The following is a 57,671-nucleotide window of genomic DNA, read 5'->3' on the forward strand; positions in this document are numbered from 1 at the left end:
GCGTTTTTTTATGAGAACTAATTACTGAACTTCGTTGATTAAATTTTCTAATGCATCACTTTCACGTTTTGGTGGTTTTTGATCCATTGCTGGTGGCGCAGTATTGCTTGGTTTAAGCGGTTGCTCTGTGTCATCAGGTAAGTCATCAAAATCACTCGATGGGTTACGAGTTGGTGCTACTGGTGTAGGTCTATACAGTGGACGTGCTAAAGGCGGGGAAGTGCGATACTCCTCAGTACTTTGCTCAGAGGCAGCTAATCCACGTTGCTCGCGAGAAATAGGGGCTTTGGCATTTTTATCAAAATGCACCCACGCTGATGGTGTACCATCTAAAGCTTTACCCATGAAGCTCGTCCAAACAGGTAGAGCTGCGATACCACCGTATTCTCGACGACCTAATGTCGTTGGTTGGTCAAAACCGACCCAAGCGATGGCAACTAACTTGCCGTTGAATCCTGCAAACCAAGCATCTTTTGCATCATTGGTGGTTCCTGTTTTACCACCAATATCATCACGACCGATTTTAAGAGCCGCACGACCAGTACCATGTACAATCACATCACGTAAAATATTTGCCATATCAAATGCAGATTGTGATTTGAGAATACGTTGAGCTTGACGATATTTACTTTGCTCTTCTTTGGTGAGTGTAGTATTTGGTTCGGGAACGTCTTGGGTTGCGCCTTCAATCACTTCATCATCTGGAGTAATAACTTCAGGATCGACATCAGTGTCTTTGGCATTAATACAAGGAATGCATGCATAATCTGGATTAGCTTCGTAAATCACTTTGCCATAGGCATCTTCAATACGACTGATAAAATGTGGTTGAACACGGTAACCACCATTTGCAATCGTTGCATAACCTGTAGCCATTTGCACAGGTAAGACTTGTGGTGTACCTAGGGCAATGGTGAAGTTACGAGGAATTTGATCTTCTTGCAGTCCAAAGTCCATCAATAATTGTCGAGCACGTTCAACACCTACGCTTTGCAATAATCGAACAGAAACGGTATTACGAGATAAATACAGGGCACGTCGTAAAGGAATCATCCCTAGATAACGCCCATCCGAGTTTTTAGGTGACCAACGACCAATCGTAATCGGACTATCATTCACCATCGAATACGGTGTCATGCCACGTTCAAGTGCCAAGGCATATATGAAAGGTTTAATGGTCGAACCTGGTTGACGCCAGCCTTGAATTGCACGGTTAAATTTAGATTGATAAAAATTATAACCACCAACAACAGCTTCAATTGAGCCATCATTTGGGTTGATTGCAATAAGCTGTCCTTGAACTCGAGGTGTTTGAACCAATGACCAAGCTGTTTTATTGTCATTCGGTCTTAGACGGATAATATCCTTTACTGTAACAATTTGAGATGCTCGACTAGGTGCTCCGCCTACAGCATTGGCATTGATATATTTTCTAGCCCATGACATGCCTGACCAAGGTACAGTGACTGTAGAGCCATCCTGTAACTTTGCGTCAAAGCTATTGTTGCCTACTTTTATAACTTCAGCAGGGTAAGTGTTTGCATAAGGGATGAAATCTTTTAAAGGTTTATCATGAGCTTCTGCACCACGCCAGCCGTGGCGTCGATCATAATCCTCTAAGCCTTTTTGGACAGCTTCCTCAGCATATTCCTGACGTTTACTGTCGATGGTTGTATAAACTTTATAACCTGAATCAATAGCAAGGTCGCCAAATTTATCGACAAGTTCAGAGCGAACCATTTCACCCACATAAGGGAATCTGTTGCTTAAACCTCGATCAGGCATACTGAGATTCACAGGTTCAGCAACGGCTTTTTCATATTCAGCTTGGTTGAGATAACCCAGTTGCAACATTCGCCCTAAAATCCAATTACGACGCTCTAAAGCACGTTCAGGATTCACTACAGGATTATATTTTGATGGCGCTTTTGGTAAACCTGCAATCATTGCCATTTGAGCAACACTGAGCTGGTCTAAATTCTTGTTATAGTAAATTTTTGCTGCCGCAGCGATACCATAAGCATTTTTACCTAGAAAGATTTTATTCACATACAAAGATAAAATTTCTTCTTTAGATAAATTTTGTTCTATTTTACGTGCCAAGAAGACTTCAGTAAGTTTGCGCTTTAGGGTTCGTTCAGGTGATAAGTAATAGTTTTTAGCGACCTGCATGGTGATGGTCGAACCACCAGTTTGGACATTTGATCCTGTAATGCTTTCACTCACAGCTCGTCCCAGGCCTTTAAAGCTAATGCCGCTATGTTCAAAAAAGGACGAATCTTCTGCTGCTAAAAATGCATGAATGAAATGCGGAGGGATCTGATTATATTCAACAGGAACAGAAAGTTTGCCTCCATATTCCGCAATCAGCTGATTATCAGCTGAATAAACTTGCATAGGTTTAAGCAATGGCGCCTTTTTTAAAGAGCTCATTTCTGGCAGTGACGGGGCAATATATAGATACATACCATAAAAGCCCATCGGAATTGCGACTAAAATAATAATAATCAGCAAAAAAAAGGGATGAATATGACCTGAACAAGATAGCTTTTTCATAACAAGTAAGTTTTAATAATAGCTAATGGCAAACTAATTGCTGGTCAGTATAGCTTTTCATTTGATAGATTGTTAGATGGGATATTGTATCTGTAAAAAATTAAGACCAATTGCAGTCGGTTTGTGTTATGTATTGGGGATAAAAAAATAATAGGAAATGTATCGTGCTTAGACTATATCGTAAGCCAAATAAGGGGTTAATAGGAGTAGATATTAGTTCTACTTCTGTAAAAATATTAGAACTCTCTGTTAAGAACGGTCGTTACTGGGTTGAAAGCTATGGATTAAGCCCCTTGCTTGATGGGAGTGTTGTTGAAAAAAACATTCTTAATCCAGAAGCAGTTGCTGATGCGTTGGAAAGAGCGGTGAACCTTGCCAATCCTCAATCGCAAAATGTAGCTGTTGCAGTTCCAACATCTATGGTGATTCATAAAGTCATAGAAATGGATGCTGATATGTCTGATGAAGAACGGGAAGTTCAGATTCGAATGGATGCAGAGCAATACATTCCATTTCCGTTGGATGAAGTGAGTCTAGATTTTGAGGTTCTGCAAGATAAATTAGCTGTTTCAAACCGTGTTAATGTTTTATTGGTTGCAACACGTACAGAAAATATCGATTCTCGTATTGAAGTCTTAGAAATTGCAGGTCTATCACCTAAAATTGCTGATGTAGAAAGTTATGCAATTGAGCGGGCTTTTGATGTGTTCTCAGATACATTGCCGATCGGTGCAAATATGGTGGGCGTTTTAGATATCGGTCACACCATGACGACACTTTCTGTTATGCAAAATGGCAAGATTATTTATACACGTGAACAAGTCTTTGGCGGAAAGCAGCTAACTCAAGATGTGCAAAATCGTTATGGCTTGTCTTATGAAGAAGCAGGTCGTGCAAAGAAAGATCGAACTTTACCTGATGATTTTGAAACAGAAGTGTTAATGCCATTTCTTGATGCCGTTGTTCAACAGGCTGCACGTTCATTGCAATTCTTCTTTTCATCATCTCAGTTTAATGAAATCGATCATATTTTGTTGGCTGGAGGAAATGCCAACATCCCTGGATTGGCAAAATTATTACAACAAAAACTAGGCTACCGCGTCACTATTGCAAATCCATTTTTGCAAATGGGGTTCTCTCCACAAATTGATTTAAACAAAATAGAGAATGATGCACCATCATTGATGGTTGCGTGTGGTTTGGCTTTGAGGAGTTTTGATTAATGGCAAAGATTAACCTACTCCCTTGGCGTGATGAGCTAAGAGAACAGCGAAAGAAACAATTTATTGCAATTTGTATCGGGGTCGCAATCATCGGGTTATTGAGTGTATTGCTGACGTGGTTCTATTTTGATCATCAACTCGAAGATCAAGAACAAGCCAATCAATTGATTACCAGTACCAATCAAAACCTAGATGCGCAATTAAAAACTTTAGATGGTTTGCAAGAACGTCGTAATGCAATTATTGAACGCATGAAATTGATTCAAGGCTTGCAAGGCCAACGTCCTGTAACAGTACGTTTAGTGGATGAATTGGTACGCGTGACACCTGCGCAAATGTATCTAACCAAATTCAGCCGAGTAGGAGATAAGTTTACCATTGAAGGTAAAGCAGAAAGCCCAAATACGGTTGCTGAGCTTCTTCGTGGATTAGAAGCTTCTGAATGGTATCGCAATGCATTTATGAACTCTTTCTTGGCTGCTGAAGAAAACAAAAATAAAACACCAACATCTGTCATTCCACGCGTTGAAGAGTCGTATGGAAGCTTTGTGGTTACGGTAGATTTAGGTGAAATTGCAGTATCTACTACACCAGATGAAAATACTGCGAATAAAACTGGGCAAGTTCCAGCTGCTGGGGGTGCGAAATGAATCGTGAAGACTTAGATAAAATAGATTCATCCGTAAAAGATGCGCCAAAGAAAAATAACATGACCGTTGAGAAGTTTTTTCAACAGTTTAATACCTTAGATATGAATAACTATGGGAGTTGGCCTTTATCCGTCAAGATCACTTGTTGGTTATTTTTATTCTTTGTTGTTTGTGCAATCGGCTATTTCTTGGCGATCAAGCCTAAATTAGATGCGATCGATCAAGCCCGCGCAGTTGAACAAAACTTGTTGAATGAATTTAAAGAGAAGGATTCTAAGCTTAGAAATTTGCAGCAATATCAAGCGCAATTACAGCAAATGGAAATGAACTTTACTCAACAGTTAGAGCAACTTCCGAAAGAAACTGAAATTCCAAGTTTAGTTGAAGATATCAACGTGACTGGGGTAAGTTCTGGTTTGAAATTTAAAAACATCAAATTAGAACCAGAAGTGAAGCAAGAGTTCTTTATTGAACAGCCAATTTCGATTGATGCAACAGGGGATTATCATTCATTTGGTAGTTTTGTGAGCAGTATTGCTGTGTTGCCACGTATTGTGACACTCCATGATTTTACTGTCACTGGCACGCCAAGCAGTGATAAAAAGTCTGATGTACCTGTAATTGATTATACGATTAAAGCAAAAACTTATCGTTATATAGGTACCGATGCGAATCAAACAGGCGCTCAAACAAATCAAGCTGCTGCTACAACGACGACACCACCGCAAGGAGGGAAGCCGCAATGAAAAAAACCTATAAAATAATTTGTGGAATCTCATTGGTAACTCTACTGGTCGGTTGTGATTCGCGAATCGATGCGGTCAATCAGCAAATGGCAAATATTAGAAATGAACAGCCATTACCAATTGAGCCTGCACCTGTGTTTACGCCTGTTCCGAGTTTTAACTATTCAGCGCAGCAGTTACGCAGCCCTTTTTTACCAAGTTCATTGGCAAATGAATTGAAAATTATGTCAGGTAAGCGTGTTTATCCTAACTTTTCTCGACAAGCCCAACCGCTTGAAAGCTATCCTTTAGAGTCTTTGACACTGAAAGGGAGTATGAAAGGGAATACGGGGCAGATTGTTGGGTTAATCCAAACACCTGATGGTGAAATCGAACGCGTACAACGTGGTAATTACATGGGGATGAATCAGGGACGAATCATCGAGATTACACCTACTCGTATTGATTTATTAGAAATAATACCCGATGGTCGGGACGGTTATATTGAGCGACCACGTAGTTTGGTTCTAATAGGTCCAGTGGATTAAAACTGAATTAAGGAATAAAAATGAAAAATAGTTTGAAAAGTATGTTTAGTGGGGATGGTCAGTTCATGAATAGTCACCTTCGTCAATTCACAATGGCGGCTGTATCGATCGCTGTAATGCAAGTTGCAACAGCACAAACAACGATGACCAATATCGTGCCAATGAAAATACCCGGGCAGGGGACCGAGATACGTGTCATGTTTAATGGTTTGCCTCCACAACCACAAGCATATCAATTGGATAATCCATCACGATTAATTTTGGATTTTGATAATGCAAAACAAAGTTTATCTCAGTCAACCATTCCAGTGGCAAGCGAAGAAGCTTCGTCTGTTGAAGTAAGTGCAGATGATCAGCGTTCCCGTTTAACTGTAAATTTAAAAAACAGTGGTCCTTTTACTACACGTGTTGAAGGCAATACATTCATTCTAAAAATGAATAATGTAACCCAAGCAGCGACTTTACCTACTTATTCAACACCTGTTAGCGCAAAACAAGCTCAACAGGGAATTGCTGATATTGGTTTCCAACGTGGTAATGTTGGTGAAGGCCAAGTTGTTGTAAATTTATCGGGAGCAAATACGCCTATTGATGTGCAACAACAAGGCAGTAAAGTTGTTATTCGTACATTGGGGAATAAAATTCCTGCGCATTTAATTCGACGTTTAAATGTCAATGATTTTGCAACGCCAGTTTCATCAGTTGATGTCTATAATGATGGCTCAAATGGTGTGATTACGATTCAGTCTTCGGGTAGCTATGAATATATGGCTTATCAGGCTGAAAATAAACTGACGGTAAGCTTAAAACGACCTGCTGAAAATAAGTTAGCTAGACCGAGTGCGGCCCAATCATATACCGGTAAAAAGATATCTTTAGATTTCCAAGATATTGAAGTGCGCCGTGTATTGCAATTGCTTGCAGATTTCACTGGGATCAATATGGTGGCTTCTGACAGTGTTCAAGGTAATATTACTTTGCGCTTAAAAGATGTACCGTGGGATCAGGCGCTAGATATAGTTTTAAAAACTAAAAACCTTGATAAACGTCGTAATGGTAATGTGATTTGGATTGCGCCAGTAACGGAATTGATCAAAGCTGAGGAAGATGAGGCAAAAGCCTTAGCGCAAAGTGTAAAATTAGCCCCTATTCAAACAGAGTATATCCAACTGAATTACGCTAAAGCGACAGATATTGAGAAATTGATTACTGAAGGGAAAAACTCTAAAAACAGTAACAACAATGGATCAAGTAATACAGGCTCAAATAATCAAGATTTAAGTAGTTTAGATCCTTATGGAAATAATGTTGGTAGTTTACTTAGCCCTCGAGGCACAGTAACAGTTGATGCTAGAACTAATACTTTAATTGTTACAGATACTGCGCAAAAAATTGATCAAATTCGGAAAATGGTTGATTTATTAGATGTTTCTGTGAAACAAGTGATGGTTGAAGCGCGTATAGTTCGTGCAAGTACTGATTTTACCAAAGAAATGGGGGTAAAATGGGGGATCTTATCTAAAGGTATTAATCAAAATAATGATCTATTGGTTGGTGGGAGTGATCGAACACTATGGGATTTAAAAACACCAGATACTAATGGTAAATATACGATTACACGACCTGATAACTTAAATGTAGATTTAGGTGTAGAAAATGCGGCCGGTAAAATCGCATTTGGTTTGATTAGTATGTCAGATTTTATGTTGGACTTAGAATTATCTGCGTTACAGGCGGATGGTTATGGTGAAGTGATTTCGACACCAAAAGTCATGACTGCTGATAAACAAAAGGCTAAAGTCGCTTCAGGTCAACAAATTCCATATCGATCAACGGATAATGATGGTAGAGCAACTACAGAGTTTAAAGATGCTTTATTGAGTTTGGATGTAACCCCAAGTATTACACCTGATGGAAAGGTGCAAATGCAACTTCTTATTACAAGTGATTCTCCTGGTCAAATCACTCCTGATGGAAACATTGCGATTAATAAGAATGAAATTACAACTAATGTTTTAGTTGATAATGGAGAAACAGTTGTTCTTGGTGGAATATTTGAACAAGAAACTAAGAATGATCAAACAAAAGTACCATTTTTGGGGGATATTCCATACCTAGGGCGGTTATTTAGAAAAGATATTAAATCTGATAATAAAAAAGAATTGCTAATCTTTGTGACACCTAGAATTGTTAATGACAGTCGCACTAGAAATCATTAATATACTTTCAATGAAAGCAATTCGATAGGTGACTCCTTGCCAAGCAAAGAGTTTGAAACCCTACCAAATATTTATTTGGTAGGGCCCATGGGAGCAGGAAAAACAACAGTCGGTCGGCATTTGGCAGAACTGTTAGGTCGTGAATTTTTAGACAGTGATCATGAAATAGAACGAAAAACAGGGGCATCAATCCCTTGGATTTTTGAAAAAGAAGGCGAACAAGGTTTCCGTACAAGAGAAACGATCGTTATTGATGATTTAACCTCTAAGAAAAATTTAGTTGTTGCTACTGGTGGTGGCGCTGTTACGCAAGTGATGAATCGTGAATATCTCAAGCATCGAGGGATAGTGATTTATTTATACACACCTGTAGAAATTCAATTGTTACGCACACATCGAGATAAAAATCGCCCTTTATTGCAAGTTGAGCATCCTGAGCAAAAGTTAAAAGATTTGCTGAAAATTCGTGATCCGCTTTACCGAGATGTAGCGCATTATATTATTGAAACCAATCAAGGTGCTGCACGAGATTTAGCATTAAAAATATTGCAGCTCATTGTTTCAAAAGAGATCGTTTAATTCATAAATTATCGTTAATCACTATTTGGCAGAACCATGCAAACTTTACATGTAGAACTGGGTGATCGTCGCTATCCAATTTTTATTGGTAGTCATTTGAATCCACAGCAATTACTTGAGCCTTATATTCATGGACGCCAAGTGATGATTGTCACTAATACGACAGTACAGCCTTTATATTTGTCGCATTATGTGGGCACTATTGAAAAACTCGGTAAACAAGTTGCAGTGTGTGTGTTGCCAGACGGTGAAAAGTATAAAAATATTGAACATTTAAACCTTATCTTTGATGCTTTGCTTGAAGCGGGTTTTAATCGTGATTGTACGGTATTGGCTTTAGGTGGTGGTGTGATTGGTGATATGGCAGGTTTTGCATCTGCATGTTTCCAACGTGGTGTATATTTTATACAAGTGCCAACAACTTTGCTGTCCCAAGTCGATTCAAGTGTGGGGGGGAAAACGGGGATTAATCATCCGTTGGGTAAAAACATGATTGGGGCTTTTCAGCAACCGCAAGTTGTTTTAGCTGATATGGCGCAATTGAACACTTTACCTGAGCGTGAATTATCCGCTGGTTTGGCTGAAGTGATTAAATATGCATTGCTCGGTGATGAAGCATTTCTAGTTTGGTTGGAAGCCAATATGGAAGGATTGGTTGCTCGAAATCCAGATTTGCTTGCTGAGGCAGTCTATCGCTCTTGTGCACATAAGGCACGTATTGTTGCGAATGATGAAAAAGAGCAAGGCGAACGTGCTTTACTTAACCTAGGTCATACCTTTGGTCATGCAATCGAATCATATTTAGGGTACGGGGTTTGGTTACATGGTGAGGCTGTGGCAACAGGTATGGTCATGGCTGCGGATTTATCTTGTCGAATGGGCTGGATTTCGCAAAGTGATGTAGAGCGTACAAAAAAAATCATACAACGTGCCCAATTGCCTGTAGCATGTCCTAAAATTCCACTCGATGAATTTTTAGCTTATATGTCGCATGATAAAAAGGTATTAAACGGACAACTTCGTTTGGTATTGATCAAGCAACTTGGTCAAGCAATCATCACAAAAGATTTTGACGTTGAGTTGATGAAACAAGCGATTTTAGCGAATCAAATATAGTAAAGGTGAGTTTTAAATGGTAGCAGTTCGTACAAATTGGCAAAATATTCGACAATATATTTGGTTAATTGGCGGACTGCTGTGCCTGCTTGCAGCATTAATTTTTTGGGCAATTACAGATACCAAAGAATTGGTTACAGTGGCGAATCCAATTGGAGAAACTCAAGTCCAGATTCAGCCAGAAAAAGTAGCAGCTTCTGCACATTTGGGTAGTTTGATGGACGAAGTACGTCCTTTGGAAATGACCACTCGAGTTGTTACTGCTGGGAACCATGCAACTGAATTTCGTGGAACTAAATTTCTTCAAGAAAATAAAAAGGCTTGGACTGTTGAGCTGTTTAAATCCACTGATGAAGATATTATTCGTAGTTTTTTAGAAAAACAGGCGGATCGTAAAAACTTTATCTATTTCCGTTTAAGTGGTGAAAATCAAACTGAGCAATATGTTCTCGTTTATGGTGTATTTAACAATGATAATCAAGCAAAAGCACAGTTAGACCAATTGAATTTTAAACTGCCGAACACAATACACCCACAAGCGATTCAATTTGAAAAATATGCAGCATTGGTGAATGATCTAGGTTCAGATGAAATGGTGGGAACCAATAAGCTGTATGAAGTAAAATTAAAATCTGCACCACTTCCAGTGATTGATGAATCTTTATTGGCACAGGCAAAGTCGGCACTTGCTGCAATTACAGGTTCAAATGCTGTGAACACAACACAAACGACAATTACTCGTCGTGATGAGTCTGGCAATGTAATCGATGTACAGAAATCACAATCGACGACTGCACAGCCTCAGAACAAGCCTAAAGAGCCAGTAGCAAATTTACCTGAGAAAAAGCCAACAGAGCATGAAATCAGTGATCCATTTAATTGATTTTAGCACCAATATGGAGCTAAATTGATTATTGAGTCTATTTTTGCACAATACTGGTGCTTAAAAAATAACTCATTATCTTTGTAATTTTTTAGCAAGGCTTTTATTTTAATATATTTGAGTAGTTTGGTGACCAAGAATAGTAATTGGCATATTTTTTGCTTTATTGTTGCGCTAATTGAGTTAATTGTCCCTATTTTGGCGCGAAATGATTCAATTGGTGTGCGATATTCGTCTATTTAAGTGCTTTAATTCAGTGCGAAAGTTGTAAAACAATTTTTCAATTAAAGTGAAAAGAGACTGGCGTTTGATCGCAACTCAGTGTTTTACTGAGCCTACGTGAATGCCTGAAAAGTTGTAATTTAAGGTTTGAATGTTTTTCGCCCTGATGGGCCTATGTAGAAAGAAGGGTACGCTATGCACATGCCATCGCCTAACACTGTAGCTCCCGCTCAAGGTTTATACCAACCGGATGAGTTTAAAGATAACTGTGGTTTCGGCTTAATCGCCCATATGCAAGGTGATGCAAGTCACGACTTGGTCAAGACCGCAATTCATAGCCTAAGTTGTATGACGCACCGTGGTGGTATTGCTGCAGATGGTAAGACCGGTGATGGTTGCGGATTGTTATTGGCTATGCCGAAAGCATTCTTCCGTGAAGAAGCAAAAAAAATTAGTGATATTACACTGAGTGAAATATTCGCTGTCGGTACTGTATTCTTAAATTTAGATCCAGCATTAGCCGTACATGCAAAACAGATTTTAACCAAAGAAATAGAAGAAGAAGGTTGTCGTGTTATTGGTTGGCGTGTTGTTCCAACCAATAATGATGCATTGGGTTCGATTGCAATGCAGTCTTTACCTGCATTTGAGCAAATTTTTGTCAATTGCCCAATGGGTGTGACAGAAGCAGAATTTAACCGTAAATTGTTTTTGGCACGTCGTCGTGCAGAACAGCAAATCACCAATGATCCATATTTCTACGTAACTACACTGTGTTCTACCGTGATTAGTTATAAAGGTTTGATGATGCCTGCATATATTGCAGAATTCTACACAGACCTTGCAGATGAGCGTTTGGATTCACATATTGTTGTGTTCCATCAACGTTTCTCAACCAATACATTGCCTCGTTGGCCATTGGCGCAACCATTCCGTTATTTAGCGCACAATGGTGAAATCAACACGATTACAGCAAACCGTAATTGGGCTGCTGCGCGTACACCTAAATTCGAAAACCCACTATTACCAGGTTTAACTGAGCTTAACCCGATCGTAAATCGTACAGGCTCAGATTCATCAAGTATGGATAATATGCTTGAAATCCTTGTGGGTGGTGGCATGGACTTGTTCCGTGCATTACGTATGCTCGTTCCACCAGCTTGGCAGAACGTAGAAACTTTAGATGCAGATTTACGTGCATTCTATGAGTTTAACTCTAAGCATATGGAAGCTTGGGATGGTCCTGCGGGCCTAGTAATCCAAGATGGTCGTCATGCGATTTGTATGTTGGATCGTAATGGTTTACGTCCAGCACGTTGGGTTATTACTAAAAATGGTTATATCACGCTTGCATCAGAAATTGGTGTATGGGGTTATGAGCCTGAAGATGTTGTGTCTAAAGGTCGCGTAGGTCCTGGTCAAATCCTTGTGGTTGATACATTCACTGGTAAAATGCTTGATACTAAAGATGTCAGCAACCATTTGAAAAAAATGCGTCCTTATCGTGAATGGTTACGTGAGCATTCAGTTCATTTGCAAGGTAGTCCTGAGCTTGAAGAATATTTGTGCGATCAAGGCTTAAAAGGTGATGACCTAAAAGCTGCTCAAAAAATGTTTATGGTGACATTTGAAGAGCGCGATCAATTATTGCGTCCTATCGCTGAAAGTGGTCAAGAAGCTGTAGGTTCAATGGGTGATGATACGCCAATGGCAGTATTGTCACGTCAAGTACGTCATTTGACGGATTACTTCCGCCAACAGTTTGCTCAGGTGACCAACCCACCTATCGATCCATTACGTGAATCAATTGTGATGTCATTGGAAACGTGTTTAGGTCGTGAGCAGAATGTATTTGAGCAAAGCCCAGAACACGCTGACCGCTTGATTATTTCAAGTCCTGTGCTTTCAAATTCGAAAATGCACCAAATTCGTACCATCGGTCGCAAAGGTTACGAAATTGCTGATATCGATGTGAACTATGCTGAAACTGAAGGTTTAGAAGCTGCGATTACACGTATTTGCGAAGAAGCTGCGCAAGCAATCCGTGATGGCAAAACTTTGTTGGTTCTTTCTGATAGAAAAATCCGTGAGGGTTATTTACCAGCGAACACTGCGATGGTGACTGGTGCAATTCACCATTACTTGATCAGCGTTGGTTTGCGTACCGATGCAAATATTATTGTAGAAACTGCGATTGCACGTGATCCGCATCAATTTGCTGTGATCTTGGGCTTTGGTGCAACTGCAATTTACCCATATTTAGCTTATGACGTGATTAATGATTTGATTGCTAAAGGTGAGTTATTGGGTGACCCAATTCATGCACAAGCAAACTTCCGTAAAGGGATTGAAAAAGGCTTATTAAAAGTACTTTCGAAAATGGGTATTTCTACCGTTGCTTCTTATCGTGGTGGTCAGTTGTTTGAAGCGGTGGGTCTGTCTGAAGAAGTGGTTAATAAATGCTTTACAGGGGTACCAAGCCGTATTAAAGGTGCAACTTTTGTTGACCTTGAAAATGATCAGAAAAAATTAGCAGAACTTGCTTGGAAAGCACGTAAGCCTATCGAGCAAGGCGGATTATTAAAATTCGTTTTCGATAAGGAATATCATGCATTCAATCCTGATGTAATCAATGCATTACATAAATCAGTACGTTCAGGTAACTATGCTGACTTTAAAGAATATGCTGAATTGGTGAATAATCGTCCGATTGCAACCATTCGTGATTTATTCAAGTTAAAAACAGACAATTCGATTCCATTAGAAGCGGTTGAATCTGTAGAACAAATTCTGCCTCGTTTTGACTCTGCGGGTATGTCTTTGGGTGCATTGTCACCAGAAGCGCACGAAGCAATTGCGATTGCAATGAACACCATTGGTGGTCGTTCAAACTCAGGTGAGGGCGGTGAAGATCCTGCACGTTACGGTACGATTCGTAACTCGAAAATCAAACAGATTGCTTCGGGTCGTTTCGGCGTGACACCTGCATATTTAACATCTGCGGAAGTGCTTCAGATTAAAGTTGCGCAAGGTGCAAAACCGGGTGAAGGTGGTCAGTTACCAGGTGGTAAAGTGAATGGCTTAATTGCACGTTTACGTTATTCAGTACCAGGTGTGACGCTGATTTCTCCGCCACCGCACCATGATATTTATTCAATTGAAGATTTATCACAATTGATCTTTGACTTGAAGCAAGTCAATCCTCAAGCCATGGTTTCAGTGAAGTTAGTATCTGAGCCGGGTGTGGGAACGATTGCAGCAGGTGTTGCAAAAGCATACGCTGATTTCATTACCATTTCAGGTTATGACGGTGGTACAGCGGCTTCTCCATTATCTTCAATTCATCATGCGGGTTCACCGTGGGAATTGGGTCTTTCAGAAGCGCATCAAGCACTTCGTGTGAATGATCTTCGTGGTAAAGTTCGTGTGCAAACGGATGGCGGTTTAAAAACGGGTCTTGATGTTGTTAAGGCAGCGATTTTGGGTGCAGAAAGCTTCGGTTTTGGTTCAACACCAATGATTGCTTTAGGTTGTAAATATCTGCGTATTTGCCACTTAAATAACTGTGCGACAGGTGTTGCAACGCAGCAAGATCATTTACGTCAAGAGCATTATATTGGCGAGCCAGAAATGCTCATCAACTTCTTCCACTTTATTGCGGAAGAAACACGTGAATGGTTAGCAGCTTTAGGTGTTGCATCACTCAAAGACTTGATTGGTCGTACAGATTTGCTAGAAGTGCTTCCGGGTGAAACTGAGAAACATGCTCACCTTGATTTAAGTGCATTGCTTGAATCGCATCCATCTGCTGAAGGTAAGGCACAATATTGTCAAGTTCAGGGCAATGCTCCATTTGATAAAGGTGTACTTGCAGAGAAAATGATTGGCGAAATGTTGCCTGCAATTGAAGCAGGGACAGGTGGCGAATATCATTTCACCGTTGGTAACTGTGACCGTTCAATCGGTGCGCGTATTTCAGGTGAGATTGCGAAGCGCTATGGTAACTTGAGTATGGAAGCGCATCCTGTGAAAGTGAATTTGACAGGTACTGCGGGTCAATCACTGGGTGTTTGGAATGCAGGTGGTCTACATATCAAACTTGAAGGTGATGCGAACGATTACGTAGGTAAAGGTATGGCAGGTGGTCGAGTATCGATCTTCCCACCAAAAGGTTCGCCATTCCAAACGCAAGAAACAGCAATCATTGGTAATACATGTTTATACGGTGCAACAGGTGGTAAACTGTTTGCTGCGGGTACTGCGGGTGAGCGTTTTGCTGTTCGTAACTCTGGCGCATTTGCCGTGATTGAAGGCGCTGGCGATCACTGTTGTGAATACATGACTGGTGGTATTGTGACTGTACTGGGTAAAGTAGGTCATAACTTCGGTGCAGGTATGACAGGTGGTTTTGCCTATGTGCTTGATTTGGATAATGACTTTGTAGATCATTATAACCATGAGCTGATTGAGTTAAACCGTATTTCTACAGAATCGATGGAAGAGCACAAAGCGTTCTTAGGTCGTATCTTAGATGAACATATTCAAGAAACAGGTAGTGCTTGGGCGTATAAGATCCGCAATGAGTTTGATTTCTACGGTCGTAAATTCTGGCTAGTAAAACCAAAAGCTGCCAATTTACAGACTTTGTTGAAAACAACTCAAGCTGATCCACAATAATTCCACTACTGTAGATATATAGGCAGGTGCAACTGATAAATAAACAGTTTGCACCTACCCACGGAGAGAGACATGGCAGAGCGCCTAAACAATGACTTTCAATTTCTGGATGTAGCACGCCAAGATCCAGAGAAAAAAGATCTAACTGTCCGCAAAGCTGAGTTTGTGGAAATTTATAAGCCTTTTACGGCTGAAGTGGCAGCAAACCAAACACATCGTTGTTTGGGTTGTGGTAATCCGTATTGTGAATGGAAATGTCCAGTACATAACTACATTCCAAACTGGTTAAAGTTGATTGCAGAAGGTCGTATTTTCCAAGCTGCAGAGCTTTGTCATCAGACCAATACATTGCCAGAAGTCTGTGGCCGTGTTTGTCCACAAGACCGTTTATGTGAAGGTGCTTGTACCTTAAATGATGGTTTTGGTGCAGTGACCATTGGTAATGCAGAGAAATATATTAACGATACAGCTTTTGCTTTAGGCTGGCGTCCAGATATGTCTTCTGTAAAGTGGACAAATAAGAAAGTTGCTATTATTGGTGCAGGCCCTGCGGGCTTAGGTTGTGCTGATATTTTAGTACGTAATGGGGTAAAACCTGTTGTATTTGATAAACGTCCTGAAATTGGTGGTTTATTAACATTCGGTATTCCAGAATTTAAAATGGAAAAAGACGTGATGAAGCGTCGCCGTGAAATTTTCACTGGCATGGGCGTGGAATTCCGCTTAAATACTGAAATTGGTACAGATATCACGATTGATCAATTACTTGCAGATTATGATGCTGTGTTCATGGGTATGGGTACTTATACTTACATGAAAGGTGGCTTTGCAGGTGAAGATTTTGAGGGTGTTTATGATGCACTTGATTTCTTGATTGCCAATGTCAATCGTACGCAAGGTTGGGAAAAAGACCCATCAGAATACATTAGTGTTGAAGGTAAAAAGGTGATTGTACTAGGTGGTGGTGACACTGCTATGGACTGTAACCGTACTTCAATCCGTCAAGGTGCTGAATCAGTCGTTTGTGCGTATCGTCGTGATGAAGAAAATATGCCAGGTTCACGTCGTGAAGTGAAAAATGCACGTGAAGAAGGTGTAGATTTTCAGTTTAATCGTCAACCAATTGAAATTATTGGCGAAAATGGCAAAGTAACTGGTGTTAAAGTTGTGACTACACAGCTTGGCGATCCAGATAGCCGTGGTCGTCGTAGCCCTGAGCCAATTCCAGGTTCTGAAGAAGTATTACCTGCAGATGCAGTATTACTTGCCTTCGGTTTCCGTACAAGCCCAGCAGATTGGTTTGCAGGTGCAAATATTGGTTTAGATGGTTCTGGTCGAGTGATTGCTGCTGAACAGCAAGAATTTAAATTCCAAACTTCTAATCCGAAAATCTTTGCAGGCGGTGACATGGTTCGTGGTTCTGACCTTGTTGTGACTGCAATTTGGGAAGGCCGTGAAGCGGCTGAAGGTATTTTAGATTACCTTGGTGTTTAATTCTAAAACCTAAATCTTCCAAACTTATTTTCAAAGCCTGCATATTTGCAGGCTTTGTTTTTCATCGGATATAAGAGGTTTTAGTGACAAAATGTGAATGATGTTAGGATTTTAAATACTGCTTTAACTCTATAATAATCATAAATTTTTAATTTAAAAATACTTGTAATTTTGCTTATACAAAATTGCTTTATAGACAATCTGAGCATTCTTGCCATTCTGAGATCTATTCTGCAATATACAAATGTATAGTTTCTGCCAATATAGATTTATATTCAGACAAATGTAGGATTAAACCTATGACAGTAGCTCAAGTGACGGCACAAAAATCATATTTAAATCGTCCAAAAGCCATTGGTATTAAAGTCCGTAAACCCAGCTTTAATCCTAAAGCGATCCGAAGGCATTTCTTTGCGAACTCGCCTGTAATGTCGCATTTATTAACCGCATTATCATCTACATTTCCAGTCGGTGAGCAATTTTTTGTACATAGTGTGCGCAATGTACGTGACAAAATCACCGATGAAAAGTTACAGGCGCAGATTGCTGCTTTTATTGGTCAAGAAGCCATGCATTCCAAAGCACATGCTGAGTTCAATGATGCATGGCGCCGTGATGATTATAACTTGGATAGCTTTCAAGCGTGGTTGGCTCGCCGTGATGCTTTCATTAAAAGTGTACATCCGAAATTGCAGTTAGCTGTGACTTGCGCCTTTGAACATTTCACTGCGTTATTAGGTGGTTATATCTTGCGTAACCCACAAGTGTTAAGCACTTTAGATGACGATGCAATCAAGCTTTGGGTGTGGCATGCAATTGAAGAAATTGAGCATCGTGCAGTGGCATTTGATGTGTATCAGGCGATTTATAAGGATGACCGAACTCGTCGTGCTGTGATGCGAAATGTCACGACTGGTTTTGCAAGCTTAACCTTCTATTCTGCAACACGTTTGTTTATGCAGGATTGGCGTAAGAGTGTGCCGAAAGTGATACAAAATGTGCATGGTATCTATATGATTTCAAAAATGTTGATTTCATTGGTTCCTGAATATTTGTCTTATTACAAAGCAGATTTTCATCCTGATGAAATTGATTACAGTAAAATCGTGGCGTATTGGAAAGAAAAGTTAGCAGATGAGTATGGTATGGAAAGTTTTCAAGAGGAAACACATCCAATACTTTATAGCTAAATAATCAGATAACGAAATGTTTGCATGATTGATAATATAAATAAATTGACGAAGTAAATAAAAAGCCAATGATATGCATTGGCTTTTTATTGCAGTGATTTTTATAAGGACTCAGTATGGTTATAATTTGTCATCTTTAAACTGTTTGATGACTTTTTGACGTTGCCATGGTAGTGGTCTGTCTAAGGCTTCAGGCACATCGCCAGAAGTAGAACGTAAACGTAAATGTATTGCCGCTTGTGCAATTAAATTTGCTGACACAGGTGCAGTAATGAAGGCCAGTAGAGTAATTAATAATTCAGCGAAGCCAAAACGATGATTAAATGCTGCATAGATCATTGCTGCGATTAAAAAGCTACCTAAACCCAAAGTGCTTGCTTTGGTTGGCGCATGCAAACGCATAAATAAGTCAGGAAGTTTCACGATGCCAATTCCGCCTACAAGGGTAAAGAAAGCACCAATGATTAAAAAGAAAGAAACAATCACTTCCATAATAAGTTGCATATTATTTTCCATTGACCTCTCCTTTTAATCGACGACATGACCAGTCGTGAAATAACGTGCTAAAGCAGCGGTTGATACGAAACCGAGCATAGCGACCAATAAAGCACCTTCAAACATAGATGTGCTCGCCCAGTAAATCCCGAGGATAACGATTAAACAGGTCGCATTTAAAAACAATGTATCTAAAGCCAATAATCGGTCAACCACAGATGGTCCTACAACTAAACGAATAAGGCATAGCAACATAGATATCGTTACGGCGATTAAGCAAATCCCCAAAGCATAAGGCAATATCATCATCATGACTCTCCTTGCTGAACTCGAAAAATAGCCATTAAACGATATTCATAACGTGCTTTAATTTCTTGGATTTCAGCTTCTGGATCTTCAGAACTTAGAGCATGGACTAGAATATCACCTCGTTCTTGATCGATTCCCGCACTTACAGTACCCGGTGTGGTGGTAATAATCATCGCAAGTAATGAATTCACATGCTCATGGTCGGTATCTAAAGGAACACGAAACCATTTAGGATGCAAATTTTTGGTTGGTCCAAGCACTTGTTTTGCAACACGGACGTTCGAAACACAAATGTCCCAAAGCACAATAAAAAATAATTGGACTGCTGAACGCCAGTGGATATTCGGTGTATTGACAATAAAAGGTTGAATCAATTTAGGAATGATCAGACCAAGAATAACTGCCACCACAATATCAAATAATTCGGCACTGTGGTTCAACATTAGCCAGCACACAGCCACGATCACTGAAACAAATGGATGCGGTAAGCAGCGATCAAGTAAAGACATATTTTGCTTCATTTATTGCTCCATTGGTTTGAGTTTCGGGTTATCAGGCATATAGCTTTGTTTTACCTGTTGCTGAATTTGCTGTTGTTTATATTGTGAAATATGTTCACCGTCTAAGGTATCTTGATCAATCACATACGGAATATATTGCGCATTTTTATCTACAACTTCTCCGCCATATTTTGTTTCAGGGACATAGTTTGCATCATAAGGTTGTACGCTAATGATATTACCTTCTGAATCAGGCTTCAAAATCGCTTGTTCGTATGCTGAAGTATCGGCTACTTGTAATGCAGTTTGGTCAATATATTTTAATATTGGCGCTGCGCAGATTACGTACAGCATTAAGCCTGAAAGTAAGAGATAAATCGTCCTATCATTACGCGGTGGTGCTTTTTCAGGTAAGACTTGGTAAGCGGTAAATGCAGGTTTTCGAGCATCTGTTTCAGGTGTGGTCGCACGCCAAAACAGAATAAAACCCACTCGTGTAAACGCAATAATACTCAGTAAACTCACAATCAATACAATCGCAATCACCCAAGCTTGGTAAGGGAAATTTGCTGTCGATTGAAGCAAGAGCACTTTGCCCAAGAAGCCACTAAAAGGAGGTAAGCCAGCCATCATCAAAGCAATGATAAAGAATGTTGCTGCGACCAGTTTATCCTGTTTCATTCTTGGTGAAACTTTTAAATGATCTTTAAACTCACCACGTTGTGAAGTGATCCATCCACAAAGTAAATAAAATGCTGCGGCAATCAGCGTACTATGAACTAGATAATACAGTCCTGCTGCCCAAGCAGAGGTATTCATAATCGAAATTGCAATTAAGATCGTTCCAACAGATGACAACACCATGAAGCCAGCAAAACGTCTTAAACGATCTGCGCCCATAGCTGCAATCACACCGTATAAAGAAGTGATTAAGCCGATTGGCAATAACCAATAATTTAAATAGGTTTGGGCTAAATCATCATGAAACACAGTGCCATTGACACGTAAAATCGCATAAATACCCACTTTGGTCATGATGGTAAAAATCGCAGCAACAGGAGTCGCAGCAACAGCATAAGTTTTAGGTAACCAAAAGCCGACAGGAAGCATAGCTGCTTTAATGCCAAATACAGCAAATAAAAGCAATCCACCTGCAATGGCAAGTTTATGTTGATCATTTTCAAGTGTTGGCAATAAACGTGCAACATCCGCCATGTTCAAGCTACCGACTGAACCATAAATCATACCCAAGCCAATCAGGAAGAGAGCAGATGCAAGCAGATTGATGGTGACGTAATGAATACCGAGCTGAAAGCGGGCTTTGCCTTGTCCATGCAGAAGCAGTACATAGGACGCCATTAACAATATTTCAAAAAATACAAATAAGTTAAATAAGTCACCTGTTAAAAATGCACCACAAATTCCCATTAAAAGGAAATGGAACATGGTATGAAAATAACGACCACGTTCATCCCATTGCTTACTTGCAAACCATAATACAGGCACGGCAAGTACGTAGGTGAGGGCAACCATTAATGCAGATAAACGATCTAATACGAGGACGATACCAAAAGGTGCAGACCATTCACTGAGCTGATAAACAAAAATTTTCCCTGAACTGGCTTGAATTAAATAAGCAATCGCTGTTGCTAAGCCAAGCAGGACAGAGATTAAACTTAAACTACGACGCCATGGTTGACGCCAATCTCGTGCTAAAGAACCAGAACCAGGATTACCCAATAACACCAATAAAAATGCAGTAAAAGCAGGAATTAAAATACTTAAAATAGGCGTGTGAGCATGCCAAAAATCGAGGAAATTTATCATTAAGGCTCATCCTCACGCGAGTCAAAAGTATTTAATTCATCTTTAGAATCGACATGGTCTGTTCCAGATTCAAAACGACTGCGTAACGCCAATTGGACAATAAAAGCAGTTGTGGCAAAGCCAATCACGATGGCAGTTAAAACCAAAGCTTGTGGTAATGGGTCGGTGACTTTGGCTGCATCGGTTAAAATAGCAGGGGAACTGACTTGTAGGCGTCCCATGGCAAAGAGAAAAATATTCACCGCATAACCAATCATGGCCAAACCCAAAACAACAGGAAAAGTACGTGCACGGAGAATGAGATAAATCCCTGTCGAAACGAGTAATCCAATCGCAGATGCGACTAAAAATTCTAAACTGATCATGAGTTACTCCTTAGGTACAGGACCAGACATACTCGAATGTCGAGAATCGCCCAGTACAGAAATTAACAACATGGTTGCACCAACCACTGTGCCATACACACCTAGGTCAAACGCTGCCGCAGAAGCAAAGTGGAATTTCCCAAAAATTCCTGATTCAACATAAACATGCGCACTGGTGAGGAATGGTCGACCCCAAAGCCATGCTGCAATGCCCGTCAATCCTGCGATTATTAAACCAATCCCGATCCAAATTTCGTATAAACGACCTGATTTGGCTTTGAGCATGTTTTCTGCTTGGTCTTGTCCAAGCGCAATATATTGAATGACCAATGCTAGTGAGGTGATTAAACCTGCGATAAAGCCACCGCCTGGATAATTATGACCACGGAGGAAAATATAAAGGCTAACTACCAAGGCGATTGGTAATACCCATGAAGCCGTCATACGGAACATGAGTGGAGAAGGATTAAAGCGATAGCTCAAACCTTGGGTAATGGTTGTACCATGTGTACGCATGCCATCCATTAAACACAGTGCGCCAATTGCTGCGATACCCAATACGGTGATTTCACCGAAGGTATCAAATCCACGGAAGTCCACAAGGATAACATTCACAATATTCGAACCACCACCCAGCGGTAAAGCCTGCTGTACAAAGAACCATGAAATCGAATTGTGATCTCGGGTCATAATTAACCAAGCAATCCAACCAATACCTAGACCACCAACAATGGCGATGATGGCATCTCGCCAACGACGTGTTTGGCTTGATTCATACGGTGTGAGTTGCGGTAATAACGATAAACTCATCAATAACAGAACTGTAGTCACCACATCTACTGTGATTTGGGTCAATGCCAAATCAGGTGCAGACAAGGTAACAAAAATCATGGTAACCACTAAACCAACTGCGCCACTGATCAGCACGGCTTTAATGCGTTCATGGTGAAACCAAAGCATCATCCAGCAAGCTGAGAAGAGCAATAGCCAAAGTACGATTGCAACCAACGGAGCATGGGTTAATTCACGTGTGCCCGTGGTTAAGTTTTGATTGAGTAACGGTGTTGCAACCAAAGCAATACTGAATACGACGATCCACAATAAGTAGTTTTGTAATGAACCCGTTTCAGTTTTTAATTTAATTTTTCGTGAGAATAACAACAAATCTTTGAGGAAATTTTCAAAGATTAGTTTGCCCTGGAATCTGCCAATCATCGGATCAAGATCAATTTGTCGAATGCGATTGTCTTTGGCTAAGGCAAAATAGAAAGTAATACCACCAATCAGTGCAATCGCACTCATCAATAAAGGAAGGTTGAATCCATGCCAAAGTGCTAAATGGACACCTTCAAAGTTTGCAAGTTGTGTGCTGGCACGTGTACCTGCATTGATAATATTTTGAACCAATAACGCAGGTAGAATCCCAACCAAAATGCACAATGTCGCCAATAAAATGGCAGGTGCGCGCATACCTAAAGGTGGTTCATGTGCATCTTTGTTTGGAACACCTTTACCAACAGGGCCATCAAAGAACACGCCATGGACAAGCCGTACTGAATAAGCGACAGCAAATAAACCTGCCAGCGTTGCAATAATCGCGGCAACGACCACATAAGCACCAGATAAATTCGCCACTAACTCAGTAAAGAACATTTCTTTAGACAAGAAACCATTGGTGAGTGGTACACCAGCCATACTCGCAGCGGTAATCATAGTGAGTGTTGCGGTAAAAGGAAGGAGTTGCCACAACCCACTCAATTTTCTTAAATCACGTGTGCCAGACTCATGGTCGATGATGCCCGCAATCATGAATAATGCAGCTTTAAAGGTCGCATGGTTAATGATGTGGAAAATAGCTGCGGCTACAGCAAGCGGTGAACCAATGCCCAATAAGCACATGATTAAGCCTAAATGGCTAATCGTTGAATAGGCCAATAGGCCTTTTAGATCTTCTTTGAATATGGCAAAAAATGCAGCCATACAGAGGGTCAATAAACCAATGGTTGTAACGATATTATGATATAGCGCTGAGCCGACAAAAATTGGTAATAAGCGAGCCAATAGGAAAATACCTGCTTTGACCATCGTTGCCGAGTGCAAATATGCAGATACTGGCGTCGGTGCTGCCATGGCATTGGGTAGCCAAAAGTGGAACGGGAATTGCGCACTTTTAGTGAATGCACCCAATAGAATCAGCAATAAAGCAGGAATAAATAGCGGGCTACTTTGAATGGTTGTAGCCATCGTGGTGAGTTGGTCAATCTGGTATGTTCCTGTGATTTGTCCTAATAAGACGAAACCACCAAGCATAGCCAAACCACCCATTCCTGTGATGGTGAGCGCCATACGAGAGCCACGTTGTGCAGCATCATAATTGCTCCAATACCCCACCAATAAGAATGATGAAATACTGGTCAGCTCCCAAAATACCAACAGAATAATTAAATTATTAGACAGCGAAATTCCTAACATTGCTGTCATAAACATCATGAGCAATGCATAGAGTTTACTGAGAGAGTTTTTTGGATTTAAATAATAATAGGCATAAATATAGATCAGCGTGCCAATTCCACTGATTAATAAGGCAAAAATAAGGCTGAGCGCATCGAGGCGAAAGCTGAAATCGATACCAATTTGAGGTAACCATTGCCAATGTTCTAAAACAGCCTGACCATTGAATACTGATTTAGCTTGAGTCAGTAACAGAATAAAACTGCTTAGACTAACCCCTATTGCTCCTAAAGCTGTTAACCCGCGAGAGAATTGCTTCAGCCACAGGACAAGGGTTGTGCCAAGTATTAATGGTAACAATACAATAATCGGAAGCACACGCGTATCCATTGTCATGAATAGGTCGTAAAACCTATGTAAATCTTATCTTTCAAGGACTTGAGGAGCGCAAAGAGCAATCCAAGAACTTAAATCTTGAAAGCCGAATTAAATTAATAAGCAAAAACAAGTTGTGTTGCGCAACTTGATAAAACGATTAGAAGATCAATTTAGATTGATAAAATCGAATTTAAATCAATTTTTTCATCTTATTACATGATCGGAATAACATCAAATTATTTTGTCAGTTTTTGCGCAAACAATCGTAATTATACGCTTCATCTCACTTTGATAGTGTTTGAAAAGTATTCATCAACGTTATTCAGCCTTATTCAGTGATTTTGAGCATTTAAAATTTAAATCAAAAATAAAATGAACATCCAAAACAGATATTCATCTTATGAGAATGTAACGATTTCTCTATATATCTATATAAAAGCGCTATAGAGCGAAATTGATGATTCTCGCGATTTAAACTTGGTAAATTCAAAGCAGTGATGCATTCAAAGCAATGATGTATGTGGTGATAAGTCATCGCCTGCTTGAATTAATCGTTTTAACTCAATTTGTTGTTCTTCCGTTAAAGACTGAAACTGTTCATAGAGTTGCTGTGCATCGGGTGAATCGTTATTCGGTTCTAATAATTCATGTTCTGAATGTTCAGTTGTTTCTTTGAGTAAATTTTCATAAATATGTTGATATTCTTGCCATGCAGAATTGGGCTGTATCTCATGTAATTGTTTATTTTTTAGATGAAAACATTGGTATTCATCTGCTTGTTCAAGTAATTCTTCATGGCTACCTGTAACAATGATTTGTAGTAATGGAAAGGCTTGATGTAATCGATCTAAAATCACTTGAATGGAATATTGGTCTAAATCTACATCAATTTGATCAATGAGCAGAACACCATCACCCTCTAAACATGGATATAAACTTAAAGGATTAAGTAAGCACATACGGCGTACTAAATCACCGACTAAACCAATCCAGTTTTTGACTGTATTCGACAGTTGTTGATAGGACATGGTTTGGTTTTTATAGGTGACCATCAATTGTAATTTCGGTTGATATTCTAAAAAGATATCTGTGACCTCAGGAAGCACCGTTTTAAGTGTGCTTTTTAATGCTTGCAGGCTTGGTGCATGTAACTGCGAATGTGCTTGAAATAAGGTATTTTGAAAATCTTGAGTCGATTTATTTGATGTATCTTTATGTCTAAGAATATTTTGAAAAAGCTGCGCCGTTTGTGCATTTTCAATATCACTAATTTCTCTAAACCATTCAAAAAAACGTGCAAAAGTGGTGTAGGGAATAGCAACCAATTCATAAGCATTATATTGCTGTAAAACCAGTGGGTTGTTTTTACTGAGAATATTGACTTCATTGACAAAACGTTCAGCAGGATAATAAGCCAGTAATGGAAGCCCTTGAACGGGGCCTTTTTTTATGACTTGATTATACAAAGTGACGGCTTGTTCTAATTGCTCCAATTCAACTTTACTGATACCGACACCATTGGCATTCAATGTTTTGAATAACTGCCAACGACAACTTTGTGTATCTGTTTCAGTCGCACCGTCACTTTCTGGTAATGCTCCAAATTCAGTAGGGAAGTGTATTTCGACATCAATTTTTGCTTGAACTCGATCCATCATAATATCTTGATCAAGCATGACCACGCCTGGTGTACGTAGGTCTTTATAACGTGCAGGAAACCATGTTAAAGCTTGATAAATATTTTTAATAATCGCTGTTTTACCTGAAGCTTGATCGCCAACAATCACAGTGATTGGCTTGTTTGAATGGTTAAAATTTATTTTTAAATCGGCAAAATGATAAATATGTCGAAAATGAATGCTTTGTAGTTTCATGGGACACCTGTAAAGAAAAAACTACAGTGTTATGCAGTCGCTTTATTTTTGAATGGCACTTTTTGTTTAAGTTGTTGTACTAAATCATATATATGATGAATATTTAAACTGACTTTCGCTCGCGTACAAGCAACATATAAAAGTCTTAATTCTTCATCACTGATTTTATGCTCAAGACCATTGATCTTAAATTGGTAGTCATCTTCAATATGAACACGATTCCATTCTAAACCTTTGGCTTTATGTGCAGTGGATATCACATAATCAGCTTGCTCTATTGGTGTAATTTTAGCAAGTGCTTTTTTGAGCGGTTCAGTCCCGTGATCATCGACTAATTTGACTAAGGGTTTGATATCACTGCCATCGTTGGTTTCACAATACTCATGCACATCATGCCAAGAATTAAACCACGCCAACTCAGGTACATCTGTGACACGTTTACCTTGTTTAAGCAAACTGGCTGCATCGACAAAACGATTTAATTTGACGTGATCGGCTTGCAAGCTAACTTTATCGCCTTGTACTAAACCTGAAAGCAGTAATTCCATGGCACGTGCATTGGTACGACATAAAATTGCATCACGCATTTTGGTATGTGGTTTATTCACTACACTGGATTTCATATCGGGATTGCCTAACAACGGCACAGTTTCATCTAAAGCGCCAAGTAAGTGATTGGCAACATCTGCAATCGCATCACCAAAACGGAAAGACGTGGTTAAACGTGATTCAGGTAAAGGCATTTTTTGCATGGCATTGACCGCACCACGCCATGCGTAAATCTGTTGATGTGCATCACCGACATAAATCACTTGAGTGCTACGTTGGCGCAGTAAAATGCCGAGCATCAAAGGATCTGCATCCTGTGCTTCATCAAATAAAACATAATCCGCAGGAATATAAGGGTCTGATAATGCCCATAATTTTAAATAAATATCGTGACCTATGCCTGCTTGATGATTTGGGTCAATGGATTCCAACCAACGCTTTTCTACCGCAGGATAAAGATGTTTTTGTAAGGATTCCACATCGTCAGGATGTAGCCAACTCGGTGCTTGTATATGACGTGGTGCAGGGTATTGTGAACTGGTTGAACAATAATAACTCACTGCATTGGCCACCAAACTGGCTAGGCGACTTGGCATCAAGATATATTTTTCATAACGTCCACCCATCAATCGTCGCAAGGTAATCGGCTCAAGACGATATTCTTTGGCAATAAAACTTGGACTTAAACGGGGTAAGCGTAATTTATCAGTTACACCACGTGGCACACTTCTAAATGCTAATGAATGGAAGGTTCGACAATCGACATTATTATGAAATTTATTCTGTGCTTCAGTGGCAATGGCCTTATTAAAAGCCAAATACATGCCACGTCGATTCGGCATTGCATCGCTAATCAACTGTAAAGTCGTGGTTTTACCTGTGCCAGCATAGGCAATCACTTTAAAGGATTGTCCCTTTTTTGCTTCTGCAATTGCAAAACTTTGTTCTGTAGTTGGTGTAAAAGAATAAGGCACAGGGTTATGGAGTCTTATAAGTTGAGAATTTAATACAGCGCTGAGTATAGCAAAATTTGCTCAATACAAGGGGTAATTCTGCGGGATATTGCTCGGAGTATCTGTATGAGAAGTCACTAAGCGCTATCCCTATAATTTTTATCATAATATGAGTTTTTAAGTTTTTGTCTTTAAATTGACTTAAAAGTGAAATCGAACTGTCATGCTGTATTTCTAAAATCAAGCGAGGAAAAATTCTAAAATTAAATTGGAAATACTAGATGACAAACTCAGCCAACCAACACACACGTCGTGAAATTCTAAAATGGTTAGCCAGCGTACCTTTTCTTCCACTTGGGGCAATGGCGACTTCCGCAACACTTGCAGGATGTAACGATGACAACAATAATGATACAGTCGTTACGCCACCTGTAAATCCAGCTAAATTAAAATCAGCGACATTTACACCAATGGATGCACCAACATTGGCAAATGCAGCCGCGATGGCAACCACCACTGTGGCATCAGGTTTAGCTGTGACTTGGGATGATAATACCAAGACAGAATATAAACTTGCGTATAAAACCTTTTTCCAAACAGGCGATTTGGTAAGTGATGGAAAGGGCGGTAAGATTTTAGCGGGTGGTTATTATGATATTCATAATAAAGCCATTATGGATAAATCTGTCGCAGGCAAAGAACGTCAATTCTTTTCAGACTGTCCAGATGGTACGTCATTATTGACCGTGAAAGATGCCAAAGTTGAAGGTGTTAAAGGTAATCCTGTCTTTGCAGTTGTGCAATTTGAATATACCAGCCGTGATTTAGCAGGCAATGATATGTACGGTAAATTGCCATCTCCAATTGCAGTGATTTCGCTAGATCAAGATCCTAAAACGGGACATTTAACTTTAGTGAAATATCACAATGTTGATATGTCTAAGGCACATGGCTTATGGATTACCTGTGGTGCGAGTTTATCGCCGTGGGGAACACATCTTTCAAGCGAAGAATATGAGCCAGATGCATTTGGTCAAGGCTTAGGTACAGATATGGCAACCATGAAAGCCTACAGTAAAAATGTCTACGGTGATGAAACCTCTGCAAAACCATATAATTATGGACATTTACCTGAAATCACAGTGAATAAAGACGGCACAGGTTCTGCGAAAAAGCATTATTGCTTAGGTCGTATTTCACATGAATTGATTCAAGTCATGCCTGATAACCGTACAGCGTTAATGGGTGATGACTATACCAATGGTGGATTGTTCATGTTTGTTGCAGATAAAGAAAAAAATTTATCTGCAGGAACACTGTATGTGGCCAAGTATTTAAATGAATTGAATGAGACCTCAACGGCACAAATTCAATGGATTAAGTTAGGTCATGCGACCAGTCAAGAAATTGAAGATTTGGTGAATGTTAAAAATATTCAACCAACCGATATCATGGAAAGCTTGGATAAAGATCCACAAGATGCAAGTTTCACCAAGATCATTCTGCAAAAGAAAAGCATTTGGGTCAAAGTCAAACCGGGTATGGAAAAAGCAGCAGCATTCTTGGAAACACATCGCTATGCAGCTTTGATGGGCGCGAGTATGGCATTTACCAAGATGGAAGGTACAACGGTCAATGCTAAAGACAAAGTTGCCTATTCTGCTTTAGCCAATATTCAAGATTCGATGATTAAAGGCAATGCAGCTTGGACAGAAAGCAACAATGTTACATTTGCCAAGAAAATTTCAGCAGGTGGTATCGTCGCGCACGATCTTGCAGGTTCTAAAAATGATAAATCGGGTAGCCCAATTATCAGCGACTGGGTGCCTTATCAATCCCATATGCTTTTGATTGGTAAAGATATCGATGCTGCAACAGATCCACTCGGTATCGGTAATACAGCTGATCCAAACACGATGGCCAGTGCGGATAACCTAAAATTCTCTGAAACTTTCCGTACCTTATTCATTGGTGAAGACAGTGGTAACCATGTGAATAACTATTTATGGGCTTATAACGTTGATACTAAAAAGTTAGATCGCATTCTTTCTTGCCCAGCAGGCGCAGAATCTACAGGTCTACATGCGGTCGATTCAATCAATGGTTGGACATATATTATGAGTAATTTCCAGCATCCGGGGGATTGGGGTTCTTTGCACAGTAAAGTTCAAGCAACTTTAGATCCATTGATCCGTGCCAATTATAAAGATCGTTATGCAGCGGCTGTAGGTTATTTAACTGCTGATCCGATTGCGCCTTCTGTAGAGAAGAAGCCTGTTTAATTTGTTTTAAGAGATATATAAATTTTTGTTCTAATTTTTAAGAATCTCCCCCTCTTTTGCGAAAGGGGGGAGTTTAAGCCTTTAAACGATTTAGTGACTACGTTTAGCTTTCTCAACGAGACCTGAAAGCCCTTGGCGACGTGCCAATTCATTCAAAACCAACTGAATGTCTAAGTCGAAATAACCAAGCATGACAATCGTGTGGAACCACAAATCAGCGACTTCATAAATTAAATCATTCTTGTTGTCTGCATTGGCTTCTATATTGAAATCTTTAGCCGCGATGATGGTTTCAACACTTTCTTCACCAATTTTTTCTAAGATTTTATTCAAACCCTTTTGGTAAAGCGTTGCCACATAAGAAGAATCGGCATCTGCTGACTTACGTTGCGCCATCATTTTGCCTAAATAATCGAGCACTTCAACCTGTTCAGCTTGAGTATTTGAAGCATTCATTGCAATGGTATGTGGGTTTACAGATGCTTTTTCAGCATAAATAGAAGCAGGGTCTTTGAGTTGTGCATCGACAATTTCCCAACCGTTTGGTGTCAGTTTACGATAAAAGCAAGATTCACGTCCTGTATGGCACGCAATTCCGCCCTGTTGTTCAATTTGTAATACGATAACGTCTGCATCGCAGTCCAAACGAATTTCATAAACAGTTTGAAAATGACCTGATTCTTCGCCTTTAAACCAAAGTTTATTGCGTGAACGAGAGAAGTAGACTCCGCGGTTCTTTTCAGCGGTGAGTTGTAGTGCTTCACGGTTCATCCATGCCACCATCAAAATACGTCCTGTTTGATGATGCTGTGCAATAGCAGGAATAAGTCCTTGTTCGTTAAATTTTACTTCATCGAGCCATTGCAGATTGTTCATAGGATTTCACCAAGTTAATAAATTTTGAGAGCGCTACGCTGTCAACGTAGAGGTCTATAGTTTACGTGATTTAAACAAGATTGAGGAGAAACTTTCTACAGTTATCTAACCGAGTTTAAACAGAGGCATCTCGAAAATATAATTTAAAATACCAAATTCGAAAATGATGGTACTTATTTTATTGTGAATGATCCAATAAACGATATTGGTATGACTTCCGATTGGTTTGGTTTGAATAGATATTCAATACGCTTTTCAATATTGCTACGGTATTGTTTAAGCGTTATTTATCGCCATTTTGAGCAATATCCTCATATTTCATCTGACTCAACATACCTGATTTTAAACCTGAAACCGTGATTGCCATTTCTTTACGAAAATAGGGGATTCGATACATCCAAGCAAAGCTTAAATCTCGTAAACCACCTGCCCACCACAGATCAGATTGATAAAGTGGTGTGAGTAAACGACTTAAAAATTGATAGAATGCCGTCGAACTTTTACGGTGTTGATGATACGTGTGCCAGAGTTGAACATAATGAATGCTCTCATTTTTTCTTGTATTTTGAACAGCTTGCCCCAAAGCCCATGCATCTAAAAGCGCCATATTTGCACCTTGTCCAAGTTGCGGGCTCATCGCATGAGCAGCATCACCAATGACACCTATTCGTCCTTCTCCAAATTTAGACATGACGACATCACGATAATTTGCCGATAGCCATTGTTGTTTTTGTTCAGGCTGGGCAATGACTTGTTCTAACCAATCGGCAGCAGGTTTCCAGCGTTTAGACACTTCATTTAACCAGTCGGAACGGGCTTGTGAGTTGTGTAGAAAATGATTCAGTTGATGACTTGGAAGACTCCAAAATACACTCGTTAGTCTTTGGTTGGGTTCATGTGGAACTGTACCTGTCGGTAAGATTCCCATCATAATTTTAGATCGATCATGGAACTGATGTAAAATTTCTGTATCTAATTCAAGGCATTCAGGAACAATCGTCCATTTGGCTCCCCAAGGATAAGCTTGATCAACCTTTACCCATTCTTTAGGTCTTAAAAGGCTACGTGCGCCATTGGCAATGATCACAGCATCAAAAGCTTGATCAAATGATTCACCATCTTTACTACCCAAAACCCGAACTTGGTTTGATGTTTCTTCTAATTTTTGAATATCAACATTCATTTGCCATGTAATCAGTTCGGAATATTTACGGCATTTATTTTCTAAAACATGACATAACGTTGCTCGATGGATACCTACACCATAAAAATCAGGATGCGCTTGTTGATAATGGCTATTGACCAGTAAATTACCACTTGGCAACTGACCTTTGAGTCCAGTGACTTTTGCACCAAGTCTTAAAACTTCATCTAAAAGACCTAAATGTTCAAAAACAGCTAAGCCAGAAGGCTGTAGCAAAAGTCCTGCTCCGACAGGTTCAAGTGTTGCAACCTTTTCTAAAATGGTAACTTGAATATTTTGACGTGCCAGTAAAATCGCAGTGGCTAATCCTGCTGTTCCTGTACCGATGATGGCGAAGTGGGGTGGGCTTTTAGAATTCATAGATTGAATGATTTAACCATTTTCTAAAATAAATTCATAACGAATGTCATTCGGGCTCTTTAGCTGCTCGATGTTGATTTGAATGAAATCTTCTAAAGTGCTGGCTATCACATTTCTTTCCCAAGATTCATTTTGTAATTCAATAATTTGACCATATTGTCCTTGCTCGCTAGGATCAAGATCAATCATTAGATAATCACCATTTCTACCTTCCGCAAATGGTATCCAATTTAAATTGGTATAGTCATTTATTTTTATTCGAGCATCATAGTTTGGATAATTCGAATGATCGAGATTCTCTCCAGTATTGAGTGCGACATTATTTTGCCAATGTTCATAAATGTCTTCAAAAGGCAATAAATCATAATTCCAACTATTCACAAAAAAAGTAAATACTGCTGTAACAGCATTCCAATGAATGTTATGAACTTTATAAAAATTAATTAGAATTTCAGGCATATGCATTTCATTTTGCATTTGGATATCCTGAAGGTCTTTGTTTTGTATACCATGTTTTAAATTATAATATTCATTGTATTGAGGAACGATACAATGAATTGCATTGAGCCAATTTGACCATAGAATTTGAAAATGGGCATATTCTGGAGCTAATGGTAACGATTCAGGAATCTCAGGTTCAACATAAGCAGAGAAACTAATCCCATCGATTTGTTTTTTCTTTAGATCGCCGTGAAAGAATGCACAAATATGATGTGATACTAATGCGCTGTGTGAATCACCTTCAAAAGCAGGTTTTCTCAGTTCAGGATGCTCAAAAAATAAAGAAATAGCATCGTGTTGATGATAAATAATTTGCCCAGAAAATGGCTGTTTAGGTGAAGCATTAAAATCTTTATGTAGAAAAGATATTTCAATGCTTTGTATTAGATCATTTTGTTGCGCATATGCAGAGATGCCTAATTCATCCCAAACATAGATTGTATTTACTTCGTAGTTTAAAACGCGATGTTTAGAACCTAATATAGAAACTAATTTTTGTGTAGGAACAGGAAATTGAAGCACTTCTTGATTTAATAAAAATGCATTTTCACTTAAATTTATTGTTAGCATAGAAAATCATGTAATCTCGATTTTTATTGATTTTCAGATTAATCAAGATTACATCAATAAGCAAATTTTGTTTATAAATCATGCATGATTTCAGCAAAACCCTGCTTTTCAACCAATTCTAAAAACTCATCGCCCATACGCTGACTTTCTGCAACAGATTGCTTCCACAACTGAATTCGTTGCTTTTCATCTAAGCCTTTTAATACAAAATCTTTACGGTCAGGTAAACGTCCTAAAGGTAATGATTTTAAATAATCTTGAGATGGAGAGATTAACACAGTCCGAGCTTGATTTTCGGGATTAGCTTTGCGTGATTTAAACATTTTATCAAACCAGCCTGGGGTAATGCTGTCGGTAAAATGTGGATATAAAACAACACCTTTACTTTGAAATGGTAAATCAATATGGTAATCAATCAAACCACCATCTCGGTACGCACCTTGAGGTGCATCGGCAATATTTTTTACAGCAGGTGTAACCCCAGGAATTGAGCCAGAAGCCATGAGCCAATCAGTCACATTGTTCTGATTAAAATTGACGTAATGGGTTTTAAATGCATCTTCTTGAATTTTAAATTGTGGAAAATCAGCAGGCTGACAAATAATACGTTGCATAAATTTATTTAAATGATTACGTGAAATTGCATTACTACCGATAATGCCAAGTAGTGATCCATACAACGCAAGTTTTTGGTCGCTTTGAAATAAATGCTGAGCTTTAGCTGCAATGATCGTCAAATGATAATCAGGATGATCAATCAGCTTATGGGTTTGAGTGGTAAGGATTCCTGTGAGCATTTCTCTAGAAATTTTTTCAATTTCAGCAATTTTCATTCCTTTACGAAAAGGAAGATTGATATACAGTTCAGCCAGTTTTTCAGGTCCAATTTTTTCACCTTGTGTCACAATCCCCGCAAAGCGCCATGCACCAACAGATGAGCCAATTAAGAAACGGCGTTGTTTAGCTTGAGGGAGAAATTCACCAAAAATGGCTTGATCTAATCCTGTCAGCCCGATGCCTTTTGGACCACCTGCCGCACCTGGAATAGTATCGACTTGATGTGCATATAGACCTTCATTTTCAATGAGTTGTTTGGCGAGTGAGCCTACACGTAGGGTGATTGACGAAGGACGTTTTTGTAGAATTTGGGTCATGATTGTACTCACTCAAACTGATGTTTTATTTTAGATTGAGTGAATGACAGCGCAATGGCGAGAGGTTTCAGTGGGTGACTTTGGAGTCATTGTTATACAAAAAATAGCGACCTTTCAGCCGCTATTGTGCTTATTTATTTGATCTTACTTTGAATTATAGTTTCAACTGTTTTATTACTTTGCAATCCGCCAAAGCGCTAAAATACCAGCGAATACAATCAGAACAATGGAAACATACCATGGCGCAATAATCGCAATCGATAAGAAAATTGCCATGATGCTGCCAAAAATCCAACTCCGTTTTTGTTGATGTTCAACTTCTAAACGCATCATTTGTAATTCATGGAGCTGTTTGGCATGCCAAGCAGATTGGTTTTTTAAACCATTTAAACTGTCTACAATCAGCGTTGGGAAATCCTGCGCACCTAAAAGTAAATCAGGAATTTTTTGTCCCAATTCTTTTAAGTTTTTCTGCGGATTCATTTGTGCTTTAACCCATTCGGTCAGGATTGGCTTTGCCAGACTCCAAATGTCCAGTTCAGGATATAAATCTGTTCCTAAGCCTTCCACATGTACCAATGTTTTAAGTAATAGCATTAACTGTGGTGGAATTTCTAAATGGAAGCGACGGGCAATATCCATGACTTGCAGCAAAATCCCTGCAAAGTCTAATTCATGCATCGGTTTAGACACCATAGGCCCAACAGTACGACGCATTTCACGGGCTAGAGCATCTTGATCGGTTCCCGGTGGAATCCAACCAGCTTGATGCACAATCTGAATCAATTGCATAAAATCACTGTTCATCACTGCAAGCAGCATGCGAGCAACAGTCATCTGATCTTGCTTAGACAATTCCCCCATAATTGCACAATCCAATGCAATATAACGAGGGTGAGTCGGATTCAGCGTTTCAACAAAGACATTTCCAGGGTGCATATCTGCATGGAAAAAGTTGTCACGGAATACTTGGGTAAAGAAGATGGTTAAACCTTTTTCAGCAAGATCTTTACGATCCATGCCAAGTCTTTCAAAAGTTTCAATATCTGAAATTGGAACGCCAGTAATTCGTTCAGCCACCATGACATCTTTACTGTCCATATACACTTCAGGCACATACATCATGCTTGAACCTGTAAAGTAATGACGCATACGGCGAGTATTGTCTGCCTCTAAAGTCAAATCCAATTCATTTAAAATGACCTGACGATAGTTCTGGATAATTTCAGATAAATGTACAGCACGGGCAGCTTCTAAACGTTTTTCAAGATTCGCACCGAGCCATGTCAAAATTTCAAAATCTTCTAAGATTTGACTACGAATGTCGGGACGGGTGACTTTTACAACCACTTCTCGACCATCATGTAAGGCTGCTGTATGAACCTGTGCAATCGATGCCGCTGCTAGAGGTTGATCATCAAAACGAGCAAATAAAGTGCTGACATTGGCTTTTAATGACTCTTCAATTCGAGCTTTAGCGACCTTTGAATCAAAGGGTTTAACACGATCTTGTAATAACACCAATTGTTGTAAAATGTCAGGTGAAATCAAATCACGGCGAGTTGAAAGTAACTGCCCAAGTTTAATCGCCAAAGGCCCCATTTCTTCTAAAGCCAGTTTCAGCTTCAATGGATTTTTACGTTCTCTGCTCGACCAAGCAGCAGGGTGTAGACGAATCAAAGCCAAAGCATGTTTTGCTTTTTCTGGGAGTTCATCCGCAGGAACCAGTGTGTCGAGTCTATAGTGCGCGGCGATGCGCCAAAGTTCGAATAAACGGGTAATGTGCGGAATCATAAAATCAATCACCAAATTGTGTAGGAGTGAAAGCCATTTGAAGCTGTTTAATTTTTGCTTCTAGACGGTCAATATTTTGGTTAAGCTGGCGAGTATCTTGTTGTAGATCATCCATTTGCCAACGAGGTGCGAACAAGCCGCTATCTTCTTTTAGAAAATCTTCAGCAAAAAATAAATGGCTTTGTAATGAACGTTTTAAATGTTTGGGTGCCAATTGAATTTTTGCAATTTCATGAGCAAGTGCAGGGCCAATCCAAGGACTTAAGTGAGATGCTAAATCTGGCTCAGCCTGTTGGATGATCCGTTGAATATCCTGTAAAAGATGATAATCGCCTTGCAAAGGAATATTGCCAACATCATCAGACAATAACAGCTTTAATAATTCAACGATGTTCTTTACATGAAGTGTTGCGGTTGCTTCTGATATGGCAACTTTTTGATCAAATGGGCGTTGTTCAAAGATTGAGGAAACATCACTATGACCCGTCACTGTTGGTTCTAAGCGAACTTTATTTTCATCAAAATAAACATCAACCGAAAGCTGTGGCGTATCTATCACCACACGCAACATTTGAGATTGCAATGTATTTAACTGGATGCGAGTAATCGCATCCAAGTTTATGAATTGATTGATTAATCGTTCAACTGCACCGAGTGCCAGAATCGACCACATAGTTTACCTGATCCGTTGACTGTGAATGATTACAGTTTAAAACCACGATGAACTGCGACAATACCACCTGTAAGGTTGTGGTAATCACAATTCTGGAAGCCTGCATTTTCCATCATACTTTTCAGCGTACGTTGGTCAGGATGCATACGGATCGATTCTGCTAAATATTTATAACTTTCAGAATCATTGGCAATGATTTTGCCCATGATCGGAAGTGCTGTAAATGAATATAAATCATAGAGTTTTGAGAATGGCTCAAATACAGGTTTAGAGAATTCTAATACCAATAAACGACCACCTGGCTTAAGGACACGGTACATTGCAGCAAGTGCCGCATCTTTATCGGTCACGTTACGTAAACCAAAACTGATGGTCAAAAGATCAAAGCTATTGTCTTCAAAAGGTTCTAATGTTTCAGCATTTGCCAAAACAAAATCAACATTGGTACAGCCTGCATCGATTAAACGATCACGACCGACATTCAACATCGATTCATTAATATCAGACAATACAACATGACCTGTTGGGCCAACTTCACGGCTGAAAACTTTAGCTAAGTCGCCTGTTCCGCCTGCGATATCAAGTACACGCTGACCACGACGCACGCCAGACATATTGATCGCAAAGCGTTTCCATAGACGGTGAATACCAAATGACATCAAGTCATTCATAATGTCGTATTTACTTGCAACAGAATGGAAAACTTCGGCAACTTTTTGCGCTTTATCTTCGCTACTGACAGTTTTGTAGCCGAAATGCGTGGTTGCGCCCACGTTTCCAGTGTTTGCACCACGTGGCAAATTGTATTTAGGCACAGTGCCAGAAACTGGAGTATCTACCGACTGTTGTTGTAATGATTGTTGCTGACCTTGTGGTGTGCCTTGCGGTAATGGTTCACTTAGGAAAGGACTGACTTTGTCTGTATTTGTTGCCGACTCTGCTTGTGGGGTTGGCTTTTGGTTTTCATTCGACATTTAAGTCACTCCTGAACACAAAAATTAGAAATTTCGTCTTGCGATGCATAATGACAGATTCTGTAAAATTTTGCAGTGTTCATCATGCAATTGTTATGAATAATATACAGAAAAAGATTGTGAATAGCGTTAGAAATAAATGAAAAAGAGAGGCTAATGAATTGAAATCATTTAAAAACTATAACATTGCTCAATTTATTAATCAGCCTATACGAAGTGAACACCTTTTATCAGTTATTTAAGTGAAAATATCAAATAGTTGAATGAAAGCAATAGCTTAATTCTGTGTAAATATGCTATTGCTGAGCAAATATACTATTTATTGAGTGCACTAAAAGATTAAGCAAATGGATTTGCTTGCCCTGAATGCACTTTTTCAACGATTTCACGTTCTTTCACTGTAAATTCGTGAATGAACTTTGCCGCAGATTTCATTGGCTTCATCGCAACAAAACCCTCACCAATAAAGTCATACATCAATTCAAAGTGATACTTATTTGCTGTGCCCTTACACATTTTAAAAGCAGTATGCATGATGAATGAACGCATATATTTATCTAATGCTGTGCCTAAATCATCTAATAACAGTAATTGTTGATCACGGGCTTGCTGTTGATCGAGTTTAATCAGGGTTAAACGCATCATTTCATCATCAATGGCTTGATTCACTGGATAATCTTTGAGAAGTTGTGCTGCAACATCTTCATCTAATTGCATAGCCAAAACAGCTAAGCCAACCGATTTAAGTCCTGTTTTGATGGCATTTTCAGGAATGATTTTTTCAGCTTTATGGGCATATTTTAATAGGCGCTCAATTTGAACCGCCAAATCATCAAATTCTGGCCCACCATATAAACGATTAATAAAATATTTTGCCATCAACTGATTTTCAGGTTGATTAAACAATTCATGATGGGTGCGTTGAATGCGCATTTTTAACCAATCTTGTGCTTCATGTAAGCGTTTTTCTAAAACTGGGTCAGTATGGTAGCTAAATTGTTGGTATTGTTCTAAAAGCTGGTCTAGTTCTGCAAGTTTAGACATGTAAAAACTCTAAATATCATTTTTTAAAAGCATAAAGACAGTTTAACGCTATCTCTATGACAATTAAATCAAAAGAATGCATAAATAATGCCAGTCTATATGTTTAAGAGCATCAATTTTTTTATTTTCTATACATAAAATATATAAATTTCAATAAGTGAAGTGGTTATACTCAAATGAAATGACTCATTAAAATGTGAAGCTTATGTTAGAACAACAATTACAAATTTCTGTACGCAATGAAGAAGAATTATCGGTGGATTTGATTGAAGCACAATATGCTTTGAAAAATTCGCGAGATCAAAATAATGCAAAAAGCTTAGTGATTCTTGTCAGTGGTATTGAAATGGCAGGGAAAGGTGAGGCAGTAAAACAATTACGTGAATGGGTTGATCCTCGTTATCTGCGTGTGAAAGCTGATCCAGCACATTTATTTGAAAGTAAACAAACATTTTGGCAACCGTATGCACGTTTTATTCCTGCCGAAGGTCAAATTCAGGTGTTTTTTGGCAATTGGTACAGTGATTTATTGGCCACTGCTTTGCATGTATCGACGCCTTTGGATGACACACTATTTGACGCCTATGTCGAAAATATGCGTTCTTATGAACAAGATTTAAAAAATAATAATGTCGATGTTATTAAGGTTTGGTTTGATTTACCTTGGAAAAACTTACAAAAACGTATGGATGATATGGATGCTTCGCAACAGCGATGGCATAAATTATTCGGTTTGGATTGGCGTAATAAAAAGCAATATGACAATGTGCAAAAACTACGTCAGCGATTTACCGATGATTGGTATGTGATTGATTGTGAGGATGAAACAGTCCGTGATCAACAATTTGCACAATATATTTTGCATGCCTTAAAACAATTACCGAAACATAAAACCACAGTGCGTACTAAATGGCGTCAAGCGCCTATTCCAGAGGAGTTACTGAACCCTTCTACAGAGCAAATGAGTAAAGAAGATTACCAAGCGGAATTAAAAAAACTGACGAAGAAGGTCTCCGATGCCCTGCGCAATGATTCACGCAATATCATCATTACTTTTGAAGGGATGGATGCGGCAGGTAAAGGTGGGGCAATTAAACGAATTGTGAAAAAGCTTGATCCTCGTGAATACGAAATCCATACCATTGCAGCACCTGAAAAGTATGAGTTACGTCGTCCTTATTTATGGCGTTTTTGGACGAAGTTGACAGATAAGGGGGAAATTACGATTTTTGATCGCACTTGGTATGGACGAGTCTTGGTTGAACGGATTGAAGGGTTTGCTAAACCTGCTGAGTGGCAACGTGCTTACGATGAAATTAACCGTTATGAAAAAGATTTAACAGATAATCAAACGGTGATTATCAAATTTTGGTTGGCGATAACCAAGGATGAACAAGAGGCTCGTTTTAAAGCTCGTGAACAAACACCGCATAAGCGTTTTAAAATTACCCCTGATGATTGGCGCAATCGTGGGCATTGGGATGATTACTTGAATGCGGCTGCGGATATGTTTGCACGTACTAATACTTCGTATGCGCCGTGGCATATTGTTGCGACCAATGATAAATATTCAGCACGTATACAGGTTTTAAAAGCAATTTTAAAACAGTTAAAAACGGATTAGTTTAGTTAAAGCTCCTTCCTTTATCAAAGGTGAGGAGCGTGCTCCGCAAGGGGGGGATTTGTATTTTATAGTCCCTTTTTTCAAAAAAGGGAGGATTAAAAACCCTCTAGTATGTAAATCAAGCAGATTTAACCACACTGGCTTGTTGTTTCTGCTGAATGCTCTTGGCAAGTTTGTAGCAATCTTCAACGTGTGCTTCGGCAACTTTTTTCATCACAATATAGCCCAAGCTTGCTGCAATGATTGAACCACCTAAAGGAATAAACTTAGTCACTTGTTTGGTGATGACTTTGGCTGCAATATTATTTAAAGATGATTTTACTGCGGTACGTGCAACCACTAAACCTGAAAACTCAAAACCACGTTTGCGTAATTCATTCCAATGGATTTTTTTCGTTGCAGGGTCATAAACACTGATTTGATCAGGTGCTAAACCAAAACGAGCATTAATTTCAGGAATCAAAAAAGACAGCATTCCCACATCAATCACGACATCAAAGAAAGGTACAGGAACAACCGCTGCACCTGCCGATACATAAGAACGTTTTTTCACCAGTTCTAAACATTCTTCTCGAATTTGTTCTAGGTTTAAATTTGGGTCGATCGAGTCTGGAATTTTATCAATTTTCATAAAACAATTACCTTTGATTCAAGCTTTTTATCATATTTCTGGCGAAGCTGCTTTTAAGCTTGAAATTGTGAAGTTATTTCCAAATAATGCTTTAAAAATGCCATAGTATTATGCAGATGTATAGTGGCGAATGTTTATGTTTTTGTGCACTTATACAAATCATTGAATATTAACAGTTGAGGGATTATGGCAATTCATGTGATTCAAAGTCAAAGCATTGAAGTATTGGTGCAAGGTCTATTGCAAAATACAGTCAAGCCTTCCAAGAATCCGTTTGCTGTGCTCCAAACGCAACATTTTATTGTTCCAAGCCCTGCAGTTCAGGAATGGTTAACTCAAAAAATTGCAGAACAACAAGGTATTAGTGCCAATAGTCTGTTCCATCAACGCATTCGTGGGTTTCAATGGTTTGCCTATCAACAAGTTTTAGAAGATAAGGATAAAGTTCGTAAGGCCAATATTCCACGTTTGATTATGAAATGGCGGATTTATCAAACTTTAAAGGGCTTTATCGAAACGGCTGAAAATAGTCTTGCAGAAGATCATCCACTTTATTCAATTATTCAACGTATTTATGACTCTGCTTCACAGCTTGAAAATGGTTTAGAGAAACAACTTAAAAAACAAAGCATGCTGTATTGGGTATCTGAACAAGTCTCGAAATTGTTCAGTAACTATATGCAATATCGTGGTGATTGTTTACGTGGTTGCCAGCAGAATCAGGGTGATACTTGTACTTGTCCAAACAATTGGTTAGGGCAATGGGGGCAAGGTCGAGAACTGGATTTAGAACAACAATTTTTTAAGACCAATCAACAAGTTTCAGCATTTACTTTAAATCAAGCACAGCAATTAGAACGTTGGCAACGTTGGTTATGGCAACATACATTTCATGAAGATTTTATTGAAATGCAAAGTATTGATGCTGATTTTTGGCAAGTCATGGATGACCCTGAACGTCGTCAAAAAGCATTAAAAAAATTACCGAATCGTTTGATTGTTTTTACTTTATTGGATCTGCCACCGAGCCAATTACAATTTTTAAGACGCTTAGGACAATATTTGGATGTGGTGATTTTACATTACAACCCATCACAAGAATATTGGGCGGACAGTGTCGATCCAAACTGGAAAAAGCAATATGATTTAAGAGTTAAAGAGCGTTTTATTGCAAAACATCCTAAAGCGACTGATGAAGATATTCAAAAATTCTTTGATGAATTTACCTTAAATTTTAATGCTGAAATTCGTGAATCACGCCATCCATTGCTCACCCGTTTTGGTAAACAAGCCCGTGACCATTTCTCTATTTTATCCAACCTTTCATCAGGTGAAGAAGGGCAATGGGTGGATGCTTTTGTTGATGAAGAACCGACGCATTTATTGTCAAAGTTACAGTCCGATATTCTGTACTTGGTTGAACCAGAAGCACATGCGTATCGCATAGAAAAACAAGATGACTCAATCCAAATCCATGTTTGTCATTCTTCGCTTCGTCAACTGGAAGTATTAAAAGATCAATTGATTCACTGGTTAGCGCAAAGTAGTGCTGAAAATCCACATCGTCCAAGTGATGTATTGGTTTTAGTCCCTGATTTAAAACAGGTTGAACCGCTGATTCGAAGTGTATTTCCACATGTGCCTCATCAAGAGGGTGTTTATCTACCTGTTAAAATTGCAGGGGTGACACAACTGGATGCAGTCAATGCATGGCGTGCCGTTTTGGGGCGGATTCAGTTGGTGGAAGGTCGTTTCACCATTGAAGATTTTGCAGATTGGTTGAATTTAAGTGCAACCCAATTACGTTATGCGCTGAATATTCCAAATACTGAACGCATGATCGCACTATTGATCAGTGCAGGGTTTAAGCGTGGTTTGGATGATGCACATTTGCAACGCGGTTTAAGCGCAGATGATGAAGATTACCGTTTTAGTTTTAAATTTGCTTTAGATCGTTTGGTTTTGGGGGTGGCTATTCCAGAACATGCGATGTTTGAAAATACGCTCAGTTATGCACAAGTTTTACCTAGTGATTTTGAGTTAATCAGTAAACTCATTGAGATCTATCAGGATTTTGCAGAACGTCGCCATTGGATGACAGCACATGAGTTAGGTACAGAATCAGGCTTAAAATCGGATGCTGAAACATGGTTAAAATTACTGATGCAAGACATTCTCGAATTTGAGCAAGCAGGAGTTGAAGCGCTAAAATCAGTCCGTGAAATTGTCAAAAAACAAGAGCGTATGCTCACATTAGCCAGTTTTTACGATGAACAAGAAAATCCGATTCTTAAAAATATTCATTTGCCATTACCGTATTTACTTACCGAAATCCAAAACATTTTAGAAGGGCAAATTGATCAGGCTTTACCGACAGGGCAGATCACCTTTAGCCAAATTGGTTTGATTCGCCCATTACCGTATAAATTGATTGTGATGATGAATTTAGATGGTGGGAAATTTCCAAATAGAAGTTCACACTTACCTTTCGATTTGATGGAAATTCTTAAACCTCAATTGGGTGATCGTTCCCGTTTAGATGATGACCAAGGGGCATTTTTGGATGCTTTGCTTTTGGCGCAAGAAAACTTGTGGTTGTTTTATAATGGTTTTGATGTGAGTGATGGTGAAGTTCGTGATCCATCTAGTGTATTGCAAGAATTGATGAATCATATTGCTTTTATCAGCCAATCTGAATCAACGTTATCTGATCAAACCGATACGTTGGTTGAGCTAAACGGCATTGAAATTCCTGAACAAATTCAATCCCTATATCACATTCATAGCTTACAACCTTTTGACCCAAATGGTTTTGAATCAGCAGAAAATATTCGCTATCAAGATCAATGGTATCAAGTGGCTCAACAAATCCGCCAAGCCGATCGCTTATCGCACAGAGATGCATGGGCAAATACGCCGTATCCTGTTGTACAAGATGACGTTACTGTTTTAGATGCAGGGCAATGGATTCAGGATGTGACTTTTCCCGCACGGTTGTATCTAAAAACTCTAGGGGTTGAAAATTTGAGTGCGGAAGATATTCCAGCTCAAGTTGAACCTTTAGTTTTAGATGGTTTAGCACGTTATCAGATTCGGGATTTTTTACAAAAGCAGGATTTAGGCAAAGACAGTCTAGCCGATCAATCAGTCATTCATGGTACTGAGCACCTACAAAACCAGTTACAAAATCAGCTACAAGATCAATTGCCAATCGGTAAAGTTCAGCACAGTGCTTGGCAAATCAGTTTGGCTGAACAAGAGGCTTTGAATGCTCGTTTAAAACGCTATGCAACTGAAGTCACAGCAACCACACAACGCCAATGGCGAATTGAACCTCATCTAATTGTCAACATTATTGTACCTGTACATGCTATAAAAGATTGGGTCAGTTTAGATGCATCCAGTGGTCGTGCGAAACGTCGTGCCAAAGTGTGGCTAGAATATTTATTGTGGCTCAGTTATTTAGATTTAGATGATACTCAATCCAAAGCGTTGCGCCGTATCGCTTTGTTTAGTGATGTCACCATTATCAGTACAGGATTAAGTTCTAAACAAGCCAAAGCATACTTGCTCGAATGGTTTAAGGCCTATGCCTATGCTCAGTCACAACCTTTGGTTTTACCTGCGGCTTTATTATTAAAATTAGCAGAAAAAGACAAAGCATTAGAATGGTTTGAGAATGAATCTGGGCAAATGGTGACTGATAATCTGGGCGATCTATTAAAAGAGTGGAATGCCGATGGCGCACGTTTTAGTGCTTTTTCAGTGGAAGATAATGAAGCCACCCGCTTTCATCGAGATTGGCAATTTATCTTGCAAGAACAAGATGCTACGGCATTATTGAAACATGCATGCGATCAATTTGCACATGATTTGTATCAACCGATTTATCAGTATCAATATGTGGAGGAGGAATAATCATGAGTAATACGACTTCTCCGCAAACAACTGTTGAAACCTCAGCCATATCAAACATGAAAAAAGTGTCTATTCAGCCGATTTCAGATATGCAATTTTCAGGTTTACACTGGATTGAGGCATCTGCTGGAACAGGAAAAACTTATACTTTATCTAGTTTAATGGTGCGGATATTTTTAGAAAAATATTTACCCAAACAAGTCATTGCGACCACATTTACCCGTAAAGCTGCTGCTGAATTAAAAAGTCGTATTCGTTCTCGATTACAAGAAACATCTCGTTATTTTGAGGCTTGTCGTGAATTAACTGAACATGAAGTTTTAGCGAAAGCCAAACAAGAGTCTGATCCTTTATTTTCCAAGTTATTAGAAATTTTTGCCTCACGCATTGCCTATGCATGTGAGCGATTAAAATTGGTGATTGATCAGCTTGATGAATTGTTTGTTGGAACTTTAGATAGTTTTAGCCAAAAGCTCTTACGTGAATTTGCCTTTGAAAGTGGCAAGATTGAACGTGCTGAAATTACCGATGATGCGAAAAGTTATAGTCATCAATTGATCCATGACATTCTACGTGAATGGATTCAAAAACAACCGCAAGAAATCATCGATAGTTTGATGTTTTCAGGCGAATTACACGGTGTGGATTACTATGTTGCAACTGTTGAGCAAAGTTTAAATTTTGCTTCAGCAAACTTTATTGAACCGCAATTTTCCACCGTTGATTTTGAGCAGTTTCAAAGCGCGGTTGAGCAACTTAAACAGATTTCACAGGATCAATTGCAGTCTTTAGCAGCTTATTATTTATTGGACGGTGAGCATTACAAACAGATTAATGGGACCAAGTTTAGAAATGGTCGTTTTAATCGTATCTTTGCCAAAAGCTTGCCTCACATTATCGAAACATTACAGCGTTCGGGTGCAAAACATTATTTAAGTATTTCACTTACTACAGAGAAAGCAGACTTAGCGACGCTTATAAAAGTATTGCGTGAAGAACAGATTTTTAAAAAATCTGCTGCGGAAAGTGTACAGACGACGTTTTATCAACATCCTATCATTAAGCAGTTACTTGATATTTATCAACAGATTGAAAATTTTGAAGCACAATTGGTCGGAACAGATACGTTCTTAAAATATTATCTCGCTCAAGAAGTTAAAAAACGTTTACCACAAGTTTTACAACAAAAAGGTGAAACGACATTTTCACAACAAATTCGAACACTTGCCGAAGCGTTGCAAGGTGAGCAAGGGCAACGTTTTGCGACATTTGTACATGCTTCTTATCCGTTAATTCTCGTCGATGAATTTCAAGATACCAATCAAGATCAGGATGATATGTTGGCGCAAATTTGGCGTCATCCAAGTCGTGTCAAAAATGGTTGCATGATCATGGTAGGCGATCGCAAACAAGCGATTTACGGCTTCCGTGGTGGCGACATGCTGACTTTTCTCAAAGCACATCAAGATGTGTTTGGCAAAGAAGGGCATGAATACAACCTCATTTATAACCATCGTTCGGTGAAACCTTTGGTTGAAGTGGTTGATGCCTTATTTCAGCGACAAATAGATTTTGGCGAGCAAGTGCGCTATACCCCAGTGCAAGCGGGTTCAAGACCACATCCGGACTTAATCGATCAAGCTTCTGTAAATCCACAGCCTTTGCGTTGGATACAACTTGAAGATAAAAATAAAGAAGCTGAACAGGTGGCTTGGAAAATTCGTGATTTACTCAACCAAGGTATTCAAGGCAATTTATATTTTGCAGAAAAATCGGGGAATCGAGCACTGGATGAAAATGATATTGCGATTTTGTCGAAAAACCATGATGGCTTAGATAAAGCCCAATCCGCTTTAGAGTTTTTAGGGATTCGTACGAATCGTCCTTCGAAAAAAAGTGTTTTTGAAAGTCAGATTGCCAAGGACGTGGGGGCTGTGCTCGCAGCGATTATGCATCCCTATGATGAAGCCAAAATAAAGCGTGCTTTGCTCAGTCGCTTAATGGGCTTTCAACTGACACAACTGATTGAGTTGGAACAACATGCTGATGGGTTAAGTCATTATATTGAGCAGTTCGATCAGATTCGTGAGATGTGGTTGAATCAAGGTTTTTTAACCGCTTGGCAATATGCACTGACGCAGTTCCACGTATGGACAAAGTTGGTTGAAAAACAAAGTCGTGACAATGAGCGTGTGGTGGTGAATTTACGTCATTTAACCGAATTATTAAGTCAGCACAGTGAGCAATATCAAGGAGCACAAAATCTTTATCATTGGTATTTAAAACAACTGACTATGCCAATGGAGCGTGAATGGGAAATGGAACGCAAGCTGTCAAATGAGGCAGGGGTTCAATTGATGACCATTCACCAATCTAAAGGTTTAGAGTTTAAAGTCGTATTTTTATTGGGTGCAGATAAAGACTTTAAGGAAATGCACAAAACACTCAACTTTTCGACCATAGAGCAACTCAACGACAACACTGGGAAAGTTGAAATCCAACGTGTTGTTGCAGTAAATGACGCGAATACACTGAAAAAAGAAGACATTGCACAACATGATGAACGTGCATTGGCCGAGCATCATCGTTTATGGTACGTGGCATTAACCCGCGCCAGTTATCGGGTCTATGCCATGATGCAGGACAATGTTGGAAAATCAACAACAGGTTTGGCGTTTTGGCGAGGTCATCCTGTCACAGCATTTCAGCATGCAGGCAGTGCTCAAGAGGATTTATTGCTTGAACGACCAGTACGTTTAGAAGCAACAAAAGCAGAGATTCAGCAGCCTTTTGTCGCAGAAGTATTTCCAACCCAACGTTTTTATGCACGAGGCAAAACCAGTTTTAGTGCATTGGCACAGCATTTAACACGTCAACAAATCCAAGATGCCTTGGCTGTTGCTGAACAAGTGATAGAGAGTGCTGAGGATGAAATCCAACAGGTTATTGTTGAACCTATTGCAGATGAAAGTGAAGAAAAAGTCCAACCGATTGCTTGGATCAAAGCTAATTTTCCAAAAGGAACAGTGGCGGGGAATTTCTTACATGAAATCTTTGAACATATTGATTTTAAAGACCGACAATATTGGCAACTCGAAATTCATCGCCGATTTAAAAATGATTATTCATCATTGTGGTCTGAATTAATTGCCCAGTATCAATTGGCTTTTCCACAGGAAGCAAACCACGATAATCAAAAAGTTGAAGATGGGCAAAAGGTTGAAGAAACGTTATTGCAATGGGTTGCAGACTGGTTAAATGATGTATTAACAACACCAATTTTAGATCATTTTGAATTAGGACAGCTGGATATACATCAGTATTTATCTGAGTTTCCATTCTATTTGGCATTATCCGATCGAGTCTTGGCAACTAAACGAATCCATCAACTCTTTGATGAATATGATATTCATATGCCAGAATTTAAAGAAATGAATTCTGCTCGTTATTTAAATGGTTCAATTGACTTGGTATTTTTTGATGGTCAGCAATATCACATTGCCGATTATAAAAGTAATTTCTTAGGTTTAGAGCAACAAAATTATGCAACTCAAGCCATACAGGAAAGCATGTCACATGCCAGTTATTGGCTACAAGCATCTTTGTATTTGGTTGCTTTACATCGTTATTTGAGCGTACAACTTGAAAATTATCAAATCGAGCGTGATTTGGGTGGTGCAACTTATCTTTATTTACGTGGTATGAATGGTCAAGCTGAGCAAGGCTATCACTATTGGCGACCAAGCAGTGAATTTATTCTCAGGTTAGATGCGATTTTGGGATATTTTGCTGAGGATAAAATACTTAAAAATGCTGGATAAGTAGCTTTATTCTTTTATTAATATGTAGTTACCATGTGGATAACTATGTTTAAAACCTTGTAGATAACTCTGAGGATAACTGTGTGGAAAATAAACAAGATTTGGACATTCAAACACCGCAATGGATAGCAGTGTGGAGTCAGTATCTGTTACAGCAGTTTTCCACAGGCTCACATCAGCTCGATCAGGCGAAATCGCTGATTGAAAAAGTGCTAGAAGCAAATTTGCAAGGCGATAGTTGTATTGCACAACATGGGCAAAATATACAAAGCTTGGGGCATCTCGCTTTATCAGAGCTTGCCTTATCAGAGGATAGGACACAAAATCAGGTCGCGCCTTTTGTTTATGATGCACAATATCTTTACCTGTATCGTTATTGGAAATTAGAGCAACGATTAGCGACCCAAGTCATTCGGTTAAAACAACAAAAAATACAGTCTATCGATGTTGCCCCTTTTGCTGATCTTTTGACGGATGTACATCAAAAAGCGGCTTTAAATAGCGTTGCACAACATGCTTTTAATATCATTACAGGTGGGCCAGGGACGGGTAAAACATACACTTTGGCACGAATTATTGCGGTATTACATCATGCAATTCCAGATATTCGTATTGCTATGGCAGCACCAACAGGTAAGGCTGCGCAACGTATGGGTGAGGCATTACAAAAATCATTATTAGATCCTAAATTACAAAAATTTGGACTCCGTTTAGAGCAATTCAATCCTATTACGATTCATCGTTTATTGGGCTTAGGCCATCAACAATTGCCACGCTTTAATCAGCGACAACCCTTACCTTACGACGTGATTGTGATTGATGAAGCTTCGATGCTGGATTTAAATTTGGCGACTTTATTATTTGAAGCTGTTCCTGACCATTGTCGATTGATTTTATTGGGCGATGCCAATCAGCTTGCTTCGGTGGATGTCGGATCGGTTCTTGCAGATTTACAACAAGTTGCATCCTTACAAGAAAATCGTAGCCATTTATTGAACAGTCAGCGTTTTAAAGGTGATGCCCTGATTGGAAAAATGGCGCAATTTATTCAGGCGCAAAAACAGTCTGATATTGACCAAACAACATTACTCAACCGTTTTGAAACTGAAGTGGTACAGGCGTCTGAATTGAAGCCGATTCTTTTGCAAAAAGATATGCAAGATATCATTCAACTGGAATATCTACCTGAAGATATTCCCCAAGCAGATTTAGCTTCGTATTATCAGAAATTGAGTTGGGGATTTCAGCAGTATTTTCAAAGTTTAAAAGAATATCTCAACGCTGAAAATCCCAATGACTACATAGATTCAGTTACCCAAGCATTTGATCAATATCGAATACTGACCGCTGTACGACATGGTCAGTTTGGTTTGAATACTTTAAACCTAGAGATGGAAAGGGCTCTATTTGAAGCGCTTCCAACTTTATACCGTCAAGGCGATTGGTATGTCGGTCGCCCCGTGATGATGACTTATAACGATTATCAATTGGGACTATCCAATGGTGATATAGGAATCTGTTTTAAACACAGACAGCAAGCTGAACAATTTGAAGTATTTTTCCCAAGTTTAAATAAATGGATTTCTGCCACTCGACTGCCTAAAGCCATTCAAACGGCTTTTGTACTGACCATTCATAAGTCGCAAGGTTCAGAGTTTACCCATACTGCTGTGGTTTTGGATAAGGCTGCAACAAAACTTTTAAGCCAAGAACTGATTTACACAGCAATAACACGTGCAAAGTCTGTAGTGAGTTTACTGGTCGATCAAAATGCATTTAGACAATCTTTGAGCATTGCAACCATTAGAATGAGCGGATTGGTTAGTAAAATTAAATAAAAAAAATAATTGTTAATGAAATGTAACTAATTTACATCATGTACGAAATTGCTTACATGAATTCGAGATATTAGCGCATAGAGCTTCATAAGGCTTTCTGAGATGATGAGTCCATAAAGAGCTCAGCAAGGATCGTTGAGTAAAATCGCATAATAATAACGAGTTAAAGTCGAGAGACTGCGAACTTACATGATGTAAGTAATAAGAGGAAACTTACAGCCGCTAAGCCTTGTAGTTTTGGGAGAGACTACAGGGCTTTTTTATTCGCTACGATTTCATATTTCGGTTACTCAAAGTTTCAATCTATAGCACTGGTCATTTATAAAATATTAATAGTCTGCCTCGATTTAAACTCTCATTGTTTACCCAATGTGGGTTATTTCGTACAGGAAAAGGTGGAAAATGCGACTTTTGTTGGAAATTAAATCTGTCACAATACAAAACATAAGGAAATGCGAAAAATTAAGAACATGGACCGCATTAATAAAACGTGAATGGGCACGGAAAATAAAATAATAAATTAAAAAACAACAATGAAAAAATAAGAAATTACAGCGTAAATGGAAAAGCCCTAAGCGTAATCTTAGGGCTTTTTTATTAGAACGGTTTTAAAGTAAATATCTATATTAAAACAAATAATTACGTGATTTTAAATTAAACCAAATCCATTGTAGTGCGATCAGTACTGAATAAAGAACGGCGTTGCGCTTTTGGAATTTTTGGACATTGAGTAGAAATCTGCAATAACACATTTGCTAAAGATTTCAGATGCGTACCTACAACAGATTTTCCTGTATTTAGAATACTGACACTGATATCACGCTCAGGATCTGCCCAACACAGGATATTAGAAAAACCTAAATGTCCAAAAGCTTGTCCTGTGTGTGGACCAAAGATTCCGACTGGATTATTACCGAGCATTGGCCCCAGTGCATAACGCATCGGTGCTAAAAGTGTACGATCAATACTTGTTGCGGAAGTTGGTAAAGTTGCCCGGAAAACAGTTTGAGGACTCATAATCTGTGTACCATTGTATTCACCACCATTGAGCAACATTTCGAAGAAACGATTGGCTTGTTCAGCACTGGTATAAATATTTCCTGCTGGGCAAATGGTATCCATGAAACGATGGTCATTGGTTACATCTACGGCAAGTTCTAAACCACCACCTAAGACATGATCTAAATAAAAATCAGTGCCTAATTTTGGGTGAATCCCTGTTGCAGCACTCAACGCAACTTGATCACGGAACTCAGATTTTAGGCCGTAGTTGAAGTAATCCATTCCCATTGGTTTTTCAATGCGCTCATGTAGAAACTGACGAATGTCTTGTCCAGTCACGCGTTCAACCAGTTCTCCCAACACATAACCTGCGGTCACTGCATGGTAGGCAAGGTGTGTACCTGCGGGGAGTAACGGTTTTGCTGCAAAAAGATGATGTAAAATTTGCTCACGATCAAACAATAATTCAGGTGTAACTTCCATTTCAATGCGAGGAATTCCACCACGATGTGACAATAAATGAAAAATCGTGGCGCGACTTTTACCATTCTGAGCATATTCAGGGATGTAATGGCTAATCGGGTCAAGTAAATTGATTTCACCTGTTTCATCCAACATATGGATCAGCATGGCAGTCACAATTTTAGATGCTGAAAATAAACATACAGGTGAATCAGGAGTGGCAATAAGAGCATCTTTCGCTAAACCATTGGCAGTGTTGCCCTGTGCATAGCCTAGACTACGATTTAAAATCATTTGCCCTTTGCGTCTTATGCAAACACTAATTAACGGGTGATTCCCTGTTTTGTATAAAGACTCAATGCTGTGCCAAATTTTTTGTACTTGTGCATCAGTCATTCCCCCAAGTTCTGCGGCAACTTCATGCTTTGACTGTGTAACGGTGCTTAAATCCTTTGGCACGTAACAGGTATTGGTTGAAAATATTTTCACATTGTATTCCATCATTTTTTTTATATGTGCCAGTCTGCCTTTAGAACCTTTTATTGTCAGTGTCCTAATTGCCAAAGCTTAGTTATAAATTTGCAAGTAAGATTTTTAGATCAGCTTGAGCAAACCCTTCAATTGACCTGAGTTTTCTGACTTTTTATCCTAGTTTTTTCTACAAGGGAAATGTCGTGTTGATCAATAAAAGGGATTGGCTTTGAAGATATAAGACAAATATCACCACGATAATTTTGCAATCTTAGGGTAGTTCCTTTAAAATAGGCGACTGCTGTAGTGATGCACGGCAGTCAAAGTTAATGTTTTTCATTAAATTGATTTTTATCAAGTATATATAAGCATCTCGGAGAAATCGAATGGCTTTAACAAATACAGATCGCGCAGAGATCGTTGCGAAATTCGCTCGTGCTGAAAATGACACTGGTTCACCAGAAGTACAAGTTGCTTTATTGACTGCTCAAATCAATGATTTGCAAGGTCACTTTAAAGAACATAAACACGACCATCATAGCCGTCGTGGTTTGATTCGTATGGTTAACCAACGTCGTAAGCTTCTTGACTACCTTAAAGGTAAAGATGCTACTCGTTATAGCGATTTGATTGCTGCTTTAGGTTTACGTCGTTAATTCGATTTAAACTTTTATTTTCGGATTATTGCATGCTGAATGCTGTATTGATGAAAACTAAAGTCGATCTAGCTTTTGACTAGATCATTGGAAGGGGCGAATGTTTCGCTCCTTCTTTGTGTTTAAAATTAGTGTTTATTCTCTAGTGAGGTCGGCTTCTAAGCTTTGTCATTTATGTGGTTAAAATGAATGCCAAACCTTAGGGGTCTCCACTAGAATAACTGTTCAAAAGAACTAGGAAATAAAAATACATGTCAATGTTTAATGTTATTCGTAAAGAATTTCAATATGGCCAACACCAAGTTGTACTTGAAACAGGTCGTGTTGCACGTCAAGCAAATACTGTAATGATTACAATGGGTGGCGTAACAGTACTTGTTGCTGTTGTTGCTCAACCAAAAGCGAAAGCGGGTCAAGACTTCTTTCCATTAACAGTAAATTATCAAGAAAAACAATATGCTGCTGGTCGTATTCCAGGTGGTTATGGTAAACGTGAAGGTCGTGCTTCTGAAGCTGAAACTTTAATTTCACGTCTGATTGACCGTCCAATTCGTCCATTATTCCCAGAAGGTTTCTATAACGAAATCCAAGTAACAGCAACTGTTGTTTCTTCTGATAAAACGATGGATGCTGACATTGCTGCAATGTTAGGTACTTCAGCTGCAATGTCAATTGCAGGTGTTCCATTCCGTGGTCCAATTGCTGGCGCACGTGTGGGTTTGATCAACGGTGAATACGTTCTTAACCCAAATTTAGAACAACTTAAAGAAAGCGATCTTGACCTTGTTGTTGCAGGTACAGAGTCAGCAGTTCTCATGGTTGAATCTGAAGCGAAAGAACTTTCAGAAGATCAAATGTTAGGTGCTGTGCTTTTCGGTCATGACGAAATGCAAATCGCAATCCAAGCGATTAAAGAATTTGCTGCGGCAGCAGGTGCAACTGAGTCAACTTGGACTGCGCCAGCTAAAAACGAAGATCTTCGTGCAAAACTTAAAGAAGCTTTTGAAGCAAAAATCTCTGAGGCATACACCATTGCGGTTAAACATGACCGTTATGCTGCTTTAGATGCATTACAAGCTGAAGCTGTTGCTCAATTCGTTCCAGAAAATGACGAAACAGGCATTGCAGATGATTTAAATGAATTATTTGAAGACCTTAAATACCGTACAGTACGTGACAACATCTTGTCAGGTAAACCACGTATTGATGGTCGTGATACTAAAACTGTTCGTGGTTTAGACGTTCAAGTGGGTGTATTAGATCGTGCACACGGTTCTTCATTGTTTACTCGTGGTGAAACTCAAGCGTTGGTAACAACAACTTTGGGTAATACGCGTGATGCATTGATGGTGGATACACTTTCAGGTACGAAAACTGACAACTTCATGTTGCATTACAACTTCCCTGCATATTCAGTAGGTGAAACAGGTCGTGAATCTGGTCCTAAGCGTCGTGAAATTGGTCATGGTCGTTTAGCACGTCGTGGTGTACAAGCAGTTCTTCCTGCTGCTGATCGTTTCCCATACGTGATTCGTATCGTATCTGATATTACAGAGTCTAACGGTTCATCTTCTATGGCTTCTGTTTGTGGTGCTTCATTATCACTTATGGATGCAGGTGTTCCACTTAAAGCACCAGTTGCGGGTATCGCAATGGGTCTAGTGAAAGAAGGCGAGCGCTTCGCAGTTCTTTCTGACATCTTAGGTGATGAAGATCATCTTGGTGATATGGACTTTAAAGTAGCGGGTTCTGCTAACGGTATTACTGCACTTCAAATGGATATCAAGATCGAAGGTATCACTGAAGAAATCATGGAAGCTGCGTTGAATCAAGCATATGCGGGTCGTATGCATATTCTTAATGCAATGAACCAAGTGATTTCACGTGCACGTCCTGAAATTTCAATGCATGCGCCTACATTCCAAGTGATCAACATCAATCCAGATAAGATCCGTGATGTTATTGGTAAAGGTGGTGCGACGATTCGTGCAATCACTGAAGAAACTAAAGCAGCGATTGATATCGAAGACAATGGTACTGTTCGTGTATTTGGTGAAACTAAAGCGGCTGCTCAAGCTGCAATCGCTAAAATCCAAGCACTTACTGCTGAAGTTGAACCAGGTAAAATCTATGTTGGTAAAGTGATTCGTATCGTTGAATTCGGTGCGTTTGTAAACATTATGCCAGGTACAGATGGTTTACTTCATATCTCTCAAATTTCTAACGAACGTGTTGCAAACGTGTCTGACGTATTGGCTGAAGGTCAAGACGTTAAAGTACAAGTTGCAGATGTAGACAACCGCGGTCGTATTAAATTAACAATGAAAGATGTAGATCAAGCTTAATCTTTTGCCTATTCACATGAGCTTACTCATGTGAATTAAAATTGATTAAAAAGGCTCTGAGCTTTGTCAAAGTGATAACTTTGGCTTGCTCAGGGCTTTTTTTATGGCATGATGTAAATTAAGAAATGCCAACAATCATTGCGATTATGCAAACATTTTATTTTTTTCAACATCAAGATGAACACCATACCTGTGTACAGCGAGAAAATAGTTCTCAAGCAGAACAGCAATTTATTTGGATTGATTGTACCCGCGAAGATGTGGTGAATCGTGCTGACCAATGGCAAAAAGAAGTTTTGGATGCAACAGGTATTCATCTCAATGAATATCACATTCGAGATATTTTAAATATAGATCATCCTTGCGCATTTGATGCGATGGAAGAGTACGATTTACTCATTTTTCGTAAATTGATTACGCCTGATGACCAAATTGATAATGGTGAAAGTGCGACAGATCAGTATGAAAATGTCTATGGATTAGCGACTTCTCCGATTAGTTTTATCATAACTTCACAGGTTTTGATTACGGTACATGAAAAAGGTAATCATACTTTTGAGAGTTATTTGTCACGAATCAGCACGATCACGACTAAAAGTTTAGATGAACAAAATAAACCTCGTAAATTACCACTTACGCCCTTGGATTTAGCATTACGCTTGTTAAATATTATGATTGATGGCTATTTAGATTTACGTGGCCCATTATCAAAACGTGTTGAATTTTGGCAGCAAGAATTATTGCAAGGTAATCGTCGATTTTCCAAATGGCACCAGCTTTTTCAAGAGAATTTAGGCTTTCAACAAATCGAAAATTTGTGTGAAGAGCAAATTGATTCTTTACAAGAACTTAGAGATGAAATCGTAGAAAATTATTCTCATTTAAAAGGCAAGAAAAAGACTGAAAAACAAGACATGATGCTCGTTCGTGTGGATGATCTTGTTAGCCATGTTGAGCGGATTCAAAAATATACAGTGCGTTTGAGTAATGCAATACAATCTGCAATTGATCTGCATTTTTCAGCAATTGCCAATCAAACCAATGAAAATATGCGAATACTTGCCATCATTACGGCTGTATTTGCACCATTAACATTACTAACAGGTGTCTATGGGATGAATTTTGAATTTATTCCCGGACTGAAAAATCCTGTTGGTTTCTGGATGATGTTGATGGTGATGTTGTTCTGCACCGTAATTCTAATTGTCTATTTTTATCGCAGACATTTGGTTGGACGAGGGGAGAGAAGTGTCATTGATATGCTCGCTCAACAACACAGAAATCAACGTGTCGATCTGCTTTGGTTTTTAAATTATGAACCGATTAAGCAAACCATGAAAGAAGTCGAAAAAATCACAAAACTGAAATAATCAAAGGTTATTCTGTTTGAGGATTCATTTGAGCTGCTTTTTGTAGAATAAGATAAAGTTGATCTTTTAATTTTAATTTTTTGCGTTTCAGCAGCTCAATGTCCGCATGAATATGATTAATGGGATCCTGTTCAAGTTGGCTAATTTCACGATCTAGTTGATCATGATCTGTCAAAAGTTTAGCAAAATGTGGATCTTCTTGTTTTAAAGTACACATCAGCTCTCTGTGTTCAGGAAACATCAGTTTAAGCTTTTTATTCATTACCTTAGAGTTCATGGTAGCACGTCACCTCATGTAAAAGATTTTAATCGATTAAC

Annotated in this window: 39 protein-coding genes; 19 read left to right on the top strand and 20 right to left on the bottom strand. The window is 39.1% G+C overall.

What is annotated here, in order from left to right; genetic code table 11:
* Positions 1-21: 21 nt before the first annotated feature.
* Positions 22-2,556: a penicillin-binding protein PBP1a gene (ponA, locus tag GGG_RS0102260; protein WP_010111746.1), complete on the bottom strand. Its 2,535-nt coding sequence runs from the start codon at positions 2,554-2,556 to the stop codon at positions 22-24.
* A gap of 164 nt (positions 2,557-2,720) precedes the next feature.
* Between ponA and GGG_RS0102265 the strand changes: the two genes are divergently transcribed.
* From GGG_RS0102265 to GGG_RS0102315, 11 genes are all read left to right on the top strand, one after another.
* Positions 2,721-3,779, top strand: a complete 1,059-nt coding sequence (locus GGG_RS0102265) for a pilus assembly protein PilM (RefSeq protein WP_029574405.1) — start codon at positions 2,721-2,723, stop codon at positions 3,777-3,779.
* Positions 3,779-4,429 carry a PilN domain-containing protein gene (locus GGG_RS0102270; protein ID WP_010111748.1) on the top strand — a complete coding sequence of 217 codons (651 nt, stop codon included), beginning with the start codon at positions 3,779-3,781 and terminating at the stop codon, positions 4,427-4,429. The genes GGG_RS0102265 and GGG_RS0102270 overlap by 1 nt, the downstream gene beginning before the upstream one ends.
* On the top strand, positions 4,426-5,175 hold the full coding sequence (locus tag GGG_RS0102275) for a type 4a pilus biogenesis protein PilO (protein WP_010111749.1): 750 nt from the start codon (positions 4,426-4,428) through the stop codon (positions 5,173-5,175). The genes GGG_RS0102270 and GGG_RS0102275 overlap by 4 nt, the downstream gene beginning before the upstream one ends.
* A complete protein-coding gene (locus GGG_RS0102280) occupies positions 5,172-5,702 on the top strand; it encodes a pilus assembly protein PilP (RefSeq protein WP_010111751.1) in 531 nt (176 codons plus the stop codon). The genes GGG_RS0102275 and GGG_RS0102280 overlap by 4 nt, the downstream gene beginning before the upstream one ends.
* Before the next feature lie 20 nt (positions 5,703-5,722).
* A complete protein-coding gene (pilQ, locus tag GGG_RS0102285; RefSeq protein WP_029574406.1) occupies positions 5,723-7,921 on the top strand; it encodes a type IV pilus secretin PilQ in 2,199 nt (732 codons plus the stop codon).
* A 36-nt stretch (positions 7,922-7,957) separates the two neighbouring features.
* Positions 7,958-8,500, top strand: coding sequence for a shikimate kinase AroK (gene aroK, locus GGG_RS0102290; protein WP_029574407.1), 543 nt, complete (start codon positions 7,958-7,960; stop codon positions 8,498-8,500).
* A gap of 36 nt (positions 8,501-8,536) precedes the next feature.
* Positions 8,537-9,616 carry a 3-dehydroquinate synthase gene (aroB, locus tag GGG_RS0102295; protein ID WP_010111754.1) on the top strand — a complete coding sequence of 360 codons (1,080 nt, stop codon included), beginning with the start codon at positions 8,537-8,539 and terminating at the stop codon, positions 9,614-9,616.
* A gap of 16 nt (positions 9,617-9,632) precedes the next feature.
* Positions 9,633-10,499 carry a hypothetical protein gene (locus GGG_RS0102300; RefSeq protein WP_010111755.1) on the top strand — a complete coding sequence of 289 codons (867 nt, stop codon included), beginning with the start codon at positions 9,633-9,635 and terminating at the stop codon, positions 10,497-10,499.
* 423 nt (positions 10,500-10,922) lie between these two features.
* Positions 10,923-15,398, top strand: a complete 4,476-nt coding sequence (gltB, locus tag GGG_RS0102305) for a glutamate synthase large subunit (RefSeq protein ID WP_171057636.1) — start codon at positions 10,923-10,925, stop codon at positions 15,396-15,398.
* 72 nt (positions 15,399-15,470) lie between these two features.
* Positions 15,471-16,892: an FAD-dependent oxidoreductase gene (locus tag GGG_RS0102310; protein ID WP_010111759.1), complete on the top strand. Its 1,422-nt coding sequence runs from the start codon at positions 15,471-15,473 to the stop codon at positions 16,890-16,892.
* A 299-nt stretch (positions 16,893-17,191) separates the two neighbouring features.
* Positions 17,192-18,082 (top strand): metal-dependent hydrolase, encoded by an 891-nt coding sequence (locus GGG_RS0102315; RefSeq protein WP_010111760.1) that lies wholly within the window; start codon positions 17,192-17,194, stop codon positions 18,080-18,082.
* A gap of 120 nt (positions 18,083-18,202) precedes the next feature.
* Here GGG_RS0102315 and GGG_RS0102320 read toward each other — a convergent pair whose 3' ends face one another.
* The 8 genes from GGG_RS0102320 to GGG_RS0102355 form a co-directional block, all read right to left on the bottom strand.
* Complete coding sequence (locus tag GGG_RS0102320; protein WP_029574408.1) at positions 18,203-18,586, bottom strand: Na+/H+ antiporter subunit G; 384 nt, start codon at positions 18,584-18,586, stop codon at positions 18,203-18,205.
* Positions 18,587-18,610: 24 nt separating this feature from the next.
* Positions 18,611-18,886, bottom strand: a complete 276-nt coding sequence (locus tag GGG_RS0102325; RefSeq protein ID WP_010111763.1) for a monovalent cation/H+ antiporter subunit F — start codon at positions 18,884-18,886, stop codon at positions 18,611-18,613.
* Positions 18,886-19,407, bottom strand: coding sequence for a Na+/H+ antiporter subunit E (locus GGG_RS0102330; protein ID WP_010111764.1), 522 nt, complete (start codon positions 19,405-19,407; stop codon positions 18,886-18,888). Before GGG_RS0102330 ends, GGG_RS0102325 begins: the two co-directional genes overlap by 1 nt.
* Complete coding sequence (locus GGG_RS0102335; protein WP_010111765.1) at positions 19,408-21,213, bottom strand: monovalent cation/H+ antiporter subunit D; 1,806 nt, start codon at positions 21,211-21,213, stop codon at positions 19,408-19,410.
* Positions 21,213-21,578: a Na+/H+ antiporter subunit C gene (locus tag GGG_RS0102340; protein WP_010111766.1), complete on the bottom strand. Its 366-nt coding sequence runs from the start codon at positions 21,576-21,578 to the stop codon at positions 21,213-21,215. Before GGG_RS0102340 ends, GGG_RS0102335 begins: the two co-directional genes overlap by 1 nt.
* Before the next feature lie 3 nt (positions 21,579-21,581).
* A complete protein-coding gene (locus GGG_RS0102345) occupies positions 21,582-24,419 on the bottom strand; it encodes a monovalent cation/H+ antiporter subunit A (RefSeq protein ID WP_029574409.1) in 2,838 nt (945 codons plus the stop codon).
* Between the two features lie 491 nt (positions 24,420-24,910).
* On the bottom strand, positions 24,911-26,281 hold the full coding sequence (locus GGG_RS0102350; RefSeq protein WP_010111769.1) for an AAA family ATPase: 1,371 nt from the start codon (positions 26,279-26,281) through the stop codon (positions 24,911-24,913).
* A gap of 29 nt (positions 26,282-26,310) precedes the next feature.
* Positions 26,311-27,804 (bottom strand): UvrD-helicase domain-containing protein, encoded by a 1,494-nt coding sequence (locus GGG_RS0102355; RefSeq protein WP_010111771.1) that lies wholly within the window; start codon positions 27,802-27,804, stop codon positions 26,311-26,313.
* A gap of 260 nt (positions 27,805-28,064) precedes the next feature.
* Between GGG_RS0102355 and GGG_RS0102360 the strand changes: the two genes are divergently transcribed.
* Complete coding sequence (locus GGG_RS0102360; RefSeq protein ID WP_010111772.1) at positions 28,065-30,065, top strand: PhoX family phosphatase; 2,001 nt, start codon at positions 28,065-28,067, stop codon at positions 30,063-30,065.
* 90 nt (positions 30,066-30,155) lie between these two features.
* Here GGG_RS0102360 and hisIE read toward each other — a convergent pair whose 3' ends face one another.
* The 8 genes from hisIE to GGG_RS0102400 all read right to left on the bottom strand — a co-directional run bounded on the left by hisIE (position 30,156) and on the right by GGG_RS0102400 (position 39,215).
* Positions 30,156-30,941 (bottom strand): bifunctional phosphoribosyl-AMP cyclohydrolase/phosphoribosyl-ATP diphosphatase HisIE, encoded by a 786-nt coding sequence (gene hisIE / locus GGG_RS0102365; protein ID WP_010111775.1) that lies wholly within the window; start codon positions 30,939-30,941, stop codon positions 30,156-30,158.
* A 283-nt stretch (positions 30,942-31,224) separates the two neighbouring features.
* The gene (locus GGG_RS0102370) at positions 31,225-32,505 is read right to left on the bottom strand and encodes an NAD(P)/FAD-dependent oxidoreductase (protein WP_010111777.1); all 1,281 of its coding nucleotides are present in this window, start codon (positions 32,503-32,505) and stop codon (positions 31,225-31,227) included.
* Positions 32,506-32,517: 12 nt separating this feature from the next.
* The gene (locus GGG_RS19420) at positions 32,518-33,576 is read right to left on the bottom strand and encodes an SMI1/KNR4 family protein (RefSeq protein ID WP_010111778.1); all 1,059 of its coding nucleotides are present in this window, start codon (positions 33,574-33,576) and stop codon (positions 32,518-32,520) included.
* 71 nt (positions 33,577-33,647) lie between these two features.
* The gene (locus GGG_RS0102380) at positions 33,648-34,730 is read right to left on the bottom strand and encodes a patatin-like phospholipase family protein (protein ID WP_010111779.1); all 1,083 of its coding nucleotides are present in this window, start codon (positions 34,728-34,730) and stop codon (positions 33,648-33,650) included.
* 174 nt (positions 34,731-34,904) lie between these two features.
* On the bottom strand, positions 34,905-36,524 hold the full coding sequence (locus GGG_RS0102385) for an AarF/ABC1/UbiB kinase family protein (protein ID WP_010111780.1): 1,620 nt from the start codon (positions 36,522-36,524) through the stop codon (positions 34,905-34,907).
* Between the two features lie 4 nt (positions 36,525-36,528).
* Positions 36,529-37,197 carry an SCP2 domain-containing protein gene (locus tag GGG_RS0102390; RefSeq protein WP_010111781.1) on the bottom strand — a complete coding sequence of 223 codons (669 nt, stop codon included), beginning with the start codon at positions 37,195-37,197 and terminating at the stop codon, positions 36,529-36,531.
* A 29-nt stretch (positions 37,198-37,226) separates the two neighbouring features.
* Entirely contained in the window at positions 37,227-38,171 is a 945-nt protein-coding gene (gene ubiE, locus GGG_RS0102395; protein ID WP_010111783.1) for a bifunctional demethylmenaquinone methyltransferase/2-methoxy-6-polyprenyl-1,4-benzoquinol methylase UbiE, read from the bottom strand.
* Between the two features lie 339 nt (positions 38,172-38,510).
* A complete protein-coding gene (locus GGG_RS0102400) occupies positions 38,511-39,215 on the bottom strand; it encodes a hypothetical protein (RefSeq protein WP_010111785.1) in 705 nt (234 codons plus the stop codon).
* Between the two features lie 205 nt (positions 39,216-39,420).
* Between GGG_RS0102400 and GGG_RS0102405 the strand changes: the two genes are divergently transcribed.
* Entirely contained in the window at positions 39,421-40,839 is a 1,419-nt protein-coding gene (locus GGG_RS0102405) for a polyphosphate--AMP phosphotransferase (protein WP_010111787.1), read from the top strand.
* 118 nt (positions 40,840-40,957) lie between these two features.
* Here GGG_RS0102405 and GGG_RS0102410 read toward each other — a convergent pair whose 3' ends face one another.
* Positions 40,958-41,470 (bottom strand): hypothetical protein, encoded by a 513-nt coding sequence (locus GGG_RS0102410; RefSeq protein WP_010111789.1) that lies wholly within the window; start codon positions 41,468-41,470, stop codon positions 40,958-40,960.
* A 186-nt stretch (positions 41,471-41,656) separates the two neighbouring features.
* Between GGG_RS0102410 and GGG_RS0102420 the strand changes: the two genes are divergently transcribed.
* From GGG_RS0102420 to recD, 3 genes are all read left to right on the top strand, one after another.
* Positions 41,657-45,388 carry an exodeoxyribonuclease V subunit gamma gene (locus GGG_RS0102420; protein ID WP_010111791.1) on the top strand — a complete coding sequence of 1,244 codons (3,732 nt, stop codon included), beginning with the start codon at positions 41,657-41,659 and terminating at the stop codon, positions 45,386-45,388.
* 47 nt (positions 45,389-45,435) lie between these two features.
* Positions 45,436-49,209: a UvrD-helicase domain-containing protein gene (locus GGG_RS0102425; protein ID WP_029574410.1), complete on the top strand. Its 3,774-nt coding sequence runs from the start codon at positions 45,436-45,438 to the stop codon at positions 49,207-49,209.
* A gap of 83 nt (positions 49,210-49,292) precedes the next feature.
* A complete protein-coding gene (recD, locus tag GGG_RS0102430) occupies positions 49,293-51,047 on the top strand; it encodes an exodeoxyribonuclease V subunit alpha (RefSeq protein WP_010111795.1) in 1,755 nt (584 codons plus the stop codon).
* Between the two features lie 654 nt (positions 51,048-51,701).
* On the opposite strand, the gene GGG_RS0102435 is transcribed toward recD, so the two are convergent.
* Positions 51,702-53,000, bottom strand: a complete 1,299-nt coding sequence (locus GGG_RS0102435) for an EstA family serine hydrolase (protein WP_010111797.1) — start codon at positions 52,998-53,000, stop codon at positions 51,702-51,704.
* 368 nt (positions 53,001-53,368) lie between these two features.
* Here GGG_RS0102435 and rpsO point away from each other — a divergent pair, with 368 nt between their 5' ends.
* The 3 genes from rpsO (at position 53,369) to GGG_RS0102450 (ending at position 57,353) form a co-directional block, all read left to right on the top strand.
* A complete protein-coding gene (gene rpsO / locus GGG_RS0102440) occupies positions 53,369-53,638 on the top strand; it encodes a 30S ribosomal protein S15 (protein WP_010111798.1) in 270 nt (89 codons plus the stop codon).
* Positions 53,639-53,895: 257 nt separating this feature from the next.
* On the top strand, positions 53,896-55,983 hold the full coding sequence (gene pnp / locus GGG_RS0102445) for a polyribonucleotide nucleotidyltransferase (protein WP_171057640.1): 2,088 nt from the start codon (positions 53,896-53,898) through the stop codon (positions 55,981-55,983).
* 146 nt (positions 55,984-56,129) lie between these two features.
* Entirely contained in the window at positions 56,130-57,353 is a 1,224-nt protein-coding gene (locus tag GGG_RS0102450) for a magnesium transporter CorA family protein (RefSeq protein ID WP_029574411.1), read from the top strand.
* A 7-nt stretch (positions 57,354-57,360) separates the two neighbouring features.
* On the opposite strand, the gene GGG_RS0102455 is transcribed toward GGG_RS0102450, so the two are convergent.
* Positions 57,361-57,630: a YdcH family protein gene (locus tag GGG_RS0102455; protein WP_010111801.1), complete on the bottom strand. Its 270-nt coding sequence runs from the start codon at positions 57,628-57,630 to the stop codon at positions 57,361-57,363.
* Positions 57,631-57,671 lie beyond the last annotated feature (41 nt).

Source organism: Acinetobacter sp. P8-3-8 (genome assembly GCF_000214135.1).
GTDB lineage: Bacteria > Pseudomonadota > Gammaproteobacteria > Pseudomonadales > Moraxellaceae > Acinetobacter.

What these genes read in the sequence shown, in the direction of transcription:
- GGG_RS0102270 (WP_010111748.1), top strand. Translation starts at nt 3,779, where the DNA reads ATGGCAAAGATTAACCTACTCCCTTGGCGTGATGAGCTAAGAGAACAG.
- GGG_RS0102275 (WP_010111749.1), top strand. Translation starts at nt 4,426, where the DNA reads ATGAATCGTGAAGACTTAGATAAAATAGATTCATCCGTAAAAGATGCG.
- GGG_RS0102320 (WP_029574408.1), bottom strand. Translation starts at nt 18,586, where the DNA reads ATGCAACTTATTATGGAAGTGATTGTTTCTTTCTTTTTAATCATTGGT.
- GGG_RS0102360 (WP_010111772.1), top strand. Translation starts at nt 28,065, where the DNA reads ATGACAAACTCAGCCAACCAACACACACGTCGTGAAATTCTAAAATGG.
- GGG_RS0102385 (WP_010111780.1), bottom strand. Translation starts at nt 36,524, where the DNA reads ATGATTCCGCACATTACCCGTTTATTCGAACTTTGGCGCATCGCCGCG.
- GGG_RS0102370 (WP_010111777.1), bottom strand. Translation starts at nt 32,505, where the DNA reads ATGAATTCTAAAAGCCCACCCCACTTCGCCATCATCGGTACAGGAACA.
- GGG_RS0102455 (WP_010111801.1), bottom strand. Translation starts at nt 57,630, where the DNA reads ATGAACTCTAAGGTAATGAATAAAAAGCTTAAACTGATGTTTCCTGAA.
- GGG_RS0102345 (WP_029574409.1), bottom strand. Translation starts at nt 24,419, where the DNA reads ATGGATACGCGTGTGCTTCCGATTATTGTATTGTTACCATTAATACTT.
- gltB (WP_171057636.1), top strand. Translation starts at nt 10,923, where the DNA reads ATGCCATCGCCTAACACTGTAGCTCCCGCTCAAGGTTTATACCAACCG.
- GGG_RS0102350 (WP_010111769.1), bottom strand. Translation starts at nt 26,281, where the DNA reads ATGAAACTACAAAGCATTCATTTTCGACATATTTATCATTTTGCCGAT.
- GGG_RS0102405 (WP_010111787.1), top strand. Translation starts at nt 39,421, where the DNA reads ATGTTAGAACAACAATTACAAATTTCTGTACGCAATGAAGAAGAATTA.
- GGG_RS0102310 (WP_010111759.1), top strand. Translation starts at nt 15,471, where the DNA reads ATGGCAGAGCGCCTAAACAATGACTTTCAATTTCTGGATGTAGCACGC.
- GGG_RS0102340 (WP_010111766.1), bottom strand. Translation starts at nt 21,578, where the DNA reads ATGATCAGTTTAGAATTTTTAGTCGCATCTGCGATTGGATTACTCGTT.
- aroB (WP_010111754.1), top strand. Translation starts at nt 8,537, where the DNA reads ATGCAAACTTTACATGTAGAACTGGGTGATCGTCGCTATCCAATTTTT.
- GGG_RS19420 (WP_010111778.1), bottom strand. Translation starts at nt 33,576, where the DNA reads ATGCTAACAATAAATTTAAGTGAAAATGCATTTTTATTAAATCAAGAA.
- GGG_RS0102280 (WP_010111751.1), top strand. Translation starts at nt 5,172, where the DNA reads ATGAAAAAAACCTATAAAATAATTTGTGGAATCTCATTGGTAACTCTA.
- GGG_RS0102410 (WP_010111789.1), bottom strand. Translation starts at nt 41,470, where the DNA reads ATGAAAATTGATAAAATTCCAGACTCGATCGACCCAAATTTAAACCTA.
- GGG_RS0102300 (WP_010111755.1), top strand. Translation starts at nt 9,633, where the DNA reads ATGGTAGCAGTTCGTACAAATTGGCAAAATATTCGACAATATATTTGG.
- GGG_RS0102400 (WP_010111785.1), bottom strand. Translation starts at nt 39,215, where the DNA reads ATGTCTAAACTTGCAGAACTAGACCAGCTTTTAGAACAATACCAACAA.
- GGG_RS0102380 (WP_010111779.1), bottom strand. Translation starts at nt 34,730, where the DNA reads ATGACCCAAATTCTACAAAAACGTCCTTCGTCAATCACCCTACGTGTA.
- ubiE (WP_010111783.1), bottom strand. Translation starts at nt 38,171, where the DNA reads ATGTCGAATGAAAACCAAAAGCCAACCCCACAAGCAGAGTCGGCAACA.
- GGG_RS0102420 (WP_010111791.1), top strand. Translation starts at nt 41,657, where the DNA reads ATGGCAATTCATGTGATTCAAAGTCAAAGCATTGAAGTATTGGTGCAA.
- ponA (WP_010111746.1), bottom strand. Translation starts at nt 2,556, where the DNA reads ATGAAAAAGCTATCTTGTTCAGGTCATATTCATCCCTTTTTTTTGCTG.
- pilQ (WP_029574406.1), top strand. Translation starts at nt 5,723, where the DNA reads ATGAAAAATAGTTTGAAAAGTATGTTTAGTGGGGATGGTCAGTTCATG.
- GGG_RS0102325 (WP_010111763.1), bottom strand. Translation starts at nt 18,886, where the DNA reads ATGATGATATTGCCTTATGCTTTGGGGATTTGCTTAATCGCCGTAACG.
- rpsO (WP_010111798.1), top strand. Translation starts at nt 53,369, where the DNA reads ATGGCTTTAACAAATACAGATCGCGCAGAGATCGTTGCGAAATTCGCT.
- GGG_RS0102390 (WP_010111781.1), bottom strand. Translation starts at nt 37,197, where the DNA reads ATGTGGTCGATTCTGGCACTCGGTGCAGTTGAACGATTAATCAATCAA.
- GGG_RS0102315 (WP_010111760.1), top strand. Translation starts at nt 17,192, where the DNA reads ATGACAGTAGCTCAAGTGACGGCACAAAAATCATATTTAAATCGTCCA.
- GGG_RS0102335 (WP_010111765.1), bottom strand. Translation starts at nt 21,213, where the DNA reads ATGATAAATTTCCTCGATTTTTGGCATGCTCACACGCCTATTTTAAGT.
- hisIE (WP_010111775.1), bottom strand. Translation starts at nt 30,941, where the DNA reads ATGAACAATCTGCAATGGCTCGATGAAGTAAAATTTAACGAACAAGGA.
- GGG_RS0102330 (WP_010111764.1), bottom strand. Translation starts at nt 19,407, where the DNA reads ATGAAGCAAAATATGTCTTTACTTGATCGCTGCTTACCGCATCCATTT.
- pnp (WP_171057640.1), top strand. Translation starts at nt 53,896, where the DNA reads ATGTTTAATGTTATTCGTAAAGAATTTCAATATGGCCAACACCAAGTT.
- GGG_RS0102450 (WP_029574411.1), top strand. Translation starts at nt 56,130, where the DNA reads ATGCAAACATTTTATTTTTTTCAACATCAAGATGAACACCATACCTGT.